We start from the raw sequence: 57,318 nt of genomic DNA on the forward strand, positions 1-57,318 counted from the left end.
ATCCGCCGACGCTGGGCGCGGACCCGTCGGGACGGACGTGACCGCCGACCCGGACGGGCGGGTCGACGACGCCCGGCTGGACCCGCTGCGCGCCGCCGCCCGGGACGGCGGGGCCGCCGTGGTGATCGGCGCGGCGGTCCGCCACCCGGACCGGCGGCGCACCATCTCGTCGCTGGTGGTGGACCCGACCGGCACGGTCACCGCGGCGTACGACAAGCAGCAGCTCTGGAGCGGCGAACGCGAGCTGTTCGACGCCGGCCGGCGCGGCGCCACGCTGGTGGTCGACACGTGGCGGTTCGGCCTCGGCATCTGCTACGACGGCTGTTTCCCGGAGCACGGCCGGGCCGCGGCGGGCGACGGCGCGCACGGCTACCTCTGCCCCAGCGGCTACCTGGCCGGCTCGGCGCACCGTCGGGACCTCTACTACGCGGCCCGCGCGCTGGACAACACCATGTTCGTGGTCTTCGCCAACGCGGTCGGCGGCGTGGCGCCCTGGCGGTTCAACGGTGGCGCGGCGGTCTACGACCCGGAGGGCCGGGCGCTGGCCCGGGGCGCGGACACCGGGGAGGACGTGCTGGTGGCGACGCTGGACCCGGCGGTCCTGGCGGACACCCGCGCGGCGCACACCATGCTGCTCGACCGGCTGCCCGACGCCGGGGCCGCCCGCGCGACGCTCGTCGCCTGACCGCGGCCGGACCTCCGGCCCTGCCGGTGCCCAGCGCGTTCCCGTAGGGTGCTCAGGTGCCGTTGCTCCTGCTTGCTCTGGACGACACCCTGCTGGACCGCGACGGGCCGTTCCGCGCCTGGGGAGCACGCTTCCTGGAGAGCATCGGCGCGCCGCCCGTCGACCTCGACTGGCTGGTCTCCGTCGACGCGGACGGGCTGACCAACCGGTGGGACGTGGCCGACGCCATCCGGGACCGCTACGGGCTGCGCATCCCGTCGATCGACCTGGTCGAGGAGCTGCACGACGGCGTGGTGGCGCACATGCGGCTGGACCCGCTGGTGGCCTGCGCGCTGCGGATCGCCGCCGACGCGGGCTGGGTGCCGGTGGTGGTCACCAACGGCGCGGAACGCCAGCAGGACACCAAGATCCGCAGGACCGGCCTGGACCGGTACGTCGCCGACTGGGTGATCTCCGAGGAGGCCGGGGTCAGCAAACCCAACCCCCGGATCTTCGCGCTCGCCGCCCAGCGGGCCCGGTTGCCGCTGCGCGGCGCGTGGGTGATCGGCGACAGCCCGGAGGCGGACATCGGCGGCGCGACCGCGGTGGGCCTGCCCAGCGTCTGGCTGCACCGGGGGCGGCGTTGGTCGGATCCCCGCTTCGCGCCGACCCGGGTGGAGGACGGGCTGATCCCGGCCGTGGCCGCCGTGCTGGCGGGCTGAGCGGGGAAAATCGGTTGCCCCGCCCGGACCGGCCCACGAGCATGGTGCCGCGCGAGGGCGCAACCGGGTCGCCCGGTCGAGGAGAGGAGGTCGGTCATGGCCGTCTTTGCAGGGTCGTTCCGCCTGCCTCCACCAGACTCGACCGAAGGACAGATCCACCAGTGCGCGATCACGACTTCCCGGCGCAGCCGCGCCGTGGCCGCGGCAAGAGCCGCTTCGACGACGACGAACCCGATTTCCTGAAGCGGGGCCGGCCGGCCCCGACCCTCGCCGACCCGGACGCCGAGCCCGACGCGGAGGACCGCTGGTCCTCCTGGGACCAGGCCGTCCACGGCCCGGAGCCGCACCCGGCCTGGCTGGTGACCGAGCTGGCCGCCCGGGACACCGAGCTGGGGATGCTCAAGACCGGCAAGGAGGCGGACGTCCACCTGGTCCGCCGCGCGGTGCCGGACACCGACCGGGGCTGCCTGCTGGCGGTCAAGCGCTACCGGGACGCCCAGCACCGGCTCTTCCACCGCGACGCCGGCTACCTGGAGGGCCGCCGGGTACGCCGGTCGCGGGAGATGCGGGCGATGGCCGGGCGCACCGCGTTCGGCCGGCAGATGATCGCCGGGCAGTGGGCGGCGGCCGAGTTCGCCGCGCTGTCCCGGCTGTGGGAGATCGGCGCCGCTTCCGGGCGGATCGCCGTGCCCTACCCGGTGCAACTGCTCGGCACCGAGCTGATGCTGGAGTTCGTGGGCGACGCCGGGGCGGGCGAGGCCGCGCCCCGGCTGGCCCAGGTCCGACCGGACGACGACGAGCTGCGCGACCTGTGGGAGCAGTTGGTCGACGCCCTGGTGGTGCTGGCGCGGGCCGGGTACGCCCACGGCGACCTGTCCCCGTACAACCTCCTGGTGCACGCCGGCCGGCTGGTCCTGATCGACCTGCCGCAGGTGGTGGACGTGGTGGCCAACCCGCAGGGGGCCGAGTTCCTGGCCCGCGACGTGCGCGTGGTGGCCGCCTGGTTCACCGCCCGGGGGCTGCCCGCCGCCGACACCGATCCGGTGGCGCTGACCGAGGTGCTGCTGCGGGAGGCGGGGATCCGCTGAACCGGGAGCGTCCCGGGCGGGATCCGTCCCGCCCGGGACGTCGGCTCGGCGGTACCGCTGCGGGCGGCGGTGCCGTCCGCAGCGCGGGTCACTGGAGGTAGCGCTCGACCTCCGGCACCGGGCGCTCACCCTGGGCGTCCGGGTCGCCGTGTGCCTGCCGGGCCGCCCGGCGACGGCGGAGCAGGTCCCAGCACTGGTCCAGGGACTCCTCCAGGTGTCGGAGCCGCTCGCGGGCCTCGTCGTCGGTGCCGGCCTCGTGCTGCTGTGCGCCGGCGCGCAGCCGGTGCTCCTCGTCCACGAGTTCGGAGATCCGGCTCAGGATGGTCTTGTCGTCCATGCCCGAAGCTTGGCACAGCGGACGCGCCCGCGCCCGCGTTCCCGCGCCGGAGAGGCAGGTGTCAAGCGGGGCTCCGACCTATACCGAAAGCGTTGAGCGGGGGCCCGGCCTTACCGCAAACCTTTCGGCGTGACGCATATCCCACCGGCTCCATTCTCGACAAAGAGATTGTTGTTAAGTGAAATATCCTCGTTGCCGTCTTTTGCTTCAACGTCCAGGATGGCATGCTCGCGAGCAACGTTCACGGGTCGAGACGGGGTAGCGACCCTCAGCAACCCGAGGGAGCGTTCAGGTGGTCGATTCGTCCGGCCTGTCCCGGCCCACCGGCCGGCCTCGTGTCGTGCCGCTGCGGCAGATCCTGCCCGCCGTCCTGCGGGACCCGGCCCGCGCGCTGATCGACCTGGGCAACCGCACCGGTGGCGACCTGGTCCGGCTCAACCTCGGCTCGTTCCGCCCGTACCTGGTCACCCATCCCCGGCACGTGCAGCACGTGCTGCGCGACCGGGCGGACAACTACGAACGGGCTGGCGACGGGCTGTTCTGGCGCCCGGTCAAGCGGCTGTTCGGCGAGGGCATCCTCGGCGAGGGGCAGGTCTGGTCCGCGAGCCGGCGGATGTTGCAGCCGATGTTCACCGCCAAACGGGTGGAGGCGCTCATCGACGGCATGGCCGAAGCCATCTCCGACGCCGTCGACGAGCTGGACGAGCCGTACCGCGCCGGGCGGCCGGTCGACATCGGCCTCGAGCAGGCCCGCATCGTCAGCCGGGCGATCATGAAGGTGCTCTTCGCCGACCGCATCTCGGTGCCGGACGCGATGCGCGTGATCGACGCCCAGGACCGCATCGCCACCGCGGTCATCCCCCGCATCGTCGTGCCGTTCGCGCCGCTGTCGCTGCCGATGCCGGGCGACCGGGCGTTCCGCCGTGCGGTGCGCGTGGTGGACGACGTGCTGGTGCCGATCGTCCGGCAGACCCGCGACGACGCCGACTCCGGCGACGACATCATCTCCACGCTGTGGCGGGCCCGCACCGACGACGGCCGGCGGCTCGACGAGCGGCAGGTCCGCAACGACACCGTGGCCATGTTCGCCGCCACCACCGAGACCACCATCAACGTGCTCACCTGGGCCTGGCCGCACCTGCACCAGCACCCCGAGGTCGCCGAGCGGCTCTACGCGGAGATCGACGACGTGGTCGGTGACGGCCCGGTACGCCGCGAGCACCTGGACCACCTCACCTACACCAGGATGGTGCTGGACGAGCTGCTGCGGCTCTACCCGATCGGCTGGATCATCCCGCGCCGCGCGGTCGCCGACGACGTCATCGACGGCGTGCCGATCGAGGCCGGCGCCACCATGGCGGTCAGCCCGCTGATCACCCAGCGGATGCGGCAGTTCTGGGACCGGCCGGACGAGTTCGACCCGGAGCGGTTCCGGCCGGAGCGGGTCCGCGACCGCCACCGGTACGCCCACTTCCCGTTCGGCGGCGGCCCGCACCAGTGCCTCGGCATGTACCTGTTCTATCTGGAGGCCCAGCTCATCCTCGCCACGATGCTCAGCCGCTACCGCTTCCGGCTGCGTCGCACCGACGTGCCCTGGTTGCGCCTGGCGGCGGCGCTGCGGCCCCGCGAGCGGGTCGAGCTGACGTTGCTCGCGGCCGGCCGGGCGGAGCCGGCGTGACCGGCGGACCGACGCTGGATCCGATCACCGCCGCGGCGGAACAGGGCCGGATCTGCGCGCTCGTCGCGCACGGCCAGCGTGGCCTGCGGCGGGTGGCCGCCGCGCACCCCGCCCTGTTTCCCGACGACCCGTTCGACGCGACGCTGTTCGGCAGCATCGCCTCGGCGATGGCGTTCAGCGCGCCCTGGCACACCGCCGCCGAGCTGGCGGTCACCAACCGCGCGGTGTTGTGGGGCTTCGCCGTCGACTGGCTGGTCGACCAGCGGGCGACCAGCCGCGCCGAGGTGGACCGGATCGCCCGGACCTGCCTGGACGTGCTGGACGGCGCGTCGACGACCGACCCGCTCGGCCGGTTCCTCGCCGAACTGCGCGACGACGTCGCCACCGCGCCCGGCTACGCCGCGCTGCGCGGACGCTGGCGCACCACCATGGAACGCACGTTGGACGCGATGGCCCGCGAGTGGACGTGGCGGCGCACCGGCCGGCCCACGCTCGCCGAGTACCTGGCCAACGCGGACAATCTCGCCGCCACGGTGGTCAACGTGGCGCACTGGATCCACACCGGATCGGTCGCCGACGCCGCCGCGCTGGACCGGCTCATCGAGGTCGGCGACGAGGTGCAGCGGGCGCTGCGCCTCGTCAACGACCTCGGCACGCACCGCCGGGACGCGGAGTCGGGCGACCTCAACGCGTTGCTGCTGGTGGACGACCCGGCGGAGGTCGAGCGGCGGTTCGCCGAGCAGGTCGACCACTGCCGGGTGCTGCTGGCGAAGCTGGCCGACGAGGCGCCCCGGGAGGCCGACTTCCTGGCCCGCCAGCTCGGGTTCACCACCGGGTTCTACCGGCACACCGACTTCTGGGGCGTGCGGTGAGCCTCACCGCCCAGCCGGCCACCCGGAGCGGGCCCGCGCGGGAACTCGTCGACGCGCTCGCCGACGACCCGACGGGGCAGACCTCGCCGTCGATCTACGAGACCGGCCGGCTGGCCGCGCTGGCACCCTGGCTGCCCGGCCACGACACCCGGTTGGCCTGGCTGCTCGACCGGCAGCGCCCGGACGGCGGGTGGGGCGGGCCCGGCGGCTACGCGCTGGTGCCGACGCTGAGCGCCGTCGAGGCGCTGCTGACCGAACTGCACCGGACCGGGCCGGCCACGGCGCCGACCACCGCCGCGCACCGCGGCCTGGCGTTCCTGGCCGCCGCGCTGCCCGGCGACACCCCGCCCGACCTGCCGGCCACCGACCTGATCGTGCCGGCGCTGCTGACCGCCGTGGACCGGCGTCTCACCGGCCCGGCGGGCCCACCGCCCGGGCTGGCCGGGTGGGCGGACCGGCCCCGCCTGCCCCTGCCGGCCGGTCTCGACCCGGCCCGGCTGACCCGGGTACGCGGACTGCTGGCCACCGGCCGGCCGGTCCCGGCGAAGCTGGCGCACGCGCTGGAGGTGACCGGCGAGCTGGCCCCCGGGGCGGCCGGTGTCCGCCCCTCGGCGAGCGGCTCGGTGGGCGCCTCCCCGGCCGCCACGGCCGCCTGGCTCGGCCGGCCCGAGCCCGGCCCCGCCCTGGACTACCTGCGCGGGGTCGGCCGGCCCGGGCCGGTGCCCTGCGCCAGCCCGATCACCGTCTTCGAACGGGCCTGGGCGCTCGCCGCCCTGATCCGGGCCGGCGTCCCGCTGCGGGTGCCGGAGCCGGTGCTGGCCGAGTTGGGCGCCGCCGTCGGCGCGTCCGGCGCGGCCACCGCGCCCGGGTTGCCGGCCGACGCCGACACCACCTCCGTGGTGCTCTACGTGCTGGCCCGACTGGGCCGGCCGCTCGGTGTCGCCCCGCTCGCCGGGTACGACACCGGACGGCACTTCTGCACCTGGCCGGGGGAGGACGGCGCCTCGCTGACCACCAACGCGCACGTGCTCGACGCGCTCGGCGAGCACCCGACCCGGCCCGGCGTGACGGCGGCCCGCCGCCGGGTCGCCGACTGGCTCATCGAGCGGCAGGAGCCGGACGGGCGGTGGGAGGACCGCTGGCACGCCTCGGCGTACTACGCGACGTACGCGGTGCTGCTCGCGCTGGCCGACCACGCGCCCGACGGGGCGGCCCGGACCGCCGTCGAGCGGGGCGTCTGCTGGCTGCTGGACACCCAGCGGGCGGACGGATCGTGGGGGCGCTGGCAGGGGACCGCCGAGGAGACCGCGTACGCGGTGCTCGCGCTGACCGGCGCGGGCCGCGCCGGGGACCCCCGGATCGCCGCGGCGCTGGCCCGGGGCCGGGCCCGACTGTCCGAGCTGGACGGATGCGATGGCGGTCCGGCACTCTGGCACGACAAGGACCTCTACCGCCCGACGCGGATCGTGCGCGCGGCGGTACTGGCCGCGTCGGGGCGTGCCGGCTGGGCGTCGCCGCGTCCGGCACCCACCATGATCAGGATCGCTTGAATGGAGTTCACGACGGCTGCTAGCGTGCGCCGGAGTCGATCGGATTCCGGACCGACCGAAGACCGGGCCAGGACGGTGTGATGGGTTCCCGCAGTACGAATCTCCGTACGAAGATCATCGCGCTGCTGGCGTCGCTGACCGCGCTCTGGGCGTTCGCGGCCTGGGTGACCGTACGGGACGGGTTCAACCTGCTCGGCGTGCAGGCGCTCAACGCGCGGGTCTTCGAGCCGAGCGACCCGCTGCTGCTGGAGCTTCAGAACGAGCGCCGACTCTCGCTGCGCTACCTGGGTGAGTCCGACCCCGGGCAGTTGCAGGAGCTCCAGGCCCAGCGTGGACGCACCGACAGCGCGGCCACCGCGCTCTGGACCTCGGTCCAGGACTGGCGCACCGAGGTCCCGGCCAGCGACGAGCTGGAGCAGCGGCTGGCCGAGCTGAAGGCCGAACTCGGCCAGCTCGTCCAGGTCCGCGACGAGGTGGGCCGCAAGACCATCGACCGGACCGCGACGCTCGCCGCCTACGACGAGGCGGTGGACGGCATCTTCGCCGTCTTCGACGCGCTCGGCGGTCTCGACGACGACCAGATCGCCCGGGACACCGCGGCGCTGATCGACCTGAACCGCTCCCGTGAGCTGCTGTCCCAACAGGACGCGCTGCTCACCGGCGCGGTCTCGGCCAACCGGCTGACCGTCGCCGAGCAGACCGCCTTCGCCCGGCTGGTCGGCGCCCAGTGGTTCCTCGCGGACCGGACCGCCCGGGAACTCGCCCCGACCGACCGGTCCCGCTACCAGCAGATGGTCGAGGGGGAGGCGTTCGGGCAGCTACGCACGCTCCAGGACCGGGTGCTCGCGGCCAAGGGCGAGGACGTCCGCCCGCCGGTCACCGCCGCGGCCTGGCGGGCCGCCGCCGACCGGGCGATGGCCGACCTGCGCGGCGTGATCCTCGCCGGCGGCGAGGACATCGTGTCCCGGGCCACCCCGGTCGCCATCGGCGTCATCGTCCGGCTGGTGCTCGCCGCCGGTCTCGGCCTGATCGCCGTCGTCGCGTCCGTCATCGTCTCGATCACCACGGCCCGCGCGCTGGTCCGGCAGCTCGAACGGCTGCGCGAGGCCGCCTTCCGGCTGGCCAACGAGCGGCTGCCCAGCGTGGTGGAGCGGCTGGGACACGGCGAGGAGGTGGACGTCGCCCGGGAGGCGCCGCCGTTGCAGTTCGGCGACGACGAGATCGGCCAGGTCGGCAAGGCGTTCAACGCCGTGCAGGAGACCGCCGTCCGCACCGCCGTCGAGCAGGCCGAGCTGCGCCGCAGCGTCCGCGACGTGTTCCTCAGCCTGGCCCGGCGCACCCAGGCGCTGGTGCACCGCCAGCTCACGCTGCTCGACGCCATGGAACGCCGGGAACACGACGCCGAGGAGTTGGAGGACCTGTTCCGGGTCGACCACCTGGCCACCCGGATGCGGCGCAACGCGGAGAACCTGATCGTGCTCTCCGGGTCGACGCCGGGTCGCGCCTGGCGGCGCAGCGTGCCGATGGTCGACGTGGTGCGCGGCGCCGTCGCCGAGGTCGAGGACTACACCCGGGTGACCGTCCGGCCGCTCGGCGCGGTGTCGCTGACCGGCCGCGCCGTCGGTGACGTGATCCACCTGCTGGCCGAGCTGATCGAGAACGGCCTCTCCTTCTCGCCGCCGCAGACCGCTGTGGAGGTCCGCGGCCAACTCGTCGCCAACGGCTTCGCTCTCGAGATCGAGGACCGCGGCCTCGGCATGAGCGGCGACGATCTGGCCGCCGCCAACGCGCGCATCGTGGACCGCTCCGAACTGAACCTCGCCGACGCCGCCCGGCTCGGCTTGTTCGTGGTCAGCCGGCTCACCGAGCGGCACGGCGTGAAGGTGCAGCTCCGGGAGTCGGCGTACGGCGGCACGACCGCGGTGGTGCTGATCCCGCGCGAGCTGATCAGCACGGACGCCGGCGACCCGGGCGGCTCCGACGACGCCCGCGACGACGACGCGCCGTCGCCGGCCATCGTGGCGCCTGACGGATCGGGTCGGCCCGCCGAGGAGACCGTCGTGGTCCGGGTGGGCGAGGACGGCACCACCGGCGGGTTCGGCCCGGTCGACACCGGTACGCCGGAGGCCGAGCCGGCACCGCCCGCGCCCCGGATGACGCCGTCCGGGCTGCCGGCGCGTACCCGCAAACGGCAGCCCGCGGTGGCCGGGCCGACCGCGGAGCTGGCCGTGGTCGAGAACCGCGCCGCCCCGCCCGCGGCCGAGGCGGCGCCGCCGCAGACCGACGCCGGGCTGCCCGTCCGGGTACGCCAGGCCAGCCTCGTCCCGGAGCTGCGGCACGAACGGTCCGAGGCGGACGACGACGGGGCGGACGACACGGCGCGCGCGCCGGAGCAGGTACGCCGGATGATGAGCTCCTACCAGAGTGGAACCCGACGTGGCCGCACCGACGCGGCGCGGTTGCTCGGTGGGGCGCACGGGGCCGGTGACGGGCCGGCCGACGGAAACGAGCAGGTCACCTGACCGGGCGTCGAGGCCGACGCATCCGGGACGAGAACGGCACACCAGCCGGGGAGAAGAGGACGACGAGTGGCGCAGAAGACGGCTTCGAGCGCGGATCTTGCGTGGCTGCTGGATGACCTGGTCGGCCGGGTCAAGCAGGCGGAACACGCCGTGGCGCTCTCCACCGACGGACTGCTGATGGCCTCGTCCCGCGGGTTGAGCAGGGACGACGGCGAGCACCTGGCGGCGATGGCGGCGGGCATCCAGAGCCTGGCCCGGGGTGCGGGCAAGCGGTTCGGCGGTGGTCAGGTGCAGCAGACCATCATCGAGATGCAGTCCTCCTTCCTGTTCGTCACCGCGGCCGGCCGCAACGCCTGCCTGGCGGTGCTGGCGGCGGAGGACGCGGACGTCGGCCTGATCGCGTACGAGATGGCCATGCTTGTCACCCGGGTCGGCCGGTTCGTCGCGTCACCCACCCGGGAACAGCCCCTCGGCGAGAACGCGGCGCGATGACAGGCCGGGGGGAGCCCACCGAGCAGGAGTGGGTCGACGACCACGCGGGGCCGGTGGTCCGCCCGTACGCGGTGACCGGTGGCCGGGCCCGCCCGGTGACCGGCACGTTCGACCTGATCTCCCTGGTGACCGCGACCCGCACCGAGGTCGGGTCCGAGTCCGGGCTGGGCCCGGAGCACGTGGCGATAGTCGGCCTCTGTCAGCGGATCCTCTCCGTGGCCGAGATCGCCGCCCATCTCGACCTGCCGGTGGGCACCGTCCGGGTCCTCCTCGGAGACCTGGCGGCCCGCAGTCTGGTGCAGGTACGCGAGCCGCGCGCCACCCCCGCCGGCCTTCCCGACGAGCATGTTTTCGAGGCGGTAATCAATGGACTACGGGCGCTCTGAGCGGCCGGCGGGAGCAGCGCCGCTGCCCACCGCGATCAAGATCCTGATCGCCGGTGGTTTCGGCGTCGGCAAGACCACCATGGTCGGCGCGGTCAGCGAGACCCGGCCGCTGCGTACCGAAGAGGTGCTGACCGAGACCGGGATCGGCATCGACGACCTGTCCGGGGTGGAGGCGAAGTCGACCACCACCGTGGCGATGGACTTCGGCCGGATCACGCTCAGCGACGATCTGGTGCTCTACCTGTTCGGCACGCCCGGACAGGACCGGTTCTGGTTCGTCTGGGACGAGCTGGCGCTGGGCGCGCTCGGCGCGGTGGTGCTCGCCGACACCCGCCGGCTGGCCGACTGCTTCCCGTCGATCGACTACTTCGAGGGGCGGGGCACGCCGTTCGTGGTGGCGGTGAACTGCTTCGAGGGAGCCCGGCAGTTCCGGCTCGACGAGGTCCAGGCGGCGCTCGACCTGGACCCGGGCGTGCCGGTGGTGCTCTGCGACGCACGTCAGCGCGAGTCGGCCAAGGAGGTGCTGATCACGCTGCTGGAGCACGCCATGAAGCTGCGTGAGGCGCGTCGGCGGGCCGCCGGTGACTGAGCCGGCCGTGTCCGTCCGAGCGATGACACCGGCGGAGTTCGACAGCTGGCAGGACGAGCTGGCCGTCGAGTACGCGCGGGAGCACGTCACGGCCGGCAACTGGACGGAGGCGGAGGCGCTCGACCGGGCGCGGGAGGCCAACGCCGCCCTGCTGCCGGACGGCCTGGCCACGCCCGGCATGCTCCTCCTGATCGGCGTGCTGCCCGACGGTTCGTCGATCGGCCGGCTGTGGATCGGCCTGACCCATCCGCGCGGCGTCGCCCACTGCGCCTTCATCTACGACATCGAGGTGGACGCCGACCGCCGCGGTCAGGGCCTGGGCCGGGCGTTGCTCGCGGCGGGGGAGCGGGCGGCCCGGGAACGAGGCGCCCGGGCGCTGGAGCTGAACGTCTTCGGCGCCAACGAGAGGGCCGCGACGCTCTACCGGACGTCGGGCTACCAGGTGGTCACCCAGCAGATGCGCAAGGACCTGCTTGCCTAAGGCGTGTTTCATAAGCCGGAACGCGGGTGGGCGCCAGCCCTTGGAGCCCTTGGCCTTGCGGTGGGCGTCCTGGTCGCTCTTGCTGGGGATGCAGGCCGATCATCGATAGGACCTTCTGGCCCTGCTCGCAGGCCAGATGAGTCTTGGTGGTCAGCCCGCCGCGCGATCGGCCCAGCGCATGATCGGCAGGCTCGTCGTGCACACCGCCGGGTGGTTCCTTCTGCAGATGCCCATCGGTGCGGGCACCGGCGGCGTGCTGATGGGCGCGGCTGGTCATCGAGTCCACGCTCACCGTCCAGCCGATCCGGCCGGTCGCATCGCCGGCCGCCTGCAACGCCGACAGGATCCTGTCCCAGGTTCCGTCGCGCTGCCAGCGACGGAACAGGCCGTAGACGGTAGGCCAGGGCGCGTACTGGGCCGGGACGTCACGCCACGGCACGCCGATCCGGACCCGCCACCGGATCGCGTCGATGAGCTGCCGTTTCTCCCACTTCGGCGGACGACCTGTCCTCGGCGCGGCAGGCAGCAGCGGAGCCAGAACAGCCCATTGCCCGTCGGTCAGGTCATGCCGCCTCGTCAGCCGACCTGGCGGCCTGCTCGATCTTCGCGCAGTAGGCTGCACGGGTTTCCTCGTCGATCGGGTTCTCGTGTTCGGCGCGCAACCCGGTCCGGCCGTCGAGGCCCTCGCGCAGGATATCGGCGTGCCCGGCATGCCGGATGGATTCGCCGAGGACATGGACCATGATGGCGAACAGGTTCGTGTCGGCGTAAGGCTCCGGCCACCACGGCACGTGACCGGGGGCGTCGAGGGGAAGCGCGTTGATCGTCGCGTCCGAGTGTTCCCACGTGCGCCGGTAGAGCGCGATGATCTGATCGCGGGTCTCGTGCTCGGTCGCCCACAGATCGCTGCCGTTGGAGTCCTGCCACCGGGTCAGCGGTTCCGGGGAAGGGCGGTCGAAGACCTCGCCGAAGTACCTGGCCTCGACGGTGGCCACGTGTTTGACCAGGCCGAGGAGGTTGGTCCCGGTTGCTGTCAAAGGTCGGCGGGCGTCGTATTCGGACAAGCCGTCGAGTTTCCAGAGCAGCGCCTTGCGGTCCCGCCGCAGTCTCCCGTGCAGGTTGGCTTTCGCGAAATCATCGATCATGCGGCATGAGCCTGCCACGGGCTACTCGTGGTCTCAAGATCCCGTACGCGGTCCGCAACGACCGGCAGAGCCGAGGTCGCGCGGACCTTGGCTCGTGCGGCCCTTGACTCGTGCAGGGTCGCTGGTTACTGAGCGTCGCCGTGGCAGGGAACAACTCACTTTGGTGCGGTATACCTCTCCGTCATAATTATGACGGAGAGGTATACCGCTTCGCGGGCAACTACGCCGCCGGCCGCGACACGCCCGGAGGCGAGTTGGGCGGGTCCGGCCGAGCGCTGCCTCCGGACACACCCGGCGACTGCCGAGGCGGCCGGGTGGCGCGGCGTGCCCTCAGGAGAGCAGCGTGGCGCGTGGCCGCAGCGGTGGCCGGGCAGCCCGCGCGGGCGTGGCTAGAGGCGGGTGGCGGTGCGGACCAGGGCGGCCAGGGACCGCGACCGGCTGTGCGGCGGCCACGCGATCACCGTGGTCACCGCCGGCGCGTCCGGCACCGGCACGGCGGCCAGGTCGGGGCGCAGGAGCGTCCGGCACGACTCGGGGAGCACCGCCGCCGTCCGGCCGAGCGCGATCAACTGGAGCAACTGGGCGTGGTCGCGGACCTCGGGCCCCGGCCCGTCCGGATAGCTGCCGTCCCGGCGTGGCCAGCGCGGCAGCGGCAGGTCGGGCAGCGCCGCCACGTCGGCCGCCCGCACCTGCGCCCGGCCGGCCAGCGGATGCCCGGCCGGCAGGACCACCACCTGCTGTTCGGTCACCAGTTCCTCGGTGTCGAGCCCGGCCGTCGAGTCGAACGGCAGGTGCAGCAGCGCCACGTCGGCCCGCCCGTCGCGCAGCAGCCGCTCCTGTTCCCCGATGCCGCACAGCAGCACCTCCACGGCGACCGCGTCGGGCTCGGCGGCGTACGCGTCGAGCAGTTTCGGCAGCAGCTCGCTCGACGCGCCGGCCTTGGTGGCGAGCACCAGGCCGGGCTCGCCGAGCACGGTGGACGCGGCGCGGCGGGTGCGGCGGTCGGCGGCGGCCACCGCGTCCAGCGCGGCCCGGCCCTCGCGCAGCAGCACCGCGCCGGCCGGCGTCAACGTGACGGCCCGGCTGTCGCGGGCCAGCAGCGTCGCCCCGAGCCGCCGTTCGAGCTGCGCGATCGCCCGCGACAGCGGTGGTTGGGCGATGCCGAGGCGGCGGGCGGCGCGGCCGAAGTGCAGCTCCTCGGCGACCGCGACGAAGTAGCGCAACTCCCGGGTCTCCACCCGGCCACCGTACCTCCGGGCGATACCCGTCGGGTATCGCCCGCTACCGAGACGGTGTTGGCCGCCCGGTGCCGGCGCGGCCAGGATCGGTTGCATGAGTGAAGGCACGATCGCGCTGGTGACCGGCGCGAACAAGGGAATCGGGTACGAGATCGCGGCCGGGCTGGGCGCGCTCGGCTGGCGGGTGGGCGTCGGCGCCCGCGACGAGCAGCGCCGGGAGGCCGCCGTGGCGAAGCTGCGCGCGGCCGGCGTGGACGCGTTCGGCGTACCGCTGGACGTGACCGACGACGCGAGCGTGACCGCCGCCGCCCGCCTGCTGGCCGAGCAGGCCGGCGGTCTCGACGTGCTGGTCAACAACGCCGGCGTCACCGGCGGCATGCCGCAGCGGCCCGGCGGCGCGGACGTCGCGACCGTGCGGGCCGCGGTCGAGGTCAACGTGATCGGCGTCATCCGGGTCACCGAGGCGATGCTGCCGCTGCTGCGCCGCTCGGCCTCTCCCCGGATCGTCAACATGTCCAGCGGCGTCGGCTCGCTCGCCCGGCAGAGCGCCTCCACCGGGGAGGAGCAGACGGGCCCACTCTCCGTGGCCTACGCGCCGTCGAAGTCGATGCTCAACGCGGTGACGATCCAGTACGCCCGCGCGCTCGCTGACACCGACATCCTGATCAACGCCGGCTGCCCCGGCTTCACCGCGACCGACCTGAACGGCTTCCGCGGGGTGCGTACGCCGCAGCAGGGCGCGGCGATCGGGATCAGGCTGGCGACGCTGCCCGACGACGGGCCGACCGGAGGATTCTTCGAGGACGCCGGCGTGGTGCCCTGGTGACCGTGCAAGGAGGGGCCCCTTGTTAACAGACGTCTGTTAACAAGGGGCCCCTCCTTGCACCAGGTGCTAGCTGGCGATCATGCGGCGCAGCACGTACTGGAGGATGCCGCCGTGCCGGTAGTAGTCCGCCTCACCGGGGGTGTCGATGCGGACCACGGCGTCGAACTCCACGCCGGTGTCGGTGGTGACCTTCACCGTGCGCGGGGTGTCGCCGTCGTTGAGCGCGGTGACACCGCTGATCGAGAACGTCTCGGTGCCGGTCAGGCCCAGCGACTCCGCGGTGGTGTCGACCGGGAACTGGAGCGGCAGGACGCCCATGCCGATCAGGTTCGAGCGGTGGATCCGCTCGTACGACTCGGCGATGACCGCCTTCACGCCCAGCAGCATGGTGCCCTTGGCCGCCCAGTCCCGCGACGAGCCCGAGCCGTACTCCTTGCCGGCCAGGATGACCAGCGGGACGCCCGCCTCCTGGTACGCCATCGAGGCGTCGTAGATCGAGGACTGCTCGCCGGTCAGGTGATTGACCGTGAAGCCGCCTTCAGGGAGCGCAGCTCCCGCATCGGAACCGGCGCCCGGGAGCCGCAACTGATTCCGCAGCCGGATGTTGGCGAACGTGCCCCGGATCATCACCTCGTGGTTGCCGCGGCGGGAGCCGTACGAGTTGAACTCGTGCCGGGCCACACCGTGCTCGGCCAGGTACTTCCCGGCGGGGGAGTCCGCCTTGATGGAACCGGCCGGGGAGATGTGGTCGGTGGTCACCGAGTCGCCCAGCTTCGCGAGGACGCGGGCGTCGGCGATGTCCTGCACCGGGGTCGGCTCCTGCTGCATGCCCTCGAAGTATGGAGGCTTGCGCACGTAGGTGGAGTCGCCCGCCCAGGAGAACGTGTCACCGGTCGGGGTCGGCAGCGACTGCCAGCGCTCGTCGCCGGCGAACACGTCGGCGTACGCGGAGCTGAAGCCGGCGGCGCCGATCGCGGAGGCGATGACGTCCTGGATCTCGGCGGTGTTCGGCCAGATCTCGCGCAGGAACACCGGGTTGCCCTGGGCGTCCTCGCCGATCGGCTCGTTCGCCAGGTCGATGTCCATGGTGCCGGCGAGCGCGTACGCGACCACCAGCGGCGGGGACGCCAGGTAGTTCATCTTGACGTCCGGGTTGATCCGGCCCTCGAAGTTGCGGTTGCCGGAGAGCACCGAGACGACGGCCAGGTCGCCCTCGTTGACGGCGGCGGAGACCTCCTCCGGCAGCGGGCCGGAGTTGCCGATGCAGGTGGTGCAGCCGTAGCCGACCAGGTTGAAGCCGAGCTTCTCCAGGTAGGGCGTGAGGCCGGCGCGGTCGTAGTAGTCCATGACGACCTTCGAGCCCGGCGCCAGGGTGGTCTTCACCCACGGCTTGCGGGCCAGGCCCTTCTCCACCGCGTTGCGGGCCAGCAGCGCGGCGCCGATCATCACCTGCGGGTTCGAGGTGTTGGTGCAGGAGGTGATCGCGGCGATCACCACCGCGCCGTGGTCCAGCTCGTACTCGACGCCGTCGGCGCCGGTCACCCGGACCGGGTTGGTGGCCCGGCCGCCCGCGCCCACGGCGGCGGTCTCCAGGTCGCGCGGCGCGTCCGCCGGGTCGTTGACGCCGTTGGCGGGCGCGTCGCTGGCCGGGAACGACTCGGCGCTGGCCTCGTCGGCCGGGCCGTCGGTGCCGAACGGCTTCTGCTGCTGCGGCACGCCCGGCTTGCGGCCCGGGTCGCCGCCGGTCTCGTCGGCCGCCACGTAGTCGGTCAGCGCGGAGCGGAACAGCGTCTTCGCGCTGCCCAGCGGCACCCGGTCCTGCGGGCGCTTCGGGCCGGCCAGGGACGGCTCGATGGTGCCGAGGTCCAGCTCCAGGCGCTCCGAGTACGCCGGCTCGTGGTTCGGGTCGTGCCAGAGGCCCTGCTCCTTGGCGTACGCCTCGACGAGCGCGACCTGGGACGCGTCGCGGCCGGTCAGCTCCAGGTAGCGGACCGTCTCGGCGTCGATCGGGAAGATCGCCACGGTGGAGCCGTACTCCGGCGACATGTTGCCGATGGTGGCGCGGTTGGCCAGCGGCACCGCGCTCACGCCGGGGCCGTAGAACTCGACGAACTTGCCGACCACGCCGTGCTTGCGCAGCATCTCGGTGATGGTCAGCACCAGGTCGGTGGCGGTGGTGCCGGCCGGCATCTCACCGGAGAGCTTGAAGCCGACCACGCGCGGGATCAGCATGCTGACCGGCTGGCCGAGCATCGCGGCCTCGGCCTCGATGCCGCCGACGCCCCAGCCCAGCACACCCAGGCCGTTGACCATGGTGGTGTGCGAGTCGGTGCCGACGACGGTGTCCGGGTACGCCTGGCCGTTGCGCTCCATGATCGTGCGGGCCAGGTACTCGATGTTGACCTGGTGCACGATGCCGGTGCCCGGCGGGACGACCTTGAACTCGTTGAACGCGCTCTGACCCCAGCGCAGGAACTGGTAGCGCTCCTTGTTGCGCTCGTACTCCAGCTCGACGTTGCGCTCGAACGCGTCCTCGCGGCCGAACAGGTCGGCGATGACCGAGTGGTCGATGACCAGCTCGGCCGGGGCGAGCGGGTTCACCTTGGTGGCGTCGCCGCCGAGGTCGCGGACGGCCTCGCGCATGGTGGCCAGGTCGACCACGCAGGGCACGCCGGTGAAGTCCTGCATCAGCACCCGGGCCGGGGTGAACTGGATCTCCACGCTCGGGTCGGCGGTGGGGTCCCAGCCGCCGAGCTGCCGGATGTGGTCGGCGGTGATGTTCGCGCCGTCCTCGGTCCGCAGCAGGTTCTCCAGCAGGATCTTCAGGCTGTAGGGCAGTCGTTCGTGCCCCGGAACCTGGCCGATCCTGAAAATCTCGTAGCTCGCGTCTCCGACGCGTAGCTGGGTCTTCGCACCGAAGGTGTCGAGGCTCGCCACGTCGTACTCCTTCACACCAGCGACCGTGAGTAGTCCTGAGCAGTTTGTCGCACCGACCGGGGCGCCGCCGTGCTTAGGCGACACTTACCCGCGTCGGTCTCTACAAAACCGTACGTCCGTCTTGCTATTCACGCAACCTCGTGCCACGCTGCGGGACGAGGAGGTGCCACCATGATCCACCACGTGCTGCTGGCCTGCCCGCGCGGCTCCGAGGACCGCTCCCGCGCGTTCTACGTCGGTCTGCTCGGCCTCACCGAGAAACCCAAACCCCCGGCCCTCGCCGCCCGCGGCGGCTGCTGGTTCATCGGGTACGACGCCGAACTGCACCTCGGCGTGGAGGACGATTTCGTGCCCGCCCGCAAGGCCCACCCGGCGCTGGTCCGTGCCGACCTGGACCGGCTGGCCGCTCGGCTGGACGCCGCCGGCCACAGCGTGACCTGGGGCGACGACGAGATCCCCGGCATGCGGCGGTTCCACACGTACGACCCGCACGGCAACCGGCTGGAGTTTCTGGCCCCCACGGGCTGAGTTCCACCCGGGTAGTGTCGGAGCGTGGTCGACGTGCAGCACTGGCTCTCCGTGCTACCCCCCGGCGTGATCTATCTGATCGTCGCCGGGGTGATCGGCGTCGAGAGCATGGGCGTCCCGCTGCCTGGCGAGATCGTGCTGGTCAGCTCCGCCCTGCTCGCCGCCACCGGAGTGGTCCAGCCCGAGTGGGTGGCCGTCGCGGCGGCGACCGGCGCGATCGTCGGCGACTCCATCGGGTACGCCGTGGGCCGCCGTGGCGGCCGGCCACTGCTGGAACGGCTGGGCAGGCGTTTCCCGAAGCATCTCGGCCCGGCGCATCTGGCCCGCGCCGAGCAGAGCTTCGCCCGGCACGGTGTGTGGGCGGTCTTCTTCGGCCGGTTCGTCGCGCTGCTGCGCATCCTCGCCGGCCCGCTGGCCGGGGCGCTGCACGTGCCGTACCGCCGGTTCCTGGTGGCGAACGCGGCCGGCGGCCTGGTCTGGGCCTTCGGCACGACGTACCTGCTGTTCTACGTCGGGCGGGCCGCCGAGCACTGGCTCAAGGACATCTCCTGGGCCGGGCTGGTGCTCGCCGTGCTGGCCGGCCTGGTCAGCACGTGGTGGCTGCGCCGGCGCGGGAAGCGGTTGGCCGCGGCCGAGACGCCCGAGCGGAACGAGCCGGTCGGCGCGACCGAGCGCTGACAGCAAGGGCCCGACCCCCGTTGGTGGGGTCGGGCCCTTGCGCGTTGGTGTCAGCTGGTGCTGTAGCCGCGGGTGGCGATCCAGTCGGCGAGGTTGTCGACGCTGATGCGGTAGGAGGCGGTGTTCGGGTTGGCGCTGTCGGCGATGGTGACGGTGGTGCCGTTGTTCTGGTAGCCGACGACGCTGATGTAGTGGCCGCCTTCGAAGGAGTGGGTGGTGCCGTCGGTGTCGGTGGCGGTGCCGGCGATGTTGGCGACCACGGCGCGGCCGTCGTCGACGGTGCGGACGATGTCGGCGCGCAGCTTGTCGGTCTGCTTGTCGTCGGCCTTGCGGTCCTTGATCTCGACGGAGCGGTAGGGCTTGCCGGTCTCCTTGTTCAGGACCGGGGTGATGTCGTTGATGCTGTTGGTGCCGTTCTCGGTGGTGCCCATCTCCTTGGCCATCGCGTGCACGTCGATGTTCTTGCCGAGCACGCTGATGGCGTTGCGGGCGGCGGCGGGGCCGCAGTAGTAGAAGTTCGGCTGCGCCTCGTAGCGCACGTCCAACTCCCGCTCGCCGCTCTTACGGTCGGCCACCACGGTGGCCTTGTCGGCGTGGGCGGCGTGGGCGGCGATCGCGGGGCCGGCGATCCCACCGGCGGTCGCGGCGATACCGGCAGCGGTCAGCACAGTCTTACGCAGCACAGTGGTAGCCATGATGATGCCTCCCAGGGGGGTGGGGGATACGCGGGCGCGGGGGACGCCTGCGTGCGGGGAAAGGTCTGAAAGGGGTGGGCCCGGCGGCCGAAAGGGGGCCTGCTCAGGGGCCCGGCGCGACCGGCTCACCGGGGGGTGGCCGGGTCGGCGGCTCCAGGGGCTGTAACCACGGCCGGTGGCCGCACATTCCGTCGACACGGGGCCCGCCTACCCGGGGGTGGCTGGCCCGGTGAGGTAACGACGGCCGGTGGCCGCTCATTCCCGACCGGGGCTGCCAGCGGCCCGGGGGCCGGGCTCCACGCGGTCTGCCAGGTACAACGCCCCGCCCCCGGCGACCATTCCGCCGAGCCAGTGACCCCGACCACCCCAAACCCGACAAAACCCGACAATCGCCCAGGGGCGCCTCACCGCAGCCCCGCTCGAGTGCCCACGAAACCGCACATCCCGCACCCCAGGGTGCCCTCAACCCGGAGCCCGCCGAAGGGTGAACCCGGTGGAGATCTCGGTACCGAACCGCACCTCCGCGGCCCGATGCGTACCAAGATCTCCACCGCCCCCGTTGAGCAAAACGTTCACCCACCCGCGCTGATCATGAAGTTGGCGGGCTGACACGCCGACAATCCGGCAGCCAACTTCATGATCAGCGTGGTGGGGCGGGCTCCTGCCGCCCAGGCGGACCGGTTGGGTGCGCCGAGGGTGTCGGCACTTCGGCTGGGTGGTCATGCGGTGAGCAGGGCGAGCAGTGCGTCGCGGGTGGCGCGTACCGCGGCGCGCGACTCCTCGGTGTGGTCCAGGGCGTCGAACCCGTGTCGTCCGTCCGGCACGTCGACCAGGTGCAACGGCAGCCCGTGCCGGGTTGCGGCAGCCGTGAACGCCGCGATGGTGGACGTGACCTCGGGCCGCTCCCGACCGGCCCGGGTCAGCACGAGCGGTGGCCGGCCGTCGTCGCCCGCCGTCAGGGCGTCGAGCGGGTGGAAGCGCGGGTCGACCGGGGGCCAGTCGGGGAGCGGGGCCAGCAGCGGGTACGTCGCGGCGAGGCCGCGCAGCCAGCGGGGCGGGTCGCGGAGCCAGTCGCCGAGCAGCAGCCCGGCGCCGGAGAAGAACCAGAGTGCCAGCCGCTCCGGGTCGACGCGGGGATCGGCGCGGAGCAGGTCGGCCGCGTCGGCGACACGGGCGGCGACCGTGCGCAGGTCGTCGGGGCTGGTCACGGAGAGCCGGGGGAGTGCGACCACCACGCCCTGGTCGGCGAGGAGCGCGCCGTATCCCCGGTAGAGCGGCCAGTCCCGGGCGTCGGGTGCGTCGGGCGGCCCGGGAACGCCGTGCACCACCACGACCGCGGGGTGGGGGCCGCCGCCGGTCGGCAGGTGCAGGTCGACCTCGCCGTGTCGTTCGACGGGGGCGGCCGGCGGGTCGAGCACAAACTGTGTCTCCCAGAAACTGTTTCCCATGACGGCGATGTTAGGGCAGCGCGTCGTCGCGCGCCGCCCCGGTTCTCGCCGGATCAGGAGGAGGACGCCTTGGCGTGCCGTTCCCGCAGCCGGGCCCGGATCTCCTCCGGTGTGTACGCCCGGCGCTGCCGCTCCGCCCGGGCCACCACCACGCCCGTCGCCGCGACGCCCGCCAGGCCGGCCAGGCCGAGCACCTTCCACCACCGCATCCGTTGCCGCATCGGCTTAGGGTAGTCCTCCATGAGCATCAGCCTGGACGAGGCCGTGGAGCTGACCCGCACCGGCGACCTGTGGGTGTTCCGTGGGCGCAGCGTGCCCGATCGCGCCATCCAGTTCACCACCAACAGCCCGGTGAACCACGTGGGCATGGCGGTGGTGCTGGACGACATGCCGCCGTTGATGTGGCACGCGGAGCTGGGCCGTTCGCTGCCGGACATGTGGACCGGCACCCGCCAGCGCGGCGTGCAGTTGCACGACCTGCGCGACGCGGTCTGCGTGTGGGCCAACCGGTACGGCCAGCGGGGCTGGCTGCGTCAGCTCGAACCGCCCGCCGACGGCGCCATGGAGGAGGCGGTGCTGCGTACCGTGGCGCGTCTGGACGGCACCCCGTTCCCGTCGACCGCGCAGCTCGCCTGGCGCTGGGCCCGGGGTCGGGTGCCGATGCCGCGCCGGCGACCGTCCAGCCCGGACACTGGCGGGACACCGGGCGCGGGCCGGGCAGCGGGCGGTGCCGGCGCACCGGGTGCGGACGGGGCGTCGGTGCGTGACCGGGCGCTGGAGACCGCGTACTGCGCGGAGGTGGTGGCGGTGACCTACGAGGCGATGGGGTTGCTGCCGGCCGGCCGCCGGCCCAACTGGTACGACCCGGGTCGGTTCTGGAGCGGTGACGACCTGGCCCTGACCGGCGGCGCGCAGCTCGGCAAGGAGATCGAGGTGCGCATCCCACCGCGCTGACCAGGTTTGCCGGGCTGGCGGGCCGGTAATGGAGAGCGTCGTGACGGCTTCCACCGACCTCGACACGCTCTCCGACTTCTTCGACAGGTACGGCGTGGCGCTGACCACCGCCGACGTGCCGGCCATCGCCGCCTGTTACGCCCTGCCCGGGCTGGTGGTCGCCGACACCTACAGCTTCTCGTTCACCTCGCCGGCGGCGGTCGCGCTGAGCTTCGTCGGCGCCGCGCCCGACTACCAGGAGCGGGAGCTGGTCGCCGCGAACGCGCAGATCGAAGAGGTGCAGCAGGTGTCGGCGCTGCTCACCGAGGTGGCGGTGCGGTGGGAGTTCCTGGACAGCCAGGGCGGCGCGGTGCCCGGCGAGCACTACCGCTACCTGCTGCGGGCCACCGACGAGGGCCCGGCCATCTGCACCGTCATCCGCACCGCCTGAGCCCCGCTCCACGGTGGTGAGCGGGGGCCCCTTCTCTGCCGGAGGCGTCAAGAAGGGGCCCCGCCTTACTCGTTCAGCGGTGGCTGCGGGCCCAGCGGTCGGGCTCGGGAGCCGAGTGCAGGCCGGGCTCGTGCAGGCCCTCCTCGTCGAGCTGGCCGATCCGCCGGTAGGTGTCCGGCCGGCTGGTGCGCAGCACGCCACCCCAGATCAGGCCGAGCACGCCGGCCACCACCGGGATCGCCGGCAGCAGCCACTTGAGGTAGCCGGCGGTGTCCGGCGCGAGCAGCGCGTCGAAGTTGAACAGCAGCACCAGCAGCACGGCGGTGAGCAGGACGGTGCCGAGCGCCGGGGCGATCGCCCGCTGCCAGGCCGACTCCGGGCCGCCACGGCCGCGGAAGAAGCCGACGACGGAGGCCGAGGTGAGCGTCATCAGCAGCACCACACCGACCGCGGCCGAGCCGGACAGCCAGGTGAACAGGTCGATGACCGGGTCCCGCCCGGACATCGCGAACCCCACGAAGACCACCACGGCCAGGATGCTCTGCACCAGTGAACCGGCGACCGGGGCGCCGCTGCGGCTGGAGGTCGCGCCGAGGAAGCGGGGCAGGACGTTCTCCCGGCCGAGCGCGAACAGGTAGCGGGCCACGCCGTTGTGGAACGACAGCAGGGCGGCCAGCACGCTGGTGATGAACAGGACGTTGGCGATGTCCGCGACCACGGCGCCGGAGTACTGGTCGAGCGCCCCGAAGATCACGCCGGGGCCGGCCTCGGCGCTGGCCTGCGGCGCGTTCTCCGGGCCGGTCAGCACCGTCAGCGCCCAGGCGGAGAAGGCGTAGAACAGGCCGGTGAACGCGACCGCGATGTAGGTGGCCCGGGCCACGGTGCGCCGCGGGTCCCTGACCTCCTCGCTGTAGATGGCGCCGCTCTCGAAGCCGGTGAAGGAGGCGATGGTGAACGCCAGCACGGCGCCGAACCCGGCCCCGAACAGGTGGCCGGGGCTGATGCCGGCGGTGGTGACGGCGCCGCCGGCCGGGTGGGCGAACGCCACCAGGTCGAAGATCAGCACGGCCACGCACTCCAGGACCAGCAGCACCGCGAGGACGCTGGCGTTCAGGTCGATGCGCAGCACGCCGAGCACGCCGATGAAGACCCAGGCCAGCAGCGCCCAGACCCACCACTTGAGGTCCAGCCCGGCCTTGGCCGACATGAAGTCCGACATGATGGCGCCGAACAGCCCGTAGAGACCGATCTGGATGGCGTTGTACGCGGCCAGCGCGACCGCCGAGCCGGCCACCCCGCCGGCCCGGCCGAGGCCGTTGGCGATGTACGCGTAGAACGCGCCCGCGTTGGCGACGTACCGGCTCATCGCGGCGTAGCCGGTGGCGAAGATGGCGAGCACGGCCGCGAGCAGGACGTAGCCCAGCGCGGCGCCGATGTTGCCGCTGACCGCGTACATGGTGGTGACGCCACCGCCGAGAACGGTCAGCGGGGCGGAGGCGGCGACGGTGAAGAAGACGAGATGGGCGGTGCCGAGACGGCCGCGGCGTAGCCCACCGTCGGAGAAGAACGGATCGGAGGACAAGGCTTCTCCAGGGGAGGGGAAGGGGTTGAGGATGTCTACTTCGGAACAGCCTCAGGCAGGGTATTGGTGATCACGGATCGTCACAACCCCGCTTCGATATCGATTAGGGCGCGTGTGTACGACCGGAATTGAGCTGTGCGTGGTCATGCCGTACCGTCCCGTGTCGACGATCACGGCCACCGTTCGAGGATGGACCATGACCTACCCCGGGGCACAAGCCACGTACCGGCTAGCCGATGCGCTGTTCCTCATCGGACATGACGAGTTCACCGGTAAGCCGCATGTCGCCGTCGACCGGCTGGAGTGCGGGTTGGCCGGTGCCGCGCTCGCCGAGCTGATGTTCGAGGGAAGGATCGCGCTCGACGGTGGCGGCATCGCCGCGGTCGACCCGCGGCTCTGGCAGGAGCCGTTGACCGATCTGCTGATCACCGAGATCCTGCGTCGTGAGGGCGCGCATCCGGCCCGGTTGTGGATCCGCTACCTGCGGACCCAGCTCAACATCAACGAGCGGGTCGGGACGCGGCTGGTCACCGCCGGCGTGCTGCGTCGGGAGCAGGGCAAGCTGATCGGCCGTCAGGTGCGCTGGCCGGCCACCGACCCGAACCAGGCGGCCTCGCCGCGGGTACGCCTGACCGCCATGCTGATGCACTCGTCCCCGGCCGAACTGGACCCGGGCACGTTGCTGCTGGCGAGCCTCGCCGAGGCCGTCGGGCTCGCCGCGCACATCTTCGACCCGCAGGTCGGCGGCCGGATGCGGGACTGCCGTCGGTTCCTGCCGGCGCAGCTCGACGGGCTGCTGGCCGCCGTGGTGGGCGCGTTGGACGCCAGCACCACGACGGTCCGTCGGTGACCTGCCGCCGATGACGTCCCGCCCCGGCGGACCGGGACGGGAGGACGGGCTCGGTCAGGCCGGCTCGCGCCACATCGGGTAGAGGCTGGGCCCGTCCGGCAGGTCCAGGGTGTTCGGCCGGCGGCGGAAGCCGAGCCGCTCGTAGAGCGCCGCGTTCCGCGCCGAGCTGGCCTCCAGGTACGCGGCGGCGCCGGCCCGGTCCAACTCGGCCAGCTTGTCGCGCAGCAGCGCCGAGCCCACGCCCGTGCCGTGGTGCGCCGGGTGCACCGCGATGAACGGCAGGTACCAGTGCGGCTCGGCCGGGTGGTTGGCGGTCATCTGCTCGTCGAGCATGCCGAACCGCTTCATCGCGTCCGGCCCGATGGTGGCCTCCAGCTCGGCGAACTCGTCGCCCTCGTCGGCGCCGTGGTCGTCGCCGACGGGCAGCCAGAGCGTGGCGCCCAGCCCGTCGCCGGCCACGTGGACCTCGCCGGTCCGCAGCGCCAACGCGACGAACGGCCCGAAGAAGGCGGGGTGCACCCGCGCCCGGTGGTCCTCCGCCGGGAAGATCCAACCGCTCACCGGGTCCCGCATGAACGCCTCGGCGAGGATCCCGGTCACGACGGCGGCGTCGGTTGTGGACGCCCGCCGGATGTTGCCCTGCCACTCTGTCACTGGCCACCCGTCCTGCCGCTGCACGAGCCATTGTGGTCATCGATCGGCGTGCAACGTATCAGGTCGCCGAGCCGCGGGTCAGGCCCGAACGGACCGCTCGCCGCCCCCGGGTGTCGGTGGCTAGGCTGGCCCGGCCCGGCGAACAGGAGGAACATGTCCCGCACGCGTCGCGCCACCCCGTCGACCGGGTCCGCCATCACCTCGTCGCCCTGGGTGGTCGTCGCGATCGGCGTGATCGTGATGGTGGTGCTGCTGGTGGTGGCGCTCGGCTCGGTGCGGGGCCGGCGGACGTTCCCGGCGTCGCCCACCGATCCGGCGATATCGCTGCCGGAGCTGCCGACCGCCACCGCGACCTCGCCCAGCGTGACTGGCGGTCCGCCGAGCACGGCCGGCCGCCCGGTGGTCCCGGGGCTGTCGCCCCGGTCGACGGTGCTGCCGGCCAGGCCGACGCCGGCCGTGTCGACCGGCGGTCCGCGGGGTGAGGTACGTCCGGCGCCGCTGTCGCCGCCGCCGCCCCCGCCGGCGCCGCCGTCCGCGGTGACCGGCCGGTACGCGGTGGTGAGCAGCTTCGACGGCGGCTTCATCGGCGAGGTGCGACTGGTCAACGCCGGAGGTGCGGCGCACGGCTGGACGGTGCGGCTGACGTTCCCGCAGGGTCGGCTGGTCACCGCCTGGGTGGAGGGCGCCGAACAGGGCACGTTCGGCTTCGACGGCGGTGTCGTCACGTACCGCAGCGGCGTCGACCTGGCCGCGGGCGCGTCGGTGCCGGTGCGCTTCCACCTCGAACGGACCGGGACCACCCGTCCGGAGAGTTGCACGGTCGACGGCGTGACCTGCGCCGGGCTCTGATCCAGCCGTCCGGACGACGGCGCGTGGTCCGGACGGTTTTGCAAGACGGCTGTCGTGTTTCGACTTTGTTTGCAAGCTATTGCAGAATGTTTCGGCAAGAGCTAGCGTGCGGGCGAATCAGCGACCAGAGAAAGGCCGTCGATGAAACCGACGCCGATATCCCCCAAGGCGTTGCTCGCCCTGGTCTCCTCCCTCGTACTCACCCTCGTCGGCGTGCCGGTGGCCCTCGTCGGCGTGCCGACGGCTCTCCACCAGCTCGGCGCCGACGGCGCCCACCGCGCCGTCACCCCCGACGTGTTGGCCGCCGGCAACGCCCCCCAGTGGAACCGGGAGCCGTCCGCCGAGGCGCTGCTGAAGGCGGGCGCCACCACCGCCAAGGCGGAGCAGTTCTACTTCGTGCTGCCGGACCGCTTCGCCAACGGCGACAAGCGCAACGACACCGGCGGCCTGCGCGGCGACCGGCTGGCCACCGGCCTCGACCCGGCGGACAAGGGCTTCTACCACGGCGGTGACCTCAAGGGCGTCATCGACAAGATGGACTACATCCAGGGGATGGGCACCACCGCCATCTGGCTCGCCCCGATCTTCAAGAACCGGCCCGTGCAGGGCACCGGCGCCGACGTCTCGGCCGGCTACCACGGCTACTGGATCACCGACTTCACCCAGGTCGACCCGCACTTCGGCACCAACGCCGAGCTGGAGAAGCTGGTCGACCTCGCGCACCGGCGCGGCATCAAGGTCTACCTCGACATCATCGTCAACCACACCGCCGACGTCATCCGCTACGCCGAGGACAAGTACGGCTACGTCGACAAGAAGACCGCCCCGTACACCGACGCGCAGGGCCGGGCCTTCGAGGACCGCAACTACGCCGACGGCACGCGGAAGTTCCCGCAGGTCAACCGGGAGTCGTTCCCGTACACCCCGACGTTCGCCAGCCCGGCCGACGCGAAGGTCAAGGTCCCGGCGTGGCTCAACGACCCGACCATGTACCACAACCGCGGTGACTCCACGTTCGCCGGGGAGAACAGCGAGTACGGCGACTTCTTCGGCCTCGACGACCTGTGGACCGAGCGTCCCGAGGTGGTCCGCGGCATGACCGACATCTACGGGCAGTGGATCGGCAAGGCCGGCGTCGACGGCTTCCGCCTGGACACCGTCAAGCACGCCAACCTCGACTTCTGGCCGCAGTTCACCCGCGGCATCGACGCCTACGCGGCGAAGGCCGGCAAGAAGGACTTCTTCATGTTCGGCGAGGTCTACAGCGCCGACCAGGAGATCGAGTCGACGTACGTGCGGCAGGGCGGCCTGCCGGCCACGCTCGACTTCTCGTTCCAGGAGGCGGCGCGCGGCTACACCGCCGCCGACGGCTCGGCCAAGGCCCTCGCCGACGTGTACGCCAAGGACGACCTCTACTCGGCGCGCGACACCGACGCCAACCGGCTGCCCACCTTCCTCGGCAACCACGACATGGGCCGGATCGGCTCGTTCGTCGCCGCGGCCGGCGGGGACGACGCCACCCAGCTCCGCCGCGACCAGCTCGCGCACCAACTGATGTTCCTCACCCGCGGCCAGCCGGTGGTGTACTCCGGCGACGAGCAGGGCTTCACCGGCCCCGGCGGGGACAAGGACGCCCGCCAAGACATGTTCGCCTCGAAGACCGCGGACTACCTCGACGACGACCTGATCGGCACCACCCGCACCCACGCCGTCGACCAGTACGACACCCGGCACCCGCTCTACCGCACCATCGCCGAGCTGGGCAGGCTGCGGGCGGCGCACCCGGCGCTGCGCGACGGCGTCCAGGTCACCCGGTACGCGGCCGACGGCCCCGGCGTGTTCGCGTTCTCCCGTGTGCTGCCCGCGCAGCGGGTGGAACACGTCGCGGCGGTGAACAACGCCTCGACCCCGCAGACTGTCACGGTGGACACCTGGTCGGCCGGCACCCGCTTCACCGCAATCTACGGCGACGCCGCGACCGCCACGGCCGGCGCCGACGGCAGGCTGAGCCTGACCGTGCCGGCCATGTCGGCAGTGGTGCTCAAGGCCGACCGGGCCATCCCGCAGGCCGGCGCGGCCCCGACGATCACGCTGACCGAGCCGGGTGACGCCCCGGTGGCCGGCAAGACCGCGATCACCGCCCAGATCGGTGGCGACCCGCTCGCCACCGTCACGTTCGCCGCGAAGGTCCCCGGCGGGAAGTGGACGCTGCTGGGCACCGCCGACCGCGCGCCGTACACGGTCCACCACGACCTGACCGGCCTGCCCGGCGGCGCCACCGTCGAGTACAAGGCGGTGGTCCGCGACGGCAAGGGCCGGACCGCCACCGCGCGCACCACCGGCACGGTCGGCACCCCGGCCCAGGGCGCGTCCCGGGACTGGGCGATCGTGCACTACCAGCGCCCGGCCGGCGGCTACGCCGACTGGGGGCTCTACGCCTGGGGCGACATCGACCCGGCGTACGCCACCGAGTGGCCCAAGGGGCAGCCGTTCGCCGGAGAGGACGCGTACGGCCGGTTCGCCTGGGTGAAGCTCAAGCCCGGCGCGAAGTCGGTCGGCTTCCTGGTGGTCGACTCCGACGGCAACAAGGACGTGGCGAACGACCGCACCATCGACGTGACGCAGACCGGCGAGGTCTGGGTCAAGCAGGGCGACCCGACGCTCTACCCGACCCGCGAGGCGGCCACCGGCGAGCCCGCCCCGCCGGTCGACCAGAACACCGCGGTCATCCACTGGCGCAAGGCCGACGGCAACTACGACGGCTGGGGCCTGCACCTCTGGGACGGCGCGGCCAACCCGACCGACTGGGCCGCCCCGCTCAAGCCGGAGAGGATCGACGCGTACGGCGCGGTGTTCCGGGTGCCCCTCGCCGCCGGGGCGACCGGGCTCAGCTACATCCTGCACAAGGGAGATGAGAAGGATCAGCCGGACGACCAGCGGCTCGACCTGACCGGCGTGGGGCACGAGGTCTGGCTGCTGGCCGGCGTCAAGGGCCGGCTGCTGCCGGCGACCAGCTCCGGCACGGCCAAGGACGTCGACATCGCCAAGCAGAAGGCGCAGTGGATCGACAGGTCCACCGTCGCCTGGGCCACCGGCCCGACCGACGGCAAGAAGTACGCGCTCGTCGCCGCCGGAGCCGGCGGGATCGGGGTCGCCGACGGCGAACTGACCGGCACGTACACCACGCTGCCGCTGCGGGCGCAGCGCAACGGGCTGACCGAGGCGCAACGGCAGGCGTACCCCCAGCTCTGGGCCTATCACGCGTTCACGCTTGACCGCGCCGACCTGGCCAAGGTGCCGGCGGCGCTGCGCGGGCAGCTCGTGGTGACCGAGCGGGACGCCGAGGGCGCGCTGCTCAGCGCCACCGGCGTGCAGATCCCCGGCGTGCTGGACGACGTCTACGCGGCGGCCACCGGGGTGAAGCTCGGCCCGACGTTCGCCGGCCGGGTGCCCACGCTCGCGGTGTGGGCGCCGACCGCGCGGAAGGTGTCGCTGCAACTGTTCGACTCGCCCACCGCGCAGCCGAGCACGGTGGCGATGACCCGCAACGACCGCACCGGTGTCTGGTCGGTGCGCGGCACCACGGCGTGGACCGGCCGCTACTACCGCTACCAGGTCGAAGCCTGGCAGCCGGCGGCGCAGAAGGTGGTCACCGCGTCGGTCACCGACCCGTACTCGGTGGCGCTCGCGCCGGACTCCACGCACAGCCAGATCGTCGACCTGACCGACCCGGCGCTGGCACCGGCCGGCTGGGCGAAGCTGCGTAAGCCGGCGGCCGTGCCCGCGTCGAAGGCGCAGATCTCCGAGCTGTCGGTACGCGACTTCTCCATCGCCGACACCACCGTCGCGCCGGAGAAGCGGGGCACCTACCTCGCGTTCACCGACCCGAACACGGCCGGGATGAAGCACCTGCGGGCGCTCGGCGACGCCGGCGTCAACTACCTGCACCTGCTGCCGGCGTTCGACTTCGCCACCATTCCGGAGAAGCGGGCCGACCAGGCCCAGCCGGCCTGCGACCTGGCCAAGCTGCCGCCGGACTCGGACCAGCAGCAGAAGTGCGTCGCGGCGGTGGCCGACAAGGACGGCTACAACTGGGGGTACGACCCGCTGCACTACACGGTGCCGGAGGGCGGCTACGCGGTCGACCCGAACGGCGCGAAGCGCACCACCGAGTTCCGGCAGATGGTCGCCGGGGTGAACCAGGCCGGCCTGCGGGTGGTCATGGACGTGGTCTACAACCACACCTCGGCCGCCGGCACCGACGGAAAGTCGGTGCTCGACCAGGTGGTGCCCGGCTACTACCACCGGCTGCTGGACGACGGCACGGTCGCCAACTCGACCTGCTGCGCCAACACCGCCCCGGAGCACGCCATGATGGGCAAGCTCGTGGTGGACTCGCTTGTCACCTGGGCCAAGGCGTACAAGGTGGACGGCTTCCGGTTCGACCTGATGGGTCACCACCCGAAGGCGAACATCCTGGCCGTGCGGGCCGCGCTGGACAAGCTCACGCCCGCCCGCGACGGCGTCGACGGCAAGAAGATCATGCTGTACGGGGAGGGCTGGAACTTCGGCGAGGTCGCCAACGACGCCCGGTTCACGCAGGCCACCCAGGCCAACATGGCCGGCACCGGGATCGGCACGTTCAACGACCGGCTCCGCGACGCGGTGCGTGGCGGCGGCCCGTTCGACGCCAACCCGCGGGTGCAGGGCTTCGCCTCCGGCCTGTACACCGACCCGAACGGCGACGAGGTCAACGGCTCGGCAGCCGAGCAGAAGGCCCGGCTGCTGCACGCCCACGACCTGATCAAGGTGGGCCTGACCGGTAACCTGCGCGACTACCGGTTCACCGACTCCGCCGGGAAGACGGTCACCGGGGCGCAGGTCGACTACAACGGCTCCCCGGCCGGCTACACCGCCGCGCCGGGCGAGGCGGTCACCTACGTCGACGCGCACGACAACGAGATCCTGTACGACGCGCTGGCGTACAAGCTGCCGCAGGGGACCCCGGCGCAGGACCGGGCCCGGATGCAGGTGCTGGCGCTGGCCACCACCGCGTTCGGGCAGGGCACCGGGTTCGTCACGGCCGGCTCGGAGCGGCTGCGCTCGAAGTCGCTGGACCGCAACTCGTTCAACTCCGGGGACTGGTTCAACCAGATCCGCTGGGACTGCGCCCAGGGCAACGGCTTCGGCGCCGGCCTCCCGCCGGAGCAGGACAACAAGGACAAGTGGCCGTACGCCAAGCCGCTGCTGGCCGATCCGAAGCTGGTGCCGGACTGCGCGGCGATCGACCTGGCCGACGCCCGGTACGCCGAGCTGCTGCGGATCCGCCGGTCCTCGCCGGTGTTCGGCCTGCCCACCGCCGAGCAGGTGCAGAAGCGGGTCGCGTTCCCGCTGTCCGGGGCGCAGGAGACCCCGGGCGTGCTGACCATGACGCTCGACGCCCGTGGGTTGGGCGGAACGTGGAAGTCGGTGACGGTGGTCTTCAACGCCACCCCGGAGACGGCGAAGCAGACCGTGGCCGGCCTGCGCGGGGCGAGCGTGGCGCTGCACCCGGTGCTGCGGAACTCCGCCGACCCGGCGCTGCGGACCGCGTCGTTCGACCGGTCCGGTGGCACGTTCACCGTGCCGGCGCGCAGCGTGGCGGTCTTTGTGCAGAGCTGATCGCAGCAGCGGACCGGCCCTCCAGCCACGTGTGGCTGGAGGGCCGGTCCGTACCCCGGGTCCGTCAGGTCAGTTGAAGCAGTCCTTGACGGTGTTGGCGCAGTTGGTGGGGTCGTTGTCGCTGATGAGGGATTCGTCGTCGAGCTTGACGTGTCCTTCGTTGTTGAGGATGCCGCCGGCGACGCGGTGCAGCTTGCTGGTGTCGGTGGCGGTGTTCTTGGTGACGTGGGTCTTGGTCAGGGTGATGGTGGCCTTGTTGTTGAAGATGCCGCCGCCGTTGAGGGCGGTGTTGCCCTTGATGACGGTGTTGCGCAGGGTGAGGGCGGCGTTGTCGTCCTCGTCGTGGTCGCGGGTGAGGAAGCCGTCTTCGATCTTGACGAGCCACTCGCCGTTGTAGATGCCGCCGCCGAAGCGGTTGGCGGTGTTGTCGACGATGACGCTGTCGGCGATCGTGGCGCTGCCCTGGTCCTTGGTGTTGGGGTAGCCCCAGTGCTTGCCGCCGGTGGTGACCACGCCGCCGCCGTCGCCGTCGGCGTGGTTGTTGGCGACGACGACCTTGTCGAGGTCGAGGTCGGTGTTCTCGGCGTAGATGCCGCCGCCGTTCTCGCAGGCGGTGTTGCCGGTGATGTGGGTGAAGGAGACGGTGACGTAGCCGCCGCTACTGAACAGGCCGCCACCGTTGCGCCCGGCGCGGTTGTCCGACAGCGAGGAGTTCTCGCCCTCCTTGCCACCGTTCTTGCCGTGGTCGGAACCGATGATCTCGACCGTGCCGGCCTCGTCGTGCTTGCCCGACGGGACGTAGCTCTTCAGCTCCGCGGCGTCGGCGCCGTGCTTGCCGGCGAGCCCGCTGCCGTTGGCGATGCCGCCGCCGTTGCCGCCGGCGGTGTTGTCGTCGACCTTGGTCTCCTCGACCTTGAGGATGCCGCGGTTGAAGACGCCGCCACCGTCGCCCTGGGCGTGGTTGTTGACGACCTTGCTGTCCTCCAGCCACACCCGGCCGTAGTTGGCCACCGCGCCGCCGTTGTGCTCGGCGTTGTTGTCGGTGAGCTTGACGTTGGACAGGTGGGCGCTGCCACCGCGCTCGACCAGGAGCGCGCCGCCGTCACCCTCGTTCCGCTTCTCCTCCTCGTCGGCCGGGCCCGAGACCGTGGTCCCGGTCGCCGCCGTGGTGGCGGCCTGGGCCGCAACCGGTGCGGCCTGGGCCGCGCCGGCGGTGGCGGCCTGGGCCGGCGCGGTGACGGACGCGGTCGTGGCCTGCGCCGGTGCCACCTGCGCCGCCACCGGAGCGGGCTGCGCCGGTGCGGTGGCGGACTGGGCCGCGGTGGCGGCCGACGCACCCGCGACCGCCGGCTGCGCCGGGGCGACGGGGGCCGGCAGGGTCGCCGAGCCGTTCGCCGCCGAGGGCGCCACCGACGCCGGGCCGCCCGGGTACTTGAACCCGGACGCGTTCCCACCCTTGACGGTCAGGTCCTTGAGCGTGAGGTGGCCGCCGTCGGCGACGCGGAAGATGCGGAAGGTGTCCTCGGCGTCGCGTTTGATGGTGGAGCCGTTGCCCTTGATGGTGACGTCCTGGGTGATCTCGGGCAGGCCGCCGCCGACCTTGCGGTCCTTGACGCCGAGTTCGTAGGTGCAGTTCTCGGCGAGCTTGAGGGTGCCGCCGTGGTCGCGGTTGGTCAGTTCGAGCGCGTCGACCAGGGCGTCGTCGTCGCAGGGAACCTCGCGGGCCTTGCCGTGCTCGTCCTCGCCGCCCCACTCGCCGCGGTCCTGGCCCCACTCACCCCGGTCCCGGCCTTCCTGGCCGTGCTCGTCCTTGCCGTCCTTGCCGTGCTCGTCCTTGCCGTGCTCGTCCTCGGTGGCCTCGCCGCCGTGGTCGCCGTCGTTGAGCTGCTGCGCGGTCGACCACTTCACGTCGGCGAGCCGGTGCGGACCGGTCACCCCGGTGGTCGCGTAGGCAACGCCTGCGAGGCTGACCGCTCCGGTCAGGCCCACGACGCCGGTGGCGAGCCAGAGCCGGCGGCGCCGGAGCGGGGAACTGGTCTCGCGGGTGGTGGCGTCATTGTTATTGCGAAGGTAGTTGGACATCGGAGCTCTCTGCCCTCTCCTTGTACCTGACAAGGTCGCTTCGCCACGGCGAGGCGGCCTTCGCTACAAATCGGTTGTAGCTGGTGAAGACGAACTTATGAGAGCTTTGTTCGCCTCGTGGCCAGATACGAAAAAAACCCGCATAAGGGTGCGGGTGGGGCGGGCTGGCGCAGCGAGGGCGGGATGACCCGATGGTGCCCACAAGGTCGCTCGACGCCGTTTTGCCCGACGTGGCGACCTCCGGGCGGGTGCGACCCCCCGACAGCCGGCGGGTTGGTAGCCCTCCTTCCGCCCGGCGGGGCGGAAGGAGGGCTCCCGGTTATGTGGTGGTGCGATCAGTTGAAGCAGTCCTTGACGGTGTTGGCGCAGTTGGTGGGGTCGTTGTCGCTGATGAGGGATTCGTCGTCGAGCTTGACGTGTCCTTCGTTGTTGAGGATGCCGCCGGCGACGCGGTGCAGCTTGCTGGTGTCGGTGGCGGTGTTCTTGGTGACGTGGGTCTTGGTCAGGGTGATGGTGGCCTTGTTGTTGAAGATGCCGCCGCCGTTGAGGGCGGTGTTGCCCTTGATGACGGTGTTGCGCAGGGTGAGGGCGGCGTTGTCGTCCTCGTCGTGGTCGCGGGTGAGGAAGCCGTCTTCGATCTTGACGAGCCACTCGCCGTTGTAGATGCCGCCGCCGAAGCGGTTGGCGGTGTTGTCGACGACGACGCTGTCGGCGATCGTGGCGCTGCCGCCGGTGGCCAGCATGCCGCCGCCGTCGCCGTCGGCGTGGTTGTTGGCGACGACGACCTTGTCGAGGTCGAGGTCGGTGTTCTCGGCGTAGATGCCGCCGCCGTTCTCGCAGGCGGTGTTGCCGGTGATGTGGGTGAAGGAGACGGTGAGGTAGCCGCCGCTGCTGAACAGGCCGCCGCCGTTGCGTCCGGCGCGGTTGTCCGACAGCGAGGAGCCCTCGCCCTCCTTGCCGTCCCACGCCCCGGCGATCTCCACGACGCCGCGGTCGCGGCCGGGACCGGTCGGCGTCCCGGTGCGGCCCGTACCGTGCCGCACGCCGACGTCGTTGCCGTTGGCGACGCCGCCGCCGCTGCCGGCGGCGGTGTTGTCGTCGACCTGCGACTTCTCGATGGTCAGAAGGCCCCGGTTGAAGACGCCGCCACCGTCGCCCTGCGCGTGGTTGCGCCGGACCGTGCTGTCGGTGAGCCACACCCGGCCGAAGTTGGCCACCGCGCCGCCGTCGTGCTCGGCGTTGTTGCGGGTGAGATCGACCCGCCGGAGGTGGGCCTTGCCGCCGCGCTCGACAAGCAGCGCGCCGCCGTCACCGGCGCCCTGTTCTCCGTCCGTGTCCGCCGGGCCCGTCGTCGCCGGTCGACCCGGGTACGCGGACACCGAGGCGTTTCCGCCGGAGACGGTCAGGTCGTCAAGGGTGAGGTGGCCGCCGTCGGCGACGCGGAAGATGCGGAAGGTGTCCTCGGCGTCGCGTTTGATGGTGGAGCCGTTGCCCTTGATGGTGACGTCCTGGGTGATCTCGGGCAGGCCGCCGCCGACCTTGCGGTCCTTGACGCCGAGTTCGTAGGTGCAGTTCTCGGCGAGCTTGAGGGTGCCGCCGTGGTCGCGGTTGGTCAGTTCGAGTGCGTCGACCAGGGCGTCGTCGTCGCAGGGAACCTCGCGGGCCTTGCCGTGCTCGTCCTCGCCGCCCCACTCGCCGCGGTCCTGGCCCTCCCCGTCGGGCCCGTCCCCACCCTTCGGGTCGGCGGCGGGCGGGTGGTCGCCGGCCTCCCGCGGTGCGGCGGGGCGGTTCTCCGCCACCCGTTCCGGATCGCCGGCCCTGTCGTTTCGGGCGGCGAGGCCACCCAGCGCCGCCAGCCCGACGACCCCGGTCAGCCCGGCCACGCCGGTGGCGACCCAGAGTGCCCGCCGCCTGTTCGCCGGCGGGGCCACGGTCGGCGCCCCGCCCTCGGGTGCCGTTATGTCGTGGGACATGCGCGCCCTCCACCCTTCGGTGTCTCCTCGAACGGGTCGTACCGCCATGGGCCGCACGAAAAGCTACAAAACGGTTGCAGCCCCTGAACCACACCGTAGGAGAAGGATCCTCGCGAGAGGCGTGTATCCGAAGAAAGCCCGCATAAAGGTCGTTGAAGGACGGCGGCGACACCAACGGCATCGGCCCCGCGACGCGGCAGGCGTCACGGGGCCGATGAGACGAACGGTCGGTGGATCAGCCCGGCAGGCGCGGGCCCGCCTCGCGCTGCTCGGCCAGCCAGGTCTCCACCTCGCCCGAGGCACGCGGCAGCCCGGCCGAGAGGTTAACCGGGCCGTCGGCGGTGACCAGGATGTCGTCCTCGATCCGGACGCCGATGCCGCGCAGCTCCTCGGGGACCAGCTCGTCCTCCGGCTGGAAGTAGAGACCGGGCTCGACGGTGAGCACGTACCCCTCGCCGAGCGGCCCGTCGCGGTACGTCTCCTTGCGCGCGTTCGCGCAGTCGTGCACGTCGATGCCGAGCATGTGGCTGGTGCCGTGCAGCGTCCAGCGGCGGTAGACCGTCGAGGCCGGATCCATCGCCTCGTCCACGCTCACCGGCAGCAGCCCCAGGTCCTTGAGCGCCTCGGCGAGCACCCGCATCGACGCCAGGTGGACGTCGCGGAACCCCACCCCCGGCTTGCACATGTCGATGCCGGCCTGCTGGGCGGCGTGGACCGCGTCGTAGACCTGACGTTGCAGCGGCGTGAACCGGCCGTCGACCGGCAGCACCCGGGTGACGTCGGCGGTGTAGAGGTTGCGGTTCTCCACGCCCATGTCCATCAGCAGCAGGTCACCCGGGCGGGTGGCGCCGTGGTTGTGCACCCAGTGCAGGATCGTGGCGTGCTCGCCGGCCCCGACGATCGAGCCGTAGCCGACGTCGTTGCCGTCGTGCCGGGCCCGCAGCGCGAACAGCCCCTCCAGCAGCCGCTCGGAGATCGGCCGGTCGGCCGGCAGCGCGCGGGCCACGTCCTCGAAGCCGCGCACCGTGGCGTCGCACGCCTCCTGGAGCTGGGCGATCTCCCACTCGTCCTTGACCAGCTTCAGCTCGGAGATCGCGATGGCCAACTCCCGGTCGCGGCCCGGCTGGCCCTCGGCGCGTGCGCCGTCGTACCGGCGCACGGCGGCGTCCACCCGGGCGTCGAAGCCGCGCAGCACCCGGGTGCGCCCCGGGGCCAGCTCGGCCAGCGCCGCGTCCAGCTCGCTCAGGTCGGCGGTCGGCAGGCCCAGCTCGGTCGACTTCTCGCGCAGCGTCGGCCGGCGACCCACCCACAGCTCACCGTGCCGGCTGCGGAAGAACTCGTCGGTCACCCGGGACGACCGGGGCCGCATGTAGAGCGTGGCCTCGCCGCCCGGCCGCAGCACGAGGACGCTGTCGGGCTCCAGGTCGCCGGTCAGGTACGCGAAGTCGCTGCCCGGCCGGAACCGGTGCTCGGTGTCGTTGGCGCGGACCTTCTCGTTGCCGGTGGGGATGACGAGCGTCTCGCCCGGGAACGCCTCGGCCAGCGCGGCCCGTCGTTTGGCGTGGTTGGGCACCTCCGGGCGGGGTGCGACCGGCAGTTCGGTGTCCCGCCAGCCCTGCCGCATGAACGTCAGGAACGCCTCCGGGAAGTCGGGGTCGTGCGACTCCGTGCCGTCCGCCGCTTTGCCCTGTTGCGTCCGCTCCTCGGTCATGATCCGCCCCTCCCTGAGCCCCATCGCTGGTCCCGACGGTACCGCGCACACGTCAGCGGGGAGTGCCTGCGGTGCCGCGACGGCGGCTTCCGGCGCGTGGAAAGATGGCCGGCATGTGCGGACTCCTGGCCTTCTTCAGCGCGCGCGGTGACGCCGCCGCCCACCGCGACAACATCGCCGGCGCACTGGAGTGCCTGCACCACCGTGGCCCGGACGAGACCGGGGTCGAGGTGGTCGGCGACGCCTCCGGCCGGTACGCGGACGGTGTGTTCGCGCACAAGCGGCTGGCGATCATCGACGTGGCGCTCAGCCACGAACCCCTGCCCTACGCGGGCGGTCGTTACCTGCTCACGTTCAACGGCGAGATCTACAACTACATCGAGCTGCGCGACGAGCTGATCCGCGACTACGGCGCCCAGTTCGCCACCAACGGCGACGGCGAGGTGATCGTCGCCGGCTACCACTACTGGGGTGAGCGGGTGCTCACCAAGCTGCGCGGCATGTTCGCGTTCGTGATCTGGGACCGGCAGGAGCGGCGAGCCTTCGGCGCCCGCGACTACTTCGGCATCAAGCCGCTGCACTACCTCCAGACCGCCGACGGCCTCTACCTCGCCTCGGAGAAGAAGGCGCTGCTGCCGTTCGCGCACTCCGCCTACCAGGGCGACGCCGGGATCGACACGGCGAACCTGAGCCACTACCTGACCCTCCAGTACGTCCCGGAGCCGGGCACGCTGCACAAGGGGATCAGCCGGATCGGGTCGGGGGAGTACCTCACCTGGACCCCGGACGGCCGGATCGACGTGCGCCGCTGGTACCGGCCGGTGTTCCGCCCGGCCCCGGTGACCGACGAGCAGAAGCTCTACCACGAGATCCGGGAGACGCTGCGGGAGAGCGTCCGGATGCACATGCGCTCGGACGTGCCGGTCGGCTCGTTCCTGTCCAGCGGCATCGACTCCACCGCCGTGGTGGCGCTGGCCCGCGAGTTCAACCCGAACATCCTCACCTTCACGGTCGGGTACGACGTGCCCGGCTACTCCGAGATCGACGTGGCCCAGGACTCGGCCCGGCACCTCGACGTGACCACCATCCCGACCAAGATCGGGCCGCAGGACATGATCGACGCGTTGCCGAAGATCGTCTGGCACCTGGACGACCCGGTGGCCGACCCGGCCCTGGTGCCGCTCTACTTCGTGGCGAAGAAGGCCGCCGAGCACGTCACCGTGGTGCTCTCCGGCGAGGGCGCGGACGAGTTCTTCGGCGGCTACACGATCTATCGGGAACCGCTCTCGCTCAGCTCGGTCAACGGTCTCCCGGACGGCGTGCAGAAGGGCCTGCGGGCCGTCTCCAAGGCCATCCCGCAGGGCGTCAAGGGCAAGAGCTTCCTGGAGCGCGGCACCACGCCGATCGAGCAGCGCTACTACGGCAACGCCCGGATGTTCACCGAGGAGGAGAAGCAGCACCTGCTGCGCCGGTACGACCCGTCGGTGCGCTACACCGACGTGACCGCGCCGATCTACGCCGAGTGCACCGAGCTGGACGACGTCACCAAGATGCAGTACGTCGACCTCTACACCTGGCTGCGCGGCGACATCCTGGTCAAGGCGGACCGGATCTCGATGGCGCACTCGCTGGAGGTCCGGGTGCCGTTCCTGGACCGGGAGGTGTTCAACGTCGCCGCCGGCATCCCGGTCGACCTGAAGCTGCCGCCGCGCTCCGAGGCCACCAAGTACGCCATGCGCCAGGCGTTGCAGGGCGTCGTGCCGCCGGCCATCGTCAACCGCAAGAAGCTGGGCTTCCCCACCCCGACCCGGGTCTGGCTGCGCGGCGAGATGTACGAGTGGGCCCGGCACGTGCTGGCCACCTCCGGTGCGGGCGACCTGATCGACCTGTCGTACGCGATGCGCCTGCTCGACGAGCACAAGCGGGAGGAGGCCGACCACTCCCGCAAGGTGTGGACCGTGCTGATCTTCTGCGTCTGGCACGCGATCTTCGTGGCGAAGACGCTCGACCCGGGCATCCAGCGCAACCAGTCGGCGCTGCTCACCAAGCCGGTCGTGGGCAGCATGGTCCGCTGATGCGGGCGTGACGAAGGGCCCCCGGCGCGCTGCCGGGGGCCCTTCTCAGTGCGATGTCACCGGCCGGTACAGGTGACCGTGGGCAGGGTGTTCTGGCCCGAGAAGTTCGCGGTGAAGCCGAACGTGGTGGTGCCCTCCGGCGCGACACTGCCGTTGTACGCGGCGTTGGTGACCGTCACCGACGCCCCGCTGCCGCTCAGCGTGCCGTTCCACACCTGGTTGATGGTCTGGCCGCTGGGCCAGGTCCAGCTCGCGGTCCACCCGCTGTACGTGCGGGTGCTGTGGTTCATGATCATGACCTCGCCCTGGAAGCCACCGCCCCAGGCGCTGACCACCTTGTAGACCGCCATGCAGTTGCCGGCCGGCATGGTCGGCGTCGGCGTGGGGCCGGTCGGCGTCGGCGTCGGCGTCGGGCTGGTGGGCGTCGGCGTCGGGTTGGTCGGGGTCGGGGTCGGGCTGGTCGGCGTCGGCGTGGGGTTGTTGCCCGAGCCGATGCCGGTCACCTCGCCGTTGCCGCCGTCGAACGTCACGTCCGAGCAGCCGAAGAAGTTCTCCTGGCTGTCCGAGCGGACCCACCGCGAGTAGATGATGTGCCGGCCGCTCTTGTTGCTCGGCAGCGTGCCGTTGAAGTAGTAGTGCCCGTCGTTGGTGCCGACCGCGCCGCTCTGCGGCGGGTTGGTCACCTGGAGGAACGGCTGCTCCTCCAGGTCGCTCCAGGCCAGCGCCCGGGTCGGGCTCCAACTGTCCTTGGTGACGTAGAAGTAGAACGTGCCCGGGTGGTGCGCCCAGTTGCTGTAGCGGAACTCCATCGACCGCCCGGCCGTCAGGTGCGTGATCGGCCAGTCGTTGCGGGCCGCGTCGTAGCCGCTGAAGTTCGGGTTGCCGCCGCTGCACAGCTTGCCGTCGGGGATGAACCCGGTGGTCCGGCCGCCCGCGTCGGAGCGCAGCACGCTGAACCAGTTGTAGAGCGAGTTCGCCCCGTTCTGGGCGACCGCCGCCGAGCAGGCGGGGTTGTTCGGCCGGATCTCACCGGTGCCGGTGAGGCCGTCCTTCCAACACAGGTAGGTGCGGGCGCCCGGCGTCATCGCCGCGCCGTGCGCGGCGGCCGGGTCGGGCCCGCTGGCCAGGGCGAACGCGCCCACGGCCAGGGTGAGGGCCGCGGTGACGAGCGCGGCCGTACGGGATCGGTGCACGGGGATCTCCTGACTCGCGGAGCGGCCCACCCTCGGCCTGCCCCGCTGCGACGAGCGGATGCGACGATCGCGGTGCCCGCGCCCGGCGGTCGGCGTGCGGCCGGGGCCGTCGGGGAACGCGCACTGCCTGCGGTCCGTGCCACGGACCGCGGATGCCCCTCGCGTCGGCTCGACCCGGCGGCGCGGCAGCCCACCGCGCCCTCCCGTCAGCGCAATCCCATCACGTCCGACCGCCGCATGCAATAGCCGCCGGTCGATGCGTCGGGGTTCCGTCGCGCCGGTTCCCGGCATGCGCCAGGATCGGGGGAGGACAACCGGGAGGAGCAGGCATGGGGTACGCGGTGGTGCTCGGCGAGGCGCTCGTCGACCTGCTCGACGCCGAGCACGACGGGGCGCCCGTCTACCGGCAGGCGGTCGGCGGCGGGCCGCTCAACGTGTCGGTGGCGATCGCCCGGCTCGGCGGGGACGTGCAGTTCGTCGGGTCGCTCGGCGACGACGCGCTCGCCGGCCGGGTCCGCGCCTTCCTCACCGACGCCGGGGTGGGCGTGGCCGGGGCGGTGACCGTGCCGGCCCCGACCGCGCTGGCCGTGGCCACCTTCGCCGGCCCCGAGCCGGAGTTCCGCTTCTACGGCGAGCCGCGCTCGTACGCCCTGCTCGGCCCGGACGACCTCGACGTGGCCCTGGTCGAGGGCGCGGACGTGCTCTACTGCGGCTCGATCGTGCTGCTCGACCCGCCGGTGCTGGCCGCCGCGCGTCGGGCCTGGTCGATCGCCGGCGGGCTGCGCGTGTTCGACCCGAACGTGCGCCCGAGCCTGCTCACCGCGCCCGGCGCGCTGGACGGGCTGCGCGGGGTGGTCGCCGAGTTCGCCGCCGCGGCGCACCTCGTGAAGCTGAGCAGCGCGGACGCCCGGGTGCTCTATCCGGACGAGCCGGTCGAGGGCGTCGCCGCGTACCTGCGGGAGTTGGGCGCGACCACCGTCGTGGTCACGCTCGGCGCGGACGGCGCGCTGGTCGCCGCCGCCGACGAGGTGGTGCGTGTGCCCGCGCCGACTGTCGACGCGGTGGACGCCACCGGCGCCGGTGACTCGGTGATGGGCGCGCTGGTGGCGGAGCTGCTCGCCGCCGGCGAGCCGGCCGACGCGCGCGGCTGGCGCGACCGGGTCGCCTTCGCCCTACGGGTCGCCGGGCTGGTCTGCGAGTCCCCCGGCGGCGCCACCGCCATGCCCACCCGCGCCGCCGTCACCGCCCGCTTCGCGTGAAAGGCGGGGCCCCCGGTTAACGCCTCCGGTAGAGGCGGGGGCCCCTGTTAACGCCGGCTGGGCGGCCCGCGCCGGAGATCAGCGGGGGCGGGCGAGCGCGCGGACGGCCAGCAGGGCGAGTGCGGCGGCGCCGGTCAGGACCACGGCCATCGGGAGGGCGCTGCCCTCGCCACCGAGACCGACCAGGGGCGCGGCGAGCGCGCCGACCACCGACTGGATGCCGCCCATCAGCGCGGCGGCGGTGCCGGCGTGCCGGGCGTGCGCGTCCAGCGCCAGCGCGGTGCTGTTCGGCATCACCATGCCCAGCGACCCGACGAACACGAACAGCGCCACCGCGGTGCCGGCGAGGCTGCCGGTGAGCGCGCCGGTCAGCACGCCGAGCGCGGCGACCAGGCTGACCGCGAGCGTGGTGACCAGCAGCCGGCGCGGGCTGAACCGGTCGAGCAGCCGGGCGTTCGCCTGCCCGGTGGCGATCAGCGCGAGCGAGTTGACGCCGAAGACCACGGCGAACCCGACCGCCGAGACGCCGAAGACGTCCTGGAACACGAACGACGACCCCGAGATGTACGCGAACAGGCCGGCGAACGCGAAGCCCTGGGTCAGCGCGTACCCGAGGTAGACCCGGTCACCGGCCAGCGCGCGCATGGTCCGCGCGGTGGCGGCGAGGCCGCCGGTGCTGCGGCGCTCGGCCGGCAGCGTCTCCGGCAGGCGCAGCGCGACCGCCACGGCGAGCACCGCCCCGATGACGGCCAGGGTGAGGAAGACCGCCCGCCAAGAGCCGAACCGCAGCACCAGGCTGCCGACGCTCGGCGCGGCCACCGGCGCCACCCCGAAGACCAGGGTGAGCCGGGAGAAGTACTTCGCGGCGTCCCGACCGGCGTAGAGGTCACGGACGACCGCGCGGGCCACCACGATGCCCGTACCGCCGGCCAGCCCCTGGGCGAACCGCGCGGCGGCCAGCAGCGGGGCGCTCGGCGCCGCGGCGCAGGCCAGCGCCAGCACGGCGTACGCGACGACGCCGACCAGGACCGGCCGGCGTCGCCCCCAGCGGTCGCTGAGCGGGCCGGTGACCAGTTGACCGAGCGCCAGGCCGATCAGGCAGGTGGTCAACGAGAGTTGGATGCCGGCCTGGTCGGCGTCGAGTTCGCGGGTCATCGCCGGGAACGCCGGGAGGTACATGTCCAGCGAGAGCGGGCCGATCGCGGTGAGCGTGCCGAGCAGCACCAGCAGGCTCACGCCGCCGCCCCGTCCGGCGGGTCGGTCGACGGGTGGGCGCGCGGCGGGCCGCACGGTCTGGTGCACGAGAGGTCCCCCTGGATCCGGTGGTCCGGGTTACCTTAGCTCTGTAGTCAGAACTGTTGCGATGTGAAGCAGGTGACCCGGTGGCGGGCGACGAGGAGATCGCGCGGTTCGGCGCGGGGCTGGGGGAGCTGCACCGGCTGCTGCGCCGCCGGACCGTCGCCCGCGCCGACCGGGAGCCGCTGCCCGAGGCGCAGGTGGAGGTGCTCCTGCTGGTCCGGGCCACGCCGGGGATCAGCGGCAAGGAGGTGGCCCGGCGGCTCGGCACCGCGCCGAACACGGTCAGCACACTGGTCCGCGACCTCACCGACGCCGGGCTGCTGGTCCGCGACCGCGACCCCGCCGACCGCCGGGTGATCCGGCTGCGCCTCACCGAGGCCGCCCGTCGACGGATGGCCGACCACGAGGTCCACCGCGCCGCGCTGCTCGCCGAGGCGCTCGCCGAGCTGGACCCGGTGGCCCGGACTGCCGTGCTGGCCGCCGCCCCGCACCTCGACGCGCTGCTCATCGCGCTGCGCGCCCGCCCCTGACCGGGGCCGGGGACCGGGGATCGGCGGACCGCCTCCGGCCGTGCCGTCGAGACCAGGCCGAGCCGGGCGGCGATCAGGCCGTGCCGTCGAGTTCGGCGGGTTCGTGCCGGGCGGCGATCAGGCCGTGCCGTCGAGTTCGGCGTAGCCGCGCCGCGCCGCGATCAGGCCGGGCCGGGCGCCGAACGGCGACTCCGCCGCCACCCGCTCCGGCGGGGCGCTGCCGGTGTGACCGGCCCGGATCAGCCACGCCTGCCGGGCGAGCTGGGCGTGCTGCTCGCGCACGAACGCCACGTCGACCGGCTCGCCGTGACCCGGGACCACCACGGTGGCCGGCGTGGTCAGCCGCAGCAGGTCGGCCACCGCGTCCGGCCATTGCAACGGGTACGACTCCTCGAACGCCGGCGGCCCGCTCTGCTCCACCAGGTCGCCCGCCACCAGCACGTCCGCGTCCGGCACGTGCACCACCAGATCGGCGTCGGTGTGCCCGTGCCCGGGATGGCGCAGCACCACCCGCCGCCCGCCGACGTCCAGCACCGTCTCCTCGCGGACCTCGTGCGTCGGCGTCCGCAGCTCGGTGCGCGCCAGCTCCTCGGCCAACGCCGGCTGCTCGGCGCGCATCTCCTCGTACGCCGCCCGGCGCAGCGCGTCGGGCTGGTCGCGCAACGCCGCGACGGCCTGGGCGTGCGCGTACACCTCGGTGCCCGGCTCGGCGGCCAGCGTGGCGTTGCCGAAGCAGTGGTCGAAGTGGTGATGGGTGTTGACGATCACCCACGGGTGCGGCGTCACCACCCGGGCGGCCGACGCCAGCTCCCGCGCCTGCCCGGCGGTGGAGAGCGTGTCCACCAGCAGCGCGGCGCCGTCGCCGACCACCAGCACCACGTTGACCCGCAGCAGCGGCTCGCGCAGCAGGTGCACACCGGCGGCGATCTCGGTGAAGCGGACGGTCACGGCGTGCGCTCGGCCCGCTCGACGAAGCGCCGCCGGTCGACGAGCGCCCGCTCCACCCGCCCCTGCGCGGCCACGGCGGGCCCGTCCGTGACGGTCACCTCGAAGACCAGTCGGCGGCCGTCCACCTTCACCAGCTCGGCGTGCGCGGACACGGTCCGCCCGACCGGGGTGGCCGTCCGGTGCTCCAGCTCGACCCGGACGCCGACAGTGGTCGACCCGGCCGGCAGCCGGGCCGCGACGGCCGCCACGGTCGCCGCCTCGGCCAGCGCCACCACCCGGGGCGTGCCGAGCACCGGCACGTCCCCCGAACCCACCGCCTCGGCGGTGTCCGCGTCCGTGACGGTCAGCTCGACGCGGGCGGTCAGGCCCGGTGCGAAGGGCGACTCCGACTGCTCCTGCATGCGGCCGAGCCTAGTGCAGCGCGGTCGGAGTCGTACCGCGTCCGGGTGACGGCCCGGACCGTTTCCCGGACGGTCGGCGTCGGCCGGCCGGACGCCCGCCGTTAACCTTGTCGGCGATGGCCGTGCTGACAGATCCCCCGCCCCCCGCCCCCGCCGGACCCACCGCCTCCCCCGACGGCGGGCGCCGTCGCGTGATCGCGATGGCTGTCTGGAGCGTCGCCTTCGTCGTCACCTGGCTCGCCATCGGCCTGCCCACCGACCCGGCGTACGCGTTCCTCTGGATCTGGGCCGGCACCGTCGCGTGGAACTCGAACCGCCCGTGGCGCAGCCACCTGCGCTTCGCCCGGGACTGGATCCCGGTGGTGCTGCTGCTCGCCGCGTACAACCTGTCCCGCGGGTTCGCCGACAACGGCGCGACCCCGCACGCCATGGAGCTGATCGTCGCCGACCGGTTCCTGACCGGATGGGCCACCGGCGGTGAGGTGCCGACCGTCTGGCTCCAGCAGCGCCTCTACGACCCGAGCCAGGTGCGCTGGTGGGACGTGCTGGTGAGCTGGATCTACTTCTCGCACTTCGTGGCCACGCTGGCCGCCGCCGCGGTGCTCTGGATGCGCAACCGGCAGCGCTGGATCGGGTACATGACCCGGTGGGGCTTCCTGTGCGCGGCCGGGCTGGTCACCTACTTCGTCTATCCGGCCGCCCCGCCGTGGTGGGCGGCCCAGAACGGGCTGCTGACCGAGGTCGCCCGGATCTCCACCCGGGGCTGGAAGGAGATCGGCATGCACGGCGCGGGCAACCTGCTCAACGCCGGGCAGATCGCCTCCAACCCGGTGGCCGCCATGCCGTCGCTGCACACCGCGTTCGCGCTGTTCGTGGTGCTGTTCTTCCTCCGCTCGGTGCGCAAGCGGTGGTGGCCGCTGCTGCTGGCGTACCCGCTGGCCATGACGTTCACGCTGATGTACAGCGGCGAGCACTACCTGATCGACGTGCTGGTCGGCTGGGCGTACGTGGGGATGACGTTCCTCGTGGTCGGCCTGGCCGAGCGCTGGTGGCGGGCCCGACGGGCCCGCCGGGACGGGACGCCGGCCGCCGTGACCGGCGTCACCGCGCCGGCCGCCGGCCCGGACACCACCCTCGCCGCCGACCAGGACGCGGTGCCCGCCGACCGCCGCTGAGCGGCCCCGGGCGCCGCCGGGTCAGCGGCTCCGGTCGGCCGAGCGCGCGGCCTGCGCCCGCGCGGTCAGTTCCGCGGCCAGCTCCCACGCGTCGGCCAGGTCCCGGTCGACCGCCGCCGCGCCCGCCCCACCGGCGGTGTCCGCGTGCACGGTGGCCAGCCGCAGCCGTCGCTGCGCCGGCCCCTGGGTGACCCGCACGCTCTGGATCCGGGCGTACGGCACCAGCGTCACCGAGCGCGTCAGCAACCCGGACCGGGCCACGAAGACCCGCTCGTCGAGCCCGACGCCGACCACCGCCCGACTCAGCGGGCGCAGCCAGCGGGCCCGGCGCGGCGGCGGCGTGCCGGGCAGCGCGTCCAGCCGCACGCCGGGCAGCACCTCGGCCACCACCCGCTCGCCGGTGCCGGCGTCGCCGACCGGCAGCAGCCGGTCCGGGCGGTTCCGGTCGTCCGGCTCGCCGGCCGAGTAGCCGGCCACCTCCAGCCGCAGCCGCAACCAGCCCTTCATCCGCCAGAGCAGCGGCCAGGTCACCCCGACGGTCTGCACCCGGTGCAGCGGCACGGTCTGCACCCGCGTCTCCAGCAGCCCGTTGTGCACCCGGAGCGTGTCGCCGTCGGCGTCCAGCCGGAAGCTCCAGTCGTCGAGCACCCGGCGGACCGGTTGCAGCAGCACGCCGGCCATCGCGGTCAGCGTGCTGGCCACCGCGATGAACGACCAGGAACCCTCGGACAGGAACTGCGCCACCACGAACGCCAGACCGAACGGCAGCAGGAACGCCTGCGGCGTGAGCAACTGGCTGACCAGCAGATCCTGATTGCGTACGGCGTGCAGCCGCCGGCCGGCCGGGGCAGGGGTGGATGGCGCGCCGACCGTGGCCGGCGCGGACGCCGGGGCGCGGCCGGCCACGGCGAGCAGCCGCTGGCGCAGCGCGGCGGCCTCGGCCACCCCGAGGTACGCCAGCGGCGCCTCGGTCTTGCCGCCGCCGACCACCTCCAGCCGCAGCTCCGCCAGCCCGGTGAGCTGGGCCAGCAGCGGCCGGACCACCTCCACCGCCTGCAACCGTTCCAGCGGGATGGCCCGGGTACGCCGCCACAGCAGCCCCTCGTACACCCGCAGCTCCCGGCCGACCACGTGGTAACCGGTGTTCCACCAGCTCACCACGGACAGCACGGTGGCGCCGAGGACGAAGACCGCGACCAGCGCGGCGAACCAGCCGAACCCGACCCGGGACAGGGTCGACCAGGAGAGCCCGGCGATCACCACGACCAGCGACTTCGCGCCGTGCAGCGCGGGACTCAACGGGTGCAGCCGCTGTCGCGGCTCCGTCTCGCCCGGCGGCCCCCACGGCGCCGGCACCCACGCTCCGGGAGGCGGCGGCACCGGCCCGGACCCGGGGCCCGGCGCCGGCTGCGGACCCGCCCCGGGCCACGGACCCGGAGCAGGCCCGGGTGCTGGGGCGGGGCCGGGCGGTGGGGTGGACGGCGGACCGTGGACCGGCGGTGGCGGCCACTGCTGCCCGTCCGTCACGGCTCGCTCCTCGCGCTCGCGGTGCCGTCCTTCGTTCGCGACTGCGGGGCTCGCAGGACCGGCTCGCTCCTCGCGCTCGCGGTGCCGTCCTTCGTTCGCGACTGCGGGGCTCGCAGGACCGGCTCGCTCCTCGCGCTCACAGGCCCTCCGCCCGGTCCTCGCCCAGCGCGGTGAGCCGGTCGCGCAGCCGCGACGCCTCGGCCGGCCGCAGGCCGGGCACCCGGGCGTCGCTGGCCGCCGCGGCGGTGTGCAACTGCACGGTGGCCAGGTCGAAGGCGCGTTCCAGCGGACCGGCGCTCACGTCGACGAACTGCATCCGCGAATACGGGACGATGGAGAGCCGCCGCACCAGCAGGCCGTGGCGCACCAGCAGGTCGTCGGCGCGCTCGGCGTACCCCCAGGCCCGCACCGCGCGCACGATGGTGACCACCCGCCACGCGGACAGCAGCAGCGCCACCGCGACGGCGGCGCCCAGCAGCCAGTGCCCGGAGAGCGCCCAGGCCGTGCCGAGCACCACGAGCGCCACGGCGAGACCGATGCCGAGCCGGATCAGCTCCACCCAGATCAGGTCGCGGGAGATCGGCTGCCAGCGGACCGTGTCCGGCCAGGGCTCCAACGGGCCGGGCGGGGACGCCGGCCGGCCGGCGTGGCCGTCGGCGCTCACCGGGGGGAACCGCCGCGTCCACCGGCGGCGCGGAATCCGATCGTCTGCGCGCTCACGCTTCGAGCGTAGGCGATCCGGGCAGCGGCACCACCTCGCGCAGGAAGCCGCGCGCGTCGAGGAAGTCACCCAGCGAGGCGCGGTGCGCCGGGCAGGCCAGCCAGGTCTTGCGCCGGTCGGGCGCGTGCAGGCGGGGGTTACGCCAGCGCAACTGGAACACCGCGGGGGCGCGACACCCCCGCGCCGAGCAGATCGGCGCGTCATCAGGGCGGGGAGTGGTCACCGGGGCGAGTCTAGAGCCGCACACCGGGGAGTTTTAGCGCCGGGCGGCCACGGGGGGAGCCGCCCGGCGACGGGGTGAATCGTACACGCGCCGGACCCCTTGTTGTCCACCCGTGTTCAGCGTTTTCCACCGGACTCCGACGGCGTGGCGAAAATCGTGCCTCTCCCACCCTCGGCTCTCAGCAAGGCATGACAGTCTTGACACGCACCACGCCGCGACGACTACCCAGCTGTGGAGGACCGGTGGCCCAGCCGACCACGCCCGACGTGCCGAACCCGACCGAGGCGACGCCGGACCCGCCGCCCCCGGCCGTCACCACCCCGGCGCAGGACGCCACGCTGCTGGAACGCGCGTTGTTCGAGATCAAACGGGTGATCGTCGGGCAGGACCGGATGGTCGAGCGGATGTTCGTCGCGCTGCTGGCCCGGGGGCACTGCCTGCTGGAGGGGGTGCCCGGCGTGGCCAAGACGCTCGCCGTGGAGACGCTCGCCCGGGTCGTCGGCGGGTCCTTCGCCCGCGTCCAGTTCACCCCCGACCTGGTGCCCGCCGACATCATGGGCACCCGGATCTACCGGCAGTCCAGCGAGAAGTTCGACGTCGAGCTGGGCCCGGTCTTCGTCAACTTCCTGCTCGCCGACGAGATCAACCGGGCGCCGGCGAAGGTGCAGTCGGCGCTGCTCGAGGTGATGAGCGAACGGCAGGTCTCCATCGGCGGTGAGTCGCACCGGGTGCCCGACCCGTTCCTGGTGATGGCCACCCAGAACCCGATCGAGCAGGAGGGCGTCTACCCGCTGCCGGAGGCGCAGCGGGACCGGTTCCTGATGAAGATCGTGGTGGGCTACCCGACCGACGCCGAGGAGCGGGAGATCGTCTACCGGATGGGCGTGGCCCCGCCCGAGCCGGCCCGGGTGTTCGACACCCCCGACCTGATCGCGCTCCAGCGCAAGGCCGACCAGGTCTTCGTGCACAACGCGCTCGTCGACTACGCGGTCCGGCTGGTGCTGGCCACCCGCGCCCCGGCCGAGCACGGGATGCCCGACGTGGCCCAGCTCATCCAGTACGGCGCCAGCCCGCGCGCCTCGCTCGGCCTGGTCCGGGCCACCCGTGCGCTGGCGCTGCTGCGCGGCCGGGACTACGCGCTGCCGCAGGACGTGCAGGACATCGCGCCGGACATCCTGCGCCACCGGCTGGTGCTCAGCTACGACGCGCTCGCCGACGACGTGCCGGCCGACCACATCGTGCACCGGGTGATGTCGACCATCCCGCTGCCCGCGGTGGCCCCCCGTCAGCAGGCCACACCACCGCCACCGGCCGTGCCGCACAACGGGTGGCCCGGGCAGCGCCCGTGACGCCGCCCACCCGGCTGCCGGCCGCCGGCGAGCGCTCCGGCGCCGTGCTGGCCCGGCTCCAGCTCATGGTCACCCGCAAGCTGGACGGGCTGCTCCAGGGCGACTACGCCGGCCTGCTGCCCGGCCCGGGCAGCGAGGCGGGGGAGTCCCGGGAGTACCGGCCCGGCGACGACGTGCGCCGGATGGACTGGCCGGTGACCGCCCGCACCACCATGCCGCACGTGCGGCGTACGGTGGCCGACCGCGAACTGGAGACGTGGCTGGCGGTCGACCTCTCCGCCAGCCTCGACTTCGGCACCGGCCGCTGGCTCAAGCGGGACGTGGCGGTCGCCGCGGTGGCCGCGCTGGCCCACCTCACCGTGCGCGGCGGCAACCGGATCGGCGCGGTGGTCGGCACCGGCGCGACCACCGGTGCGCCGGGGACGCTGCTGCGGCTGCCCGCCCGGGGCGGACGCAAGGAGGCGCAGGGGCTGCTGCGCGCCGTCGCCGGCACCGAGATCCGCCCCGGGCGCAGCGACCTCGGCGCGCTGGTGGACGCGCTCAACCGGCCGCCCCGGCGGCGCGGTGTGGCGGTGGTGATCTCCGACTTCCTGTCACCGCCGGCGCAGTGGGGCCGGCCGCTGCGTAAGCTGCGGGTCCGCCACGACGTGCTGGCCGTCGAGGTGGTCGACCCGCGGGAACTCGAACTGCCCGACGTGGGGGTGCTGCCGGTGGTCGATCCGGAGACCGGGGAGCTGCACGAGGTGCAGACCGCCGATCCGGGACTGCGCCGCCGGTACGCCGAGGCGGCGGCCGCCCAGCGCGGGGCGATCGCCGCCGAGATGCGCGCCGCCGGCGCGGCCCACCTGCGCCTGCGTACCGACCGAGACTGGCTGCTGGACATGGTGCGTTTCGTCGCCGCGCAGCGGCACGCCCGTACCCGAGGGACGACCCGATGATCCGTTTTCTGCAACCGTGGTGGCTGCTGGCCGTGCTGCCGGTGCTGGCGCTCGCCGCCGCGTACGTCTGGCGGCAGTTGCACCGCCGGCAGTACGCGCTGCGCTTCACCACCGTCGACCTGCTGCGTACCGTCGCGCCCAAGGGGCTCGGCTGGCGGCGACACGCGGCGGCGACCGCGTTCCTGCTCTGCCTGCTGGTGTTGGCGACCGGGCTGGCCCGGCCGGCGATCGACACCCGGGAGCCGCTGGAACGGGCGACCGTGATGCTCGCCATCGACGTGTCGCTGTCCATGCAGGCCGACGACGTGGCGCCGAACCGGCTGGAGGCCGCGCAGGAGGCGGCCAAGCAGTTCGTCGGCGAGCTGCCGGAGAGCTACAACCTGGGCCTGGTCTCGTTCGCCAAGTCGGCGAACGTGCTGGTGCCGCCCACCAAGGACCGGGGCGCGGTGACCACCGCCATCGACGGGCTGGTGCTGGCCGAGGCGACCGCCACCGGGGAGGCGGTGTTCACCTGCCTAGAGGCGATCCGGTCGGTGCCGGCCGACGGCGCCGCCGGCATCCCGCCGGCCCGGATCGTGCTGCTCTCCGACGGCTACCGCACGTCGGGCCGCTCGGTGGAGGAGGCGGCCGCGGCGGCGCAGGCGGCCAACGTGCCGGTCTCCACCATCGCGTTCGGCACCGACTCCGGCCAGGTGGACATCGGCGGCCAGCTCCAGCGGGTGCCGGTGGACCGCAGCGCGCTGTCCCAGCTCGCGGAGACCACCCAGGGCTTCTTCTACGAGGCCGCCTCGGTGAGCGAGCTGAAGCAGGTCTACCAGGACATGGGCAGCTCGATCGGCTACCGCACCGAGCCGCGCGAGGTCACCCAGTGGTACGCGGGGGTCGCGTTGCTGCTGGCGCTCTGCGCCGGGGCGCTGAGCCTGCTGTGGACGTCCCGGCTGATCTGAGCCGGGCCGGGCCGGCGGTGGTCAGTGACCGCCGCCGGCCAGTACGAACAGGACGGCCACCCAGACGGCGGCGAGGGTGAAGCCCAGCGGTGCGGCGTAACGGCTCATGGTTGTGCTCCGTGGCGACTTCGGCCCGGTGAGGCGGGCCGTGCGGGGGACCGGGAGGGACACACACGAAGTCGTGACCGGGTGCTCCGCCGCGCGGCAGGGCCACCCCCGGCGGTGGAACGCCGGAGAGCGGGTGCGGTGCGGAGGGCGGGAAGCGGGTCAGCCGCGTCGACCGAGCCGTGGCTCAGCGGGGCTGACGGTGGGCCCGGCCACGACTGGGAGGATCGCTATCTCGCACAGCGATCACCTCCTGCGGTCGGCGGAGCCCGGAGCGCGGGCGCAGACCGGCCCGCAGACAGTGATCAGCGTACACCGGGGGTGGCGGTGTCGCGCGCCGGGCCGGGCGGGAGGACACGGCCGGCCGCTGAGCTGGGCGGGTTAGCGCTTACCTGTCGGTAACCCCTAGGCTCGCCACCGACCGAGAGATCAGACCGAGATTCAGGGGGACCCGTGGCCCGTACCGTGCTGGTGACCGGCGGAAACCGCGGCATCGGTCTGGCCATCGCGCAGGCCTTCGCCAAGCAGGGTGACCGGGTGGCGGTGACCCACCGGAGCGGGGACGCGCCGGAGGGGCTGTTCGGGGTGCGGTGCGACGTGACCGACGCCGAGTCGGTGGACGCCGCGTTCGCCACGGTGGAGGCCGAGCTGGGCCCGGTGGAGGTGCTCGTCGCCAACGCCGGCATCACCGACGACACGCTGATCATGCGGATGTCCGACGAGCAGTTCACCCGCGTGCTCGACACCAATCTGGCCGGCTCCTTCCGGGTCGCCAAGCGGGCCTCGACGAAGATGCTCCGGGCCAAGTGGGGCCGGATGATCTTCATCTCCTCGGTGGTCGGCCTCTACGGCGGCGCCGGCCAGGTCAACTACGCCGCGAGCAAGGCCGGCCTGGTGGGGGTGGCCCGCTCGATCACCCGTGAGCTGGGCGGGCGCAACATCACCGCGAACGTGGTGGCGCCCGGCTTCATCGACACCGACATGACCGCGGCGCTGCCCGAGGAGCGCCGCACCGAATACCGCAAGGCCATCCCGGCCGGCCGGTTCGCCCAGCCGGCGGAGGTGGCCGACGTGGTCACCTGGCTGGCCTCGGACGCGGCCGGGTACATCTCCGGCGCCGTCATCCCGGTCGACGGCGGCCTGGGCATGGGTCACTGACTGACGAGAGCACGGAGGAATTGCGCATGTCCGGACTCCTGGCCGGTAAGCGGCTGCTGGTCACCGGCGTCATCACCGACGCCTCGATCGCGTTCTCCGTGGCGAAGCTCGCCCAGGAGAACGGCGCCCAGGTCGTGCTCACCGGCTTCGGCCGCCTCTCCCTGGTGGAGCGGATCGCCAAGCGGCTGCCCGAGCCGGCGCCGGTGATCGAGCTGGACGTCAGCAACGACGAGCACCTGGCCGGGCTGGCCGACAAGGTGCGCGAGCACGTCGACGGCCTGGACGGGGTGGTGCACTCGATCGGGTTCGCGCCGCAGAGCTGCCTCGGCGGCGGGTTCCTCGACGCGCCGTGGGCCGACGTGGCGACCGCGTTGCAGGTCTCCACGTTCTCCTACAAGTCCCTCGCCATGGCGGCGTTGCCGCTGATGTCCGCCGGCGGCGCCGTGGTCGGCCTCACCTTCGACGCCACCAAGGCCTGGCCGGTCTACGACTGGATGGGCGTGGCCAAGGCCGGGCTGGAGTCCGCCTCCCGCTACCTGGCGTTGCACCTGGGCAAGCAGGGCATCCGCAGCAACCTGGTGGCCGCCGGCCCGCTGCGCACCATGGCCGCCAAGTCGATCCCCGGGTTCAGCCAGTTCGAGGACGCCTGGTCCGAGCGCGCGCCGCTGGGCTGGGACCTGTCCGACTCCGAGCCGGCCGCCCGGGCCTGCCTGGCGTTGCTGTCCGACTGGTTCCCGGCCACCACCGGCGAGATCGTGCACGTCGACGGCGGCTACCACGCCCTCGGCGCCTGAGCGGAAAGGAAGGGCCCCTTCTTAACGCCTGAGGCATAGGAAGGGGCCCCGCTTAACACCGACTCCCCGGGTCGTTACCGCGCTGAGCAGGGGGCGTCGCACGCGCGTCACGGCGGGCGGGGAAGAATGGGGCCATGGCGTACGACGCGTTGGTGCTGGTCTCCTTCGGTGGCCCGGAGCGGCCCGAGGACGTGCTTCCCTTCCTCCAGAACGTGACCCGCGGGCGGGGGGTGCCGCCGGAGCGGCTGGCCGAGGTCGCCGAGCACTACCTGCACTTCGGTGGCGTGTCCCCGATCAACCAGCAGTGCCGCGACCTGCTGGCGGCGATCCGGGCGGACTTCGCCGCCAACGGCGTCGACCTGCCGGTCTACTGGGGCAACCGCAACTGGGACCCGATGCTCGCCGACACGGTGGCGCAGATGCGCGACGACGGGATCACCCGGGCGCTGGCGTTCGTCACCAGCGCGTACGGCGGCTACTCCTCCTGCCGGCAGTACCAGGAGGACATCGCGTCGGCGCGGGCCGCGGTCGGTTCGGATGCGCCGCTGATCGAGAAGCTGCGCCAGTTCTGGGACCATCCGGGTTTCGTCGAGCCGCACGTCGACGCGGTCCGCGCCGCGCTGGCCCAGCTCGACCCGGCCCGGCGGGACAACACCCGGCTGGTGTTCACCGCGCACTCGATCCCGGCCTCGGCGGCCGCCACCGCAGGCCCGCACGGCGGCCGGTACACCGCCCAGATGGAAGAGACCGCCCGGCTGGTGCACGCCGCCGCCGCGCCCGACCTGCCGTACGACCTGGTCTGGCAGAGCCGGTCCGGCCCGCCGCAGGTGCCGTGGCTGGAGCCGGACGTCAACGACCACCTGACCAGCCTGGCCGAGCAGGGCGTGACCGCTGTGGTGGTGAGCCCGATCGGGTTCGTCTCCGACCACCTGGAGGTGGTCTGGGACCTGGACACCGAGGCGCTGGAGACGGCCAAACAGCTCGGCCTGGACTTCGTCCGCGCCGGCACCCCGGGCACCGACCCGCGCTTCGTGGCGATGGTCCGGGAGTTGGTCCTGGAGCGCACCGCCCCGGACGGGGAGCGGCTGCGCCGCCGGCTCGGCGAGTTGCCGGCCTGGGACACCTGCCCGGCGCTGTGCTGCGTGCCCTCGACCCGCCGGCCCTGAGCCCGACCGACCACCGACACACCCCTGGGGACGACACGATGCATGACCGCAAGCCGGTGCAGAGCTGGCTCACCGACATGGACGGCGTGCTGGTGCACGAGGGGCAGCCGGTGCCCGGCGCTCCGGAGTTCGTCAAGAAGCTGCGCGCCTCGGGCAAGCCGTTCCTGGTGCTGACGAACAACTCCATCTACACCCCGCGCGACCTCCAGGCCCGGCTGGCCCGGATGGGGCTGGACGTGCCGGAGGAGGCGATCTGGTCGTCCGCGCTGGCCACCGCCCAGTTCCTGGCCGACCAGCGGCCGGGCGGGACCGCGTACGTGATCGGCGAGGCCGGCCTGACCACGGCGTTGCACGCGGTGGGGTACGTGCTCAGCGACTTCGCCCCGGACTACGTGGTGCTCGGGGAGACCCGCACCTACAGCTTCGAGGCGATCACCAAGGCGATCCGGCTGATCGACGACGGCGCGCGGTTCATCTGCACCAACCCGGACGCCACCGGCCCGTCGGTCGAGGGGGCCCTGCCGGCGGCCGGCTCGGTGGCCGCGATGATCTCCAAGGCGACCGGCGTGGAGCCCTACTTCGTCGGCAAACCCAACCCGATGATGATGCGCTCCGCGTTGAACACCATCGACGCCCACTCGGAGTCGACCGCGATGATCGGCGACCGGATGGACACCGACATCCTGTGCGGGCTGGAGGCCGGGCTGGAGACCATCCTGGTGCTCACCGGCATCAGCACCCGGGCCGAGGCGGAACGCTATCCCTACCGACCGTCCCGGATCGTCGACTCGGTGGCCGACCTGATCGACGAGGTCTGAGCCGGCGGGCCTAGAGCCGCAGCGGGGCGTTGCAGGCGGCCACCAGCGCCTGCCGGCAGGCGGTGGTCAGCGGTCGGAGCGCCGCGTCCCGCTGCTGCGCCTCGTGGGTGTTCACCGCGCCGCCCGGGGCGCTCTCGCCGGCCAGGGCGAGCACCCGGTCCAGCACGGCGGCGCGGGCGAACAGCCGGCGGGACCGTGGGTCGAAGCCGGGTGGCAGGTCGGTGGCGCCGTCGGGGCGACGCAGTGCGGCGAGCGCGCCGGCCAGCTCGGGCCGCCACTGGGCGACGTCCAGCCGGGTCAGTGCCGCGGTCGTCTCGGCCAGCGCGGTGGCCAGTTCGGCTTCGGCCTCCGCCGCGCCCGGCGCGGTCAGGGACGCCTTCGGCGCGTCCGGCGGCAGCGCGTGGACCCGCCACAGCACCGTCTCCCAGGTCATCCCGGAGCCGGAGGTGTGCGTGCGGACCTCCGGCACCAGCCCGAGCCCGCTGGCCACCACCGCCTCGCCGGCCAGCAGCGCCGCCCCGGCGAACGCGCCGGGCCCGGGCAGCCCGCGCGGGTCGCCCGGTGCGGGCAGGACCAGGCGGATCTCGTCCGGGGAGTGCTTGGCCAGGCTCGGCAGCGCCTCCCGCAGCGACACGTCGGTCCAGGTGCCGGGCGCGTCCGCGACGAGGTGTTCCTCGTCGCCGGCGATGGCGTCGGCGACCTCGTCGAACGGCACCAGGCCGGCGCGCCAGGCGCGTACCCAGGCGACGAACCGGCTTGACCGGCGCGCAGCCAGCGTGGCCGCGCCCGTTGCGGGGGAGGACATGCGGAAAGGGTACGTGGTGGCCGCCGCCGCTGTCTCGGCTGCCGCACGGGTGGCGTGGCCTGCCCCCAACTACCCCGTTCGCACCGTTTCGTACATCCTCGGGTGGTGCCCGGGCCGGCGCGTCGGCGGGCGACCCGCCGGCCCGATGACTAGCGTGATCGCCATGGCGGGGCGATACGACGGGGACGTGCTGGCGGGCGACTGGCGGAGGCGGAAGGTGACCCCCGAGGTCGACGCCGAGCCCGACCTGGTGGTCGAGGACGCC

At 73.0% G+C, this 57,318-nt stretch carries 51 protein-coding genes and 1 pseudogene (1 of these 52 only partly in view); 31 read left to right on the forward strand and 21 right to left on the reverse strand.

Going from position 1 to position 57,318, the window contains the following annotated elements; all coding sequences use genetic code 11:
- The 3 genes from TPA0908_RS15650 to TPA0908_RS15660 all read left to right on the forward strand — a co-directional run.
- The coding region (locus tag TPA0908_RS15650; RefSeq protein ID WP_281938644.1) for a carbon-nitrogen hydrolase family protein at positions 1-685 on the forward strand (685 nt) is incomplete at its 5' end.
- A gap of 56 nt (positions 686-741) precedes the next feature.
- A complete protein-coding gene (locus tag TPA0908_RS15655; protein WP_281938646.1) occupies positions 742-1,386 on the forward strand; it encodes an HAD family hydrolase in 645 nt (214 codons plus the stop codon).
- 161 nt (positions 1,387-1,547) lie between these two features.
- Complete coding sequence (locus TPA0908_RS15660; RefSeq protein WP_107162523.1) at positions 1,548-2,474, forward strand: serine protein kinase RIO; 927 nt, start codon at positions 1,548-1,550, stop codon at positions 2,472-2,474.
- A gap of 88 nt (positions 2,475-2,562) precedes the next feature.
- On the opposite strand, the gene TPA0908_RS15665 is transcribed toward TPA0908_RS15660, so the two are convergent.
- Positions 2,563-2,811: a DUF2630 family protein gene (locus TPA0908_RS15665; protein ID WP_107162524.1), complete on the reverse strand. Its 249-nt coding sequence runs from the start codon at positions 2,809-2,811 to the stop codon at positions 2,563-2,565.
- 340 nt (positions 2,812-3,151) lie between these two features.
- On the opposite strand from TPA0908_RS15665, the gene TPA0908_RS15670 reads away from it, so the two are divergent.
- From TPA0908_RS15670 to TPA0908_RS15705, 8 genes are all read left to right on the forward strand, one after another.
- Entirely contained in the window at positions 3,152-4,489 is a 1,338-nt protein-coding gene (locus TPA0908_RS15670; RefSeq protein WP_281939317.1) for a cytochrome P450, read from the forward strand.
- A complete protein-coding gene (locus tag TPA0908_RS15675) occupies positions 4,486-5,361 on the forward strand; it encodes a terpene synthase family protein (protein ID WP_281938649.1) in 876 nt (291 codons plus the stop codon). The genes TPA0908_RS15670 and TPA0908_RS15675 overlap by 4 nt, the downstream gene beginning before the upstream one ends.
- Positions 5,358-6,911 (forward strand): prenyltransferase/squalene oxidase repeat-containing protein, encoded by a 1,554-nt coding sequence (locus TPA0908_RS15680; protein ID WP_281938651.1) that lies wholly within the window; start codon positions 5,358-5,360, stop codon positions 6,909-6,911. The genes TPA0908_RS15675 and TPA0908_RS15680 overlap by 4 nt, the downstream gene beginning before the upstream one ends.
- Before the next feature lie 80 nt (positions 6,912-6,991).
- Entirely contained in the window at positions 6,992-9,433 is a 2,442-nt protein-coding gene (locus TPA0908_RS15685) for a sensor histidine kinase (RefSeq protein WP_281938653.1), read from the forward strand.
- A gap of 66 nt (positions 9,434-9,499) precedes the next feature.
- A complete protein-coding gene (locus TPA0908_RS15690) occupies positions 9,500-9,925 on the forward strand; it encodes a roadblock/LC7 domain-containing protein (protein WP_281938655.1) in 426 nt (141 codons plus the stop codon).
- Entirely contained in the window at positions 9,922-10,311 is a 390-nt protein-coding gene (locus TPA0908_RS15695) for a DUF742 domain-containing protein (RefSeq protein WP_281938657.1), read from the forward strand. The genes TPA0908_RS15690 and TPA0908_RS15695 overlap by 4 nt, the downstream gene beginning before the upstream one ends.
- A complete protein-coding gene (locus TPA0908_RS15700; RefSeq protein WP_107162530.1) occupies positions 10,292-10,900 on the forward strand; it encodes a GTP-binding protein in 609 nt (202 codons plus the stop codon). Before TPA0908_RS15695 ends, TPA0908_RS15700 begins: the two co-directional genes overlap by 20 nt.
- Before the next feature lie 22 nt (positions 10,901-10,922).
- Entirely contained in the window at positions 10,923-11,381 is a 459-nt protein-coding gene (locus TPA0908_RS15705; protein WP_281938660.1) for a GNAT family N-acetyltransferase, read from the forward strand.
- On the opposite strand, the pseudogene TPA0908_RS15710 reads toward TPA0908_RS15705, so the two are convergent.
- The 3 genes and pseudogenes from TPA0908_RS15710 to TPA0908_RS15720 form a co-directional block, all read right to left on the reverse strand.
- A pseudogene (locus TPA0908_RS15710) lies at positions 11,379-11,961 on the reverse strand (IS5 family transposase); the annotation flags it as partial. The gene TPA0908_RS15705 and the pseudogene TPA0908_RS15710 sit on opposite strands and share 3 nt — an antisense overlap.
- A complete protein-coding gene (locus TPA0908_RS15715; protein WP_281938662.1) occupies positions 11,945-12,526 on the reverse strand; it encodes a DinB family protein in 582 nt (193 codons plus the stop codon). The gene TPA0908_RS15715 and the pseudogene TPA0908_RS15710, both read right to left, overlap by 17 nt.
- Before the next feature lie 389 nt (positions 12,527-12,915).
- Positions 12,916-13,764, reverse strand: a complete 849-nt coding sequence (locus TPA0908_RS15720) for a LysR family transcriptional regulator (RefSeq protein ID WP_281938664.1) — start codon at positions 13,762-13,764, stop codon at positions 12,916-12,918.
- 94 nt (positions 13,765-13,858) lie between these two features.
- Between TPA0908_RS15720 and TPA0908_RS15725 the strand changes: the two genes are divergently transcribed.
- Positions 13,859-14,590, forward strand: coding sequence for an SDR family oxidoreductase (locus tag TPA0908_RS15725; protein ID WP_281938665.1), 732 nt, complete (start codon positions 13,859-13,861; stop codon positions 14,588-14,590).
- A gap of 66 nt (positions 14,591-14,656) precedes the next feature.
- Here TPA0908_RS15725 and TPA0908_RS15730 read toward each other — a convergent pair whose 3' ends face one another.
- Entirely contained in the window at positions 14,657-17,542 is a 2,886-nt protein-coding gene (locus TPA0908_RS15730) for an aconitate hydratase (RefSeq protein WP_281938667.1), read from the reverse strand.
- Positions 17,543-17,698: 156 nt separating this feature from the next.
- Between TPA0908_RS15730 and TPA0908_RS15735 the strand changes: the two genes are divergently transcribed.
- Together TPA0908_RS15735 and TPA0908_RS15740 are read left to right on the forward strand one after the other, a co-directional pair.
- Complete coding sequence (locus tag TPA0908_RS15735) at positions 17,699-18,055, forward strand: VOC family protein (RefSeq protein WP_281938669.1); 357 nt, start codon at positions 17,699-17,701, stop codon at positions 18,053-18,055.
- 24 nt (positions 18,056-18,079) lie between these two features.
- Positions 18,080-18,733, forward strand: coding sequence for a DedA family protein (locus TPA0908_RS15740; protein WP_281938671.1), 654 nt, complete (start codon positions 18,080-18,082; stop codon positions 18,731-18,733).
- A gap of 50 nt (positions 18,734-18,783) precedes the next feature.
- On the opposite strand, the gene TPA0908_RS15745 is transcribed toward TPA0908_RS15740, so the two are convergent.
- From TPA0908_RS15745 to TPA0908_RS15755, 3 genes are all read right to left on the reverse strand, one after another.
- Positions 18,784-19,428 (reverse strand): C39 family peptidase, encoded by a 645-nt coding sequence (locus tag TPA0908_RS15745; protein WP_281936375.1) that lies wholly within the window; start codon positions 19,426-19,428, stop codon positions 18,784-18,786.
- Positions 19,429-20,147: 719 nt separating this feature from the next.
- A complete protein-coding gene (locus TPA0908_RS15750) occupies positions 20,148-20,876 on the reverse strand; it encodes a hypothetical protein (protein WP_281938673.1) in 729 nt (242 codons plus the stop codon).
- A gap of 53 nt (positions 20,877-20,929) precedes the next feature.
- On the reverse strand, positions 20,930-21,118 hold the full coding sequence (locus TPA0908_RS15755) for a hypothetical protein (RefSeq protein WP_281938675.1): 189 nt from the start codon (positions 21,116-21,118) through the stop codon (positions 20,930-20,932).
- On the opposite strand from TPA0908_RS15755, the gene TPA0908_RS15760 reads away from it, so the two are divergent.
- Both TPA0908_RS15760 and TPA0908_RS15765 read left to right on the forward strand, forming a co-directional pair.
- Complete coding sequence (locus TPA0908_RS15760) at positions 21,117-21,830, forward strand: hypothetical protein (RefSeq protein WP_281938677.1); 714 nt, start codon at positions 21,117-21,119, stop codon at positions 21,828-21,830. The genes TPA0908_RS15755 and TPA0908_RS15760 overlap by 2 nt on opposite strands.
- A gap of 40 nt (positions 21,831-21,870) precedes the next feature.
- Complete coding sequence (locus tag TPA0908_RS15765) at positions 21,871-22,260, forward strand: hypothetical protein (protein WP_281938679.1); 390 nt, start codon at positions 21,871-21,873, stop codon at positions 22,258-22,260.
- 73 nt (positions 22,261-22,333) lie between these two features.
- Here the strand turns inward: TPA0908_RS15765 and TPA0908_RS15770 are convergent, their stop codons facing one another.
- On the reverse strand, positions 22,334-23,842 hold the full coding sequence (locus TPA0908_RS15770; RefSeq protein ID WP_281938681.1) for an APC family permease: 1,509 nt from the start codon (positions 23,840-23,842) through the stop codon (positions 22,334-22,336).
- A gap of 196 nt (positions 23,843-24,038) precedes the next feature.
- On the opposite strand from TPA0908_RS15770, the gene TPA0908_RS15775 reads away from it, so the two are divergent.
- A complete protein-coding gene (locus tag TPA0908_RS15775; RefSeq protein WP_281938684.1) occupies positions 24,039-24,692 on the forward strand; it encodes a GOLPH3/VPS74 family protein in 654 nt (217 codons plus the stop codon).
- A 54-nt stretch (positions 24,693-24,746) separates the two neighbouring features.
- Here the strand turns inward: TPA0908_RS15775 and TPA0908_RS15780 are convergent, their stop codons facing one another.
- Entirely contained in the window at positions 24,747-25,346 is a 600-nt protein-coding gene (locus TPA0908_RS15780) for a GNAT family N-acetyltransferase (RefSeq protein ID WP_281938686.1), read from the reverse strand.
- A gap of 153 nt (positions 25,347-25,499) precedes the next feature.
- Here TPA0908_RS15780 and TPA0908_RS15785 point away from each other — a divergent pair, with 153 nt between their 5' ends.
- Together TPA0908_RS15785 and pulA are read left to right on the forward strand one after the other, a co-directional pair.
- A complete protein-coding gene (locus TPA0908_RS15785) occupies positions 25,500-26,195 on the forward strand; it encodes a cellulose binding domain-containing protein (protein ID WP_281938688.1) in 696 nt (231 codons plus the stop codon).
- Positions 26,196-26,336: 141 nt separating this feature from the next.
- Positions 26,337-31,856 (forward strand): pullulanase-type alpha-1,6-glucosidase, encoded by a 5,520-nt coding sequence (gene pulA, locus TPA0908_RS15790; protein WP_281938690.1) that lies wholly within the window; start codon positions 26,337-26,339, stop codon positions 31,854-31,856.
- Between the two features lie 69 nt (positions 31,857-31,925).
- On the opposite strand, the gene TPA0908_RS15795 is transcribed toward pulA, so the two are convergent.
- The 3 genes from TPA0908_RS15795 to TPA0908_RS15805 all read right to left on the reverse strand — a co-directional run bounded on the left by TPA0908_RS15795 (position 31,926) and on the right by TPA0908_RS15805 (position 37,622).
- On the reverse strand, positions 31,926-33,938 hold the full coding sequence (locus tag TPA0908_RS15795; protein WP_281938692.1) for a hypothetical protein: 2,013 nt from the start codon (positions 33,936-33,938) through the stop codon (positions 31,926-31,928).
- Between the two features lie 335 nt (positions 33,939-34,273).
- A complete protein-coding gene (locus TPA0908_RS15800) occupies positions 34,274-35,911 on the reverse strand; it encodes a right-handed parallel beta-helix repeat-containing protein (protein ID WP_281938694.1) in 1,638 nt (545 codons plus the stop codon).
- Between the two features lie 235 nt (positions 35,912-36,146).
- Entirely contained in the window at positions 36,147-37,622 is a 1,476-nt protein-coding gene (locus TPA0908_RS15805) for an aminopeptidase P family protein (protein WP_281938696.1), read from the reverse strand.
- 113 nt (positions 37,623-37,735) lie between these two features.
- Here TPA0908_RS15805 and asnB point away from each other — a divergent pair, with 113 nt between their 5' ends.
- Positions 37,736-39,697, forward strand: coding sequence for an asparagine synthase (glutamine-hydrolyzing) (asnB, locus tag TPA0908_RS15810; protein WP_281938697.1), 1,962 nt, complete (start codon positions 37,736-37,738; stop codon positions 39,695-39,697).
- A gap of 56 nt (positions 39,698-39,753) precedes the next feature.
- Here the strand turns inward: asnB and TPA0908_RS15815 are convergent, their stop codons facing one another.
- Positions 39,754-40,890, reverse strand: a complete 1,137-nt coding sequence (locus TPA0908_RS15815; RefSeq protein ID WP_374709220.1) for a lytic polysaccharide monooxygenase auxiliary activity family 9 protein — start codon at positions 40,888-40,890, stop codon at positions 39,754-39,756.
- Between the two features lie 329 nt (positions 40,891-41,219).
- On the opposite strand from TPA0908_RS15815, the gene TPA0908_RS15820 reads away from it, so the two are divergent.
- Positions 41,220-42,149 carry a carbohydrate kinase family protein gene (locus TPA0908_RS15820; RefSeq protein ID WP_281938698.1) on the forward strand — a complete coding sequence of 310 codons (930 nt, stop codon included), beginning with the start codon at positions 41,220-41,222 and terminating at the stop codon, positions 42,147-42,149.
- Between the two features lie 78 nt (positions 42,150-42,227).
- On the opposite strand, the gene TPA0908_RS15825 is transcribed toward TPA0908_RS15820, so the two are convergent.
- Complete coding sequence (locus TPA0908_RS15825; RefSeq protein WP_281938700.1) at positions 42,228-43,451, reverse strand: multidrug effflux MFS transporter; 1,224 nt, start codon at positions 43,449-43,451, stop codon at positions 42,228-42,230.
- A gap of 80 nt (positions 43,452-43,531) precedes the next feature.
- On the opposite strand from TPA0908_RS15825, the gene TPA0908_RS15830 reads away from it, so the two are divergent.
- Positions 43,532-43,978 carry a MarR family winged helix-turn-helix transcriptional regulator gene (locus TPA0908_RS15830; RefSeq protein ID WP_281938702.1) on the forward strand — a complete coding sequence of 149 codons (447 nt, stop codon included), beginning with the start codon at positions 43,532-43,534 and terminating at the stop codon, positions 43,976-43,978.
- A 117-nt stretch (positions 43,979-44,095) separates the two neighbouring features.
- Here TPA0908_RS15830 and TPA0908_RS15835 read toward each other — a convergent pair whose 3' ends face one another.
- Positions 44,096-44,926 carry an MBL fold metallo-hydrolase gene (locus tag TPA0908_RS15835; protein ID WP_281938703.1) on the reverse strand — a complete coding sequence of 277 codons (831 nt, stop codon included), beginning with the start codon at positions 44,924-44,926 and terminating at the stop codon, positions 44,096-44,098.
- A complete protein-coding gene (locus TPA0908_RS15840) occupies positions 44,923-45,327 on the reverse strand; it encodes a thioesterase family protein (protein ID WP_281938705.1) in 405 nt (134 codons plus the stop codon). The genes TPA0908_RS15835 and TPA0908_RS15840 overlap by 4 nt, the downstream gene beginning before the upstream one ends.
- 116 nt (positions 45,328-45,443) lie before the next feature.
- Here TPA0908_RS15840 and TPA0908_RS15845 point away from each other — a divergent pair, with 116 nt between their 5' ends.
- Positions 45,444-46,502: a phosphatase PAP2 family protein gene (locus tag TPA0908_RS15845; RefSeq protein WP_281938707.1), complete on the forward strand. Its 1,059-nt coding sequence runs from the start codon at positions 45,444-45,446 to the stop codon at positions 46,500-46,502.
- 21 nt (positions 46,503-46,523) lie between these two features.
- Here the strand turns inward: TPA0908_RS15845 and TPA0908_RS15850 are convergent, their stop codons facing one another.
- The 3 genes from TPA0908_RS15850 to TPA0908_RS15860 form a co-directional block, all read right to left on the reverse strand.
- The gene (locus TPA0908_RS15850) at positions 46,524-48,029 is read right to left on the reverse strand and encodes a PH domain-containing protein (RefSeq protein WP_374709221.1); all 1,506 of its coding nucleotides are present in this window, start codon (positions 48,027-48,029) and stop codon (positions 46,524-46,526) included.
- Positions 48,030-48,165: 136 nt separating this feature from the next.
- The gene (locus TPA0908_RS15855) at positions 48,166-48,693 is read right to left on the reverse strand and encodes a PH domain-containing protein (protein ID WP_281938711.1); all 528 of its coding nucleotides are present in this window, start codon (positions 48,691-48,693) and stop codon (positions 48,166-48,168) included.
- Positions 48,694-48,745: 52 nt separating this feature from the next.
- On the reverse strand, positions 48,746-48,973 hold the full coding sequence (locus TPA0908_RS15860; RefSeq protein ID WP_107156855.1) for a hypothetical protein: 228 nt from the start codon (positions 48,971-48,973) through the stop codon (positions 48,746-48,748).
- Between the two features lie 242 nt (positions 48,974-49,215).
- On the opposite strand from TPA0908_RS15860, the gene TPA0908_RS15865 reads away from it, so the two are divergent.
- The 7 genes from TPA0908_RS15865 (at position 49,216) to TPA0908_RS15895 (ending at position 56,248) form a co-directional block, all read left to right on the forward strand.
- On the forward strand, positions 49,216-50,322 hold the full coding sequence (locus TPA0908_RS15865; RefSeq protein WP_107156856.1) for an AAA family ATPase: 1,107 nt from the start codon (positions 49,216-49,218) through the stop codon (positions 50,320-50,322).
- Entirely contained in the window at positions 50,301-51,260 is a 960-nt protein-coding gene (locus tag TPA0908_RS15870; RefSeq protein WP_281938715.1) for a DUF58 domain-containing protein, read from the forward strand. The genes TPA0908_RS15865 and TPA0908_RS15870 overlap by 22 nt, the downstream gene beginning before the upstream one ends.
- The gene (locus tag TPA0908_RS15875) at positions 51,257-52,207 is read left to right on the forward strand and encodes a VWA domain-containing protein (protein ID WP_107156857.1); all 951 of its coding nucleotides are present in this window, start codon (positions 51,257-51,259) and stop codon (positions 52,205-52,207) included. The genes TPA0908_RS15870 and TPA0908_RS15875 overlap by 4 nt, the downstream gene beginning before the upstream one ends.
- A 558-nt stretch (positions 52,208-52,765) precedes the next feature.
- A complete protein-coding gene (gene fabG / locus TPA0908_RS15880) occupies positions 52,766-53,470 on the forward strand; it encodes a beta-ketoacyl-ACP reductase (RefSeq protein ID WP_281938718.1) in 705 nt (234 codons plus the stop codon).
- Between the two features lie 26 nt (positions 53,471-53,496).
- Entirely contained in the window at positions 53,497-54,264 is a 768-nt protein-coding gene (gene fabI / locus TPA0908_RS15885) for an enoyl-ACP reductase FabI (RefSeq protein WP_107156859.1), read from the forward strand.
- A gap of 134 nt (positions 54,265-54,398) precedes the next feature.
- Entirely contained in the window at positions 54,399-55,430 is a 1,032-nt protein-coding gene (locus TPA0908_RS15890) for a ferrochelatase (protein WP_281938720.1), read from the forward strand.
- Positions 55,379-56,248 carry an HAD-IIA family hydrolase gene (locus tag TPA0908_RS15895; RefSeq protein ID WP_281939320.1) on the forward strand — a complete coding sequence of 290 codons (870 nt, stop codon included), beginning with the start codon at positions 55,379-55,381 and terminating at the stop codon, positions 56,246-56,248. Before TPA0908_RS15890 ends, TPA0908_RS15895 begins: the two co-directional genes overlap by 52 nt.
- A gap of 10 nt (positions 56,249-56,258) precedes the next feature.
- Here TPA0908_RS15895 and TPA0908_RS15900 read toward each other — a convergent pair whose 3' ends face one another.
- A complete protein-coding gene (locus TPA0908_RS15900; protein WP_107156861.1) occupies positions 56,259-57,053 on the reverse strand; it encodes a hypothetical protein in 795 nt (264 codons plus the stop codon).
- Positions 57,054-57,216: 163 nt separating this feature from the next.
- Between TPA0908_RS15900 and TPA0908_RS15905 the strand changes: the two genes are divergently transcribed.
- Positions 57,217-57,318: the 5' end (the start) of a DUF3097 domain-containing protein gene (locus tag TPA0908_RS15905; RefSeq protein ID WP_281938723.1), read on the forward strand. Its footprint extends 711 nt past the window's final position; 102 of the gene's 813 nt are visible here — the first part of the coding sequence; it begins with the start codon at positions 57,217-57,219; its stop codon lies off the right edge, out of view.

This window comes from Micromonospora sp. AKA38, assembly GCF_027925725.1.
Classification (GTDB): domain Bacteria; phylum Actinomycetota; class Actinomycetes; order Mycobacteriales; family Micromonosporaceae; genus Micromonospora.

Excerpts from the sequence above, each read along its gene's own strand:
- TPA0908_RS15890 (WP_281938720.1), top strand. The coding sequence starts at position 54,399 with ATGGCGTACGACGCGTTGGTGCTGGTCTCCTTCGGTGGCCCGGAGCGG.
- TPA0908_RS15735 (WP_281938669.1), top strand. The coding sequence starts at position 17,699 with ATGATCCACCACGTGCTGCTGGCCTGCCCGCGCGGCTCCGAGGACCGC.
- TPA0908_RS15900 (WP_107156861.1), bottom strand. The coding sequence starts at position 57,053 with ATGTCCTCCCCCGCAACGGGCGCGGCCACGCTGGCTGCGCGCCGGTCA.
- TPA0908_RS15725 (WP_281938665.1), top strand. The coding sequence starts at position 13,859 with ATGAGTGAAGGCACGATCGCGCTGGTGACCGGCGCGAACAAGGGAATC.
- TPA0908_RS15875 (WP_107156857.1), top strand. The coding sequence starts at position 51,257 with ATGATCCGTTTTCTGCAACCGTGGTGGCTGCTGGCCGTGCTGCCGGTG.
- TPA0908_RS15750 (WP_281938673.1), bottom strand. The coding sequence starts at position 20,876 with ATGGGAAACAGTTTCTGGGAGACACAGTTTGTGCTCGACCCGCCGGCC.
- TPA0908_RS15795 (WP_281938692.1), bottom strand. The coding sequence starts at position 33,938 with ATGTCCAACTACCTTCGCAATAACAATGACGCCACCACCCGCGAGACC.
- TPA0908_RS15845 (WP_281938707.1), top strand. The coding sequence starts at position 45,444 with ATGGCCGTGCTGACAGATCCCCCGCCCCCCGCCCCCGCCGGACCCACC.
- pulA (WP_281938690.1), top strand. The coding sequence starts at position 26,337 with ATGAAACCGACGCCGATATCCCCCAAGGCGTTGCTCGCCCTGGTCTCC.
- TPA0908_RS15665 (WP_107162524.1), bottom strand. The coding sequence starts at position 2,811 with ATGGACGACAAGACCATCCTGAGCCGGATCTCCGAACTCGTGGACGAG.
- TPA0908_RS15760 (WP_281938677.1), top strand. The coding sequence starts at position 21,117 with ATGAGCATCAGCCTGGACGAGGCCGTGGAGCTGACCCGCACCGGCGAC.
- TPA0908_RS15840 (WP_281938705.1), bottom strand. The coding sequence starts at position 45,327 with ATGCAGGAGCAGTCGGAGTCGCCCTTCGCACCGGGCCTGACCGCCCGC.
- fabI (WP_107156859.1), top strand. The coding sequence starts at position 53,497 with ATGTCCGGACTCCTGGCCGGTAAGCGGCTGCTGGTCACCGGCGTCATC.
- TPA0908_RS15705 (WP_281938660.1), top strand. The coding sequence starts at position 10,923 with ATGACACCGGCGGAGTTCGACAGCTGGCAGGACGAGCTGGCCGTCGAG.
- TPA0908_RS15715 (WP_281938662.1), bottom strand. The coding sequence starts at position 12,526 with ATGATCGATGATTTCGCGAAAGCCAACCTGCACGGGAGACTGCGGCGG.
- TPA0908_RS15685 (WP_281938653.1), top strand. The coding sequence starts at position 6,992 with ATGGGTTCCCGCAGTACGAATCTCCGTACGAAGATCATCGCGCTGCTG.
- TPA0908_RS15800 (WP_281938694.1), bottom strand. The coding sequence starts at position 35,911 with ATGTCCCACGACATAACGGCACCCGAGGGCGGGGCGCCGACCGTGGCC.
- TPA0908_RS15775 (WP_281938684.1), top strand. The coding sequence starts at position 24,039 with ATGACCTACCCCGGGGCACAAGCCACGTACCGGCTAGCCGATGCGCTG.
- TPA0908_RS15700 (WP_107162530.1), top strand. The coding sequence starts at position 10,292 with ATGGACTACGGGCGCTCTGAGCGGCCGGCGGGAGCAGCGCCGCTGCCC.
- TPA0908_RS15820 (WP_281938698.1), top strand. The coding sequence starts at position 41,220 with ATGGGGTACGCGGTGGTGCTCGGCGAGGCGCTCGTCGACCTGCTCGAC.
- TPA0908_RS15785 (WP_281938688.1), top strand. The coding sequence starts at position 25,500 with ATGTCCCGCACGCGTCGCGCCACCCCGTCGACCGGGTCCGCCATCACC.
- TPA0908_RS15755 (WP_281938675.1), bottom strand. The coding sequence starts at position 21,118 with ATGGAGGACTACCCTAAGCCGATGCGGCAACGGATGCGGTGGTGGAAG.
- TPA0908_RS15805 (WP_281938696.1), bottom strand. The coding sequence starts at position 37,622 with ATGACCGAGGAGCGGACGCAACAGGGCAAAGCGGCGGACGGCACGGAG.
- TPA0908_RS15695 (WP_281938657.1), top strand. The coding sequence starts at position 9,922 with ATGACAGGCCGGGGGGAGCCCACCGAGCAGGAGTGGGTCGACGACCAC.
- asnB (WP_281938697.1), top strand. The coding sequence starts at position 37,736 with ATGTGCGGACTCCTGGCCTTCTTCAGCGCGCGCGGTGACGCCGCCGCC.
- TPA0908_RS15745 (WP_281936375.1), bottom strand. The coding sequence starts at position 19,428 with ATGGCTACCACTGTGCTGCGTAAGACTGTGCTGACCGCTGCCGGTATC.